This window comes from Geodermatophilus sabuli, from assembly GCF_010686765.1.
Lineage (GTDB): Bacteria > Actinomycetota > Actinomycetes > Mycobacteriales > Geodermatophilaceae > Geodermatophilus > Geodermatophilus sabuli_A.
Genome location: NZ_JAAGWF010000015.1, coordinates 169,827 through 221,347 on the forward strand (window position 1 = coordinate 169,827; position 51,521 = coordinate 221,347).

Sequence of the window (51,521 nt, forward strand, 5' to 3'; positions counted from 1 at the left end):
AGCCGTACTCCTGGCCCTCGTGGACGGACACGTATCGCCAGGAGCCGCCGGTACGGCAGTCCCACTCGTCGATCCTGGTCTGCGTGCTGCTGGGCCCCGTCCACTGGGCGACCAGGTCGCGGTCGGTGTGGGCGCGGAACACCTTCTCCGGGGGAGCGTCGAACTCGCGGATGATCCGGATCAGCGGGACCTCCGGGTCGGCGACGATCTGGGTCTCGTGGTGCTGCGTGGTGGTCATGACGGGGTTCCTTCCCGAGGTGTGGTGGGTGACGGGTCGTCCGGCATCGCGCGCAGGACGTCGTCGAGTCGGCGGTAGCGCTCCTCGGCCTGTCGCCGGTAGCGCTCGATCCACTTGGTCATGAGGTCGAAGACCTCCGCCTCCAGGTGCACCGGCCGGCGCTGGGCGTCACGACTGCGGCTGACCAGGCCGGCGTCCTCCAGCACCCGCAGGTGCTTGGAGACGGCCTGGACGCTCACGTCGTAGGGCTCGGCGAGCTCACCGACGGTGGCGTCGGCCACCGTCAGCCGGGCGACCATGTCGCGCCGGGTGGGGTCGGCCAGGGCCGCGAAGACCCGGGAGAGCGGATCGGCGGCCATCGGTTCCTCCCTTCCTCGTCGTCAACCAATCGGTTGAGTACGAGAGTGCACCGCGCCGGCCGCCTTGTCAACCATTCGGTTGAGAAATGCCGGTGGAGCTCGTCGTCCCCGCACCCGTCGCACCCGCGGCCTACCCTCGGGGCATGTTCCCCGGTGGTCAGCCCGACATGTCGCAGCTGCTCAAGCAGGCGCAGCAGATGCAGCAGCAGCTCGCTGCCGCGCAGGAGCAGTTGGCCGCCGAGGAGGTCACCGGCTCGGCCGGAGGCGGTCTGGTCACGGCGACGATGTCGGGGCAGGGCGAGCTGACGGCGGTCACGATCTCCCCCGAGGCGGTGGACCCGGCCGACCTGGAGACGCTGCAGGACCTCGTCGTCGCCGCCGTCCGGGACGCCTCCCGCCAGGCCAACGAACTGACCGCCAGCCGGATGGGGCCGCTCGCCGGCGGCCTCGGTGGCGGCCTGGGGCTGCCCGGCCTCTGAGCCGCGCCCCTCCGGAGAGAGGAACACCGTGTACGAGGGGGCCGTCCAGGACCTCATCGACGAGCTCGGCCGGCTGCCCGGTGTCGGGCCGAAGAGTGCCCAGCGGATCGCGTTCCACCTGCTGGCGTCGGAGTCCGCCGACGTCAGCCGGCTGGTGGCGGCGCTGCAGCGCGTGCAGGCGGAGGTCCGGTTCTGCGTGACCTGCTACAACGTCGCCGAGGGCGAGCAGTGCCGCATCTGCCGTGATCCGCGGCGTGGGGACGACGTCATCTGCGTCGTCGAGGAGCCCAAGGACGTCGTCGCCATCGAGCGGACCCGCGAGTTCCGCGGCCGCTACCACGTGCTCGGCGGCGCGATCAGCCCGATCGAGGGCGTGGGCCCCGACGACCTGCGGGTCAAGGAGCTGATGACCCGGCTGATGAGCGGCACGGTCACCGAGCTGATCATCGCCACGGACCCCAACCTCGAGGGCGAGGCGACCGCGGCCTACCTGGCGCGACTCGTCGGCCCGATGGGGCTGGCGGTCTCCCGGCTGGCCAGCGGCCTGCCGGTGGGTGGCGACCTGGAGTACGCCGACGAGGTCACGCTCGGCCGGGCCTTCGAGGGCCGCCGCCGCATCGACGCCTGAGGGTGCCGGGCCGCCCGCGGGCAGCCGGACGACGGCGCCGGGGGCCTCGCGGCGCAGGCGCGGACCGTCCTCTGCGCGAGGTCGGGGCGGGCCCGCGCGCCGGGAACGCCGCAGGTCACAGGATGGTGTCGACCGTCGACGGGGATGGACCGTGGGCACGGGGACGGGCCTAGGGTCCCAGCAGGTCTGCGGACGTCTGACGTCCGGCGGCCGCCACGTCGGGAACACATCCGGCCCGAGAGGGCCGAGAAGGCAGGTCTTCCGCGATGCAGCGTCGTCCCCAGCGCCTGCTGGCCGCCTCGGCAGCCGCGCTCACCGCAGTCACCCTGGCTGCCTGCGCCTCCAGTGACCGGGACTCCGGGGAGGGAGGTGCGGAGGGCGAGAGCGGGGGCACGCTGGTCTTCGGGGCCACGTCCGACCCGATCATGCTCGACCCCGCGTTCGCCAGTGACGGCGAGACCTTCCGCGTCATCCGCCAGGTCTACGAGGGGCTGCTGACCAACGAGCTCGGCGGTACCGACCCCGTCCCGGCCCTCGCCGAGGACTGGGAGGTCAGCGACGACGGGCTCGAGTACACCTTCAGCCTGCGCGACGGCGTCCAGTTCCACGACGGGACGGACTTCAACGGCGAGGCGGTCTGCTTCAACTTCGAACGCTGGTTCAACTTCGAGGGCCTGGCCCAGAGCCCGAGCGCCTCCACCTACTACCAGGACGTGTTCGGCGGGTTCGCCAGCACGCCGGAGACGCCCAACATCTACGCCGGCTGCGAGGCGCCCGACGAGACGACGGCCGTCATCACGCTCAACCGCGTGACCAGCAAGTTCCCGGCCGCCCTGTCGCTGCCGGCGTTCTCGATCGCCAGCCCGACCGCGCTGGAGGAGTACGACGCCGACAACCTCTCCGGCAGCGAGGACGCGCTGACCTACCCCGCGTACGCGCTCGAGCACCCGACCGGCACCGGCCCGTTCCGGTTCGACAGCTGGGACCGCGGCAACGGCGAGGTGACGATCGTCCGCAACGACGACTACTGGGGCGAGCCGGCCCTGCTCGACGAGATCATCTTCCGCGCCATCCCGGACGGGAACACGCGGCGCCAGGAGCTGCAGGCCGGCTCGATCGACGGCTACGACTTCGTCGCGCCCGCGGACTACGAGAGCCTGGCGGACGAGGGCTTCCAGGTCCTGGTCCGCGACCCGTTCAACATCCTGTACCTCGGCATCAACGGCGGCGGCATCCCCGGTGCGGGCGCCAACCCCGCCCTGCAGAACCCGCAGGTGCGTCAGGCGATCGCCCACGCGATCGACCGCGAGACGATCGTCACCTCCCTGCTGCCCGAGGGCGCCGAGGCGGCCATCGAGTTCCTGCCGCCCACCGTCGACGGGTACGCCGAGGACGTCACCACCTACGACTACGACCCCGACCGGTCCCGGCAGCTGCTCACCGAGGCCGGTGCGCTGGGCACCACGCTGCGGTTCTTCTACCCGACCGACGTCAGCCGGCCCTACCTCCCGGACCCGGCCGCGATGTTCCAGGTGATCAGCCAGAACCTGACCGACGCGGGCTTCACCGTCCAGCCGACGGCGCTGCCGTGGAGCCCGGACTACCTCAACGTCGTGCAGGCCGGCGGGGCCGACGTCCACCTGCTGGGCTGGACCGGTGACTACAACGACGCCTACAACTTCGTGGGCACCTTCTTCGCCGCGAAGGCCGACGGCCTGGCGAAGGCGGAGTTCGGCGCCTTCAACAACCCGGAGATCTTCCAGGCGCTGGCCACCGCCGACGCCGAGCCGGACCCCGAGGCCCGCACCGCGCTCTACCAGGAGGCCAACCGGCTGATCATGGACTACCTCCCGGGTGTCCCGATCTCCCACTCGCCGCCGGCGCTCGTGGTGGCGGAGAACGTCTCCGGGCTGGAGCCCAGCCCGCTGACCGCGGAGGTCTTCACCGGCGTCTCCATCGACGGCTGATCTCCCCGTCCGTCCCCGCCGGTGACCTCCGGGTCGCCGGCGGGGACGGACGCCGTCCGCACGTCGGAACGAGCGAAGGGCTGACGAGAGCGCCGTGCTCCGCTTCATCCTCCGCCGGCTGGTCCAGCTGGTCCCGATCCTCCTGGGCCTGTCGATCCTGCTCTTCGCCTGGCTGCGCGCCCTCCCCGGCGGCCCGGCCCAGGCCGCCCTGGGGGAGCGGGCCACCCCCGAGGCGATCGCCCGCTACAACGAGCTGTTCGGCCTCGACCAGCCGCTGTACGTCCAGTACTTCCGCTTCCTCGGCCGGGCCGTGCAGCTGGACTTCGGCTCGTCGGCCCAGACCGGCCGGCCGGTGACCACCGAGTTCCTCGAGCGGATGCCCGGCACCATCGAGCTGACCCTCTTCGCGATGGTCTTCGCGATCGGGGTCGGCATCCCGCTGGGCTACCTCGCCGCGCGCAAGCACGGCAGCTGGCTGGACTCGACGTCGGTCATCGGCTCGCTGCTCGGCGTCGCGATCCCGGTCTTCTTCCTGGCCTACCTGCTCCGGCTGCTGTTCGCGGTGCAGCTCGGCTGGCTGCCGGGCTCCGGTCGCCAGGACGTGCGGATGGACGCCACCCGCATCACCAACTTCTACGTCCTCGACGGGCTGCTCACCCGGGAGTGGGACGCCGCGTGGGACGCCGTCCTGCACCTGGTCCTGCCGGCCATCGCGCTGGGCACCATCCCGCTGGCCATCATCGTGCGCATCACCCGGGCCTCGGTCCTGGACGTCGTCAACGAGGACTACGTGCGGACGGCGAACGCCAAGGGCCTGGCCACCCGGACCGTGCGCCGGCGGCACATCCTCCGCAACGCCCTGCTGCCGGTGTCGACGACGATCGGCCTGCAGACCGGCCTGCTGCTCTCCGGCGCCGTGCTCACCGAGACGGTCTTCGCGTTCGGCGGGGTGGGATCGGCGCTACGGGACGCCATCTTCACGCGCGACTTCGCCGTCCTCCAGGGCTTCATCCTGCTGCTCGCCGTCGTCTACGTGCTGGTGAACCTCCTGGTGGACATCTCCTACGGCTTGCTCGACCCGAGGGTGAGGGTCCGATGAGCGCTCCGACGCGCCCCCGTCCGGGCGACGCCCGCCGGACGCGCATCGACGAGCTCGCCGCCCGGGCGGGGCAGGTGCCCGAGGGCGAAGGTGGGGTCTCCCTCACCAAGAGCGCGTTCCGGCGGTTGCGCCGCAACCCGGTGGCGATCCTCGGCGCGGTCATCGTGGTCGTCTTCCTCGTCGTGGCGGCCTTCGCGCCGTTCCTGGCGCCGCGGGACCCGCTGGCGCAGACGCTGCTGTCCGAGATCCGACCCAACTCCATCCCCGGCGCCCAGGAGGGCTTCCCGCTCGGCGTGGACAACCTCGGCCGGGACCTCCTGTCCCGGCTGGTCTACGGATCCCGCCAGTCGCTGCTCATCGGCGTGGTCTCCACCGTGCTCGGCGTCATCGTCGGCATGGCGCTCGGCGTCCTGGCTGGGGCGTTCGGAGGGTGGGTCGACACCGTCGTCATGCGGTTCGTCGACATCCTGCTGTCCATCCCGAGCCTGCTGATGGCGATCAGCATCTCGGTGCTGCTGGGGCAGAACCAGTACGCGCTGATGATCGCCATCGCGGTCACCCAGATACCGGTCTTCGCGCGACTGCTGCGCGGCTCGATGCTCGTGCAGCGCAGCAGCGACTACGCGCTGGCCGCCCGGGCGCTGGGCGTGAGGAAGAGCCGGATCGTCTTCGGCCACGTGCTGCCCAACTCGCTGTCGCCGGTGATCGTGCAGACCACGCTGTCGCTGGCGACGGCGATCATCGAGGCCGCGGCGCTGTCGTTCCTGGGTCTGGGTGACCCGGACCTGGCCCGTCCCGAGTGGGGAGCGATGCTGGCCAACGCGCAGGCGTTCCTGTCCATCCGGCCGGAGCTGGCCGTCTACCCGGCGCTGTGCATCATCGTCGTCGCGCTCGGCTTCACCCTGCTCGGGGAGTCGCTGCGCGAGGCCCTCGACCCGAAGTTCCGGAGGTAGTGGACGGTGTCGATCGAGGCCGTGCCGACGGGGGGCGCCGATCCCGGCCAGTCGTCGGTGCTCGAGGTCGAGGAGCTCGCGGTCACCTTCACCCGCCGCGGGGAGGCGGCCACCCGGGCGGTCGACGGCGTCAGCTTCGCGGTGGCTGCGGGGGAGACCATCGGGCTCGTGGGGGAGTCCGGCTGCGGGAAGTCGGTCACCTCGCTGGCGATCATGGGCCTGCTGCCGCGGCGCGGGGTGCAGGTCAGCGGCTCGGTCCGCTTCGGCGGCACCGAGCTGGTCGGGGCGGCCGACCGCACGCTGCGGGAGCTGCGCGGCGCGGACATGGCGATGGTCTTCCAGGACCCCCTGTCCTCGCTCAACCCCACCGTGCCGATCGGCACTCAGGTCACCGAGGTCCTCGTCGAGCACGAGGACCTGAACCGGAAGCAGGCCACGGCCGAGGCGATCGACCTGCTGGACCGGGTCGGCATCCCCGACCCCGCCCGCCGGCTCAAGGAGTACCCGCACCAGCTGTCGGGCGGCATGCGGCAGCGCGCGCTGATCGCCATGGCCCTGGCCTGCTCGCCGCGGCTGCTCATCGCCGACGAGCCGACCACCGCCCTCGACGTGACCATCCAGGCGCAGATCCTCGAGCTGCTGCGCGAGCTGGTGCAGGGATCGGGCACCGCGCTGGTGATGATCACCCACGACCTCGGCGTGGTGGCCGGGCTCTGCGACCGGGTGCACGTCATGTACGCCGGGAAGATCATCGAGTCGGCGGACCGGCACGACCTGTTCGCCCGGCCCCGGCAGCCCTACACCGGCGGCCTGCTCGCGTCGGTGCCCCGTCTGGACGCCGGGCGCGGCACCCCCCTCACGCCGATCCGGGGATCGGCACGGGACGCGATCCCGTGGGCGGAGGGCTGCGCGTTCGCACCCCGCTGCGACAACGCCCAGGACGACTGCCTCACCGAGGTCTCGGGCAGCACCGTCCCCCTGGAGTACGACGGCCCCGGGCGTGAGCTGCGCTGCCGGCACCCGCTGACCCACCCCCCGGTGGCCTCCGGGGCGACCGCGTCGGGAGCCGCCCGGTGACCCCTCCGGAGCAGGGCACCGGCCCGCTGCTGCGCGTCGAGGGCCTGGAGGTCCACTTCCCGATCCGCCGCGGGGTGGTGTTCGACCGCACCGTGGGGCACGTCCGCGCCGTGGACGGCGTCGACCTGTCCATCGACCGCGGGACCACCTACGGGCTGGTCGGCGAGTCCGGGTGCGGGAAGTCCACCCTCGGTCGTGCGGTCCTCCGGCTGGTCGAGCCGACCGCGGGCCGGGTGGTCTTCGACGGCACCGACGTCGCCTCGCTGGCGGGCGAGCCGCTGCGGCACATGCGGCGGCGGATGCAGATGGTCTTCCAGGACCCGCTGGGCAGCCTCGACCCGCGGCAGAACGTGGAGTCGCTGCTGTCCGAGCCGCTGCGGGCGCACGGCCTGGGCGGCGGCCGGGAGGGCATCGCGGCGAAGATCCGCGGGCTGCTGGACGCCGTCGGCCTGCCCGCCGCCGCGCTGCGCCGCTATCCGCACGAGTTCTCCGGCGGCCAGCGCCAGCGCATCGGCATCGCCCGCGCGATCTCCCTGGAGCCCGACCTGCTCATCGCCGACGAGCCGGTCTCCGCGCTGGACGTGAGCGTCCAGGCGCAGGTGGTCAACCTGCTGGAGGAGCTCCAGCAGCGCCTGGGCCTGACCTTCCTGGTGATCGCGCACGACCTCGCCGTCGTCCGGCACATCAGCGACGTCGTCGGCGTCATGTACCTGGGCTCGCTGGTCGAGCAGGCGCCCTCCGACGCGATCTACGACCAGCCGCTGCACCCCTACACCCGGGCGCTGATGAGCGCCGTCCCCGTGCCGGACCCGGTCGTGGAGGAACGGCGGGAACGGATCCTGCTCGCCGGTGACCTCCCCTCGCCGGCGAACCCGCCCAGCGGCTGCCGGTTCCACACCCGCTGCCCCTGGCGGCAGGAGACCCGGTGCGACGACGAGGCGCCCGCGCTCCGCGAGCTCGCCCCCGGGCACCTGGTGAGCTGCCACTGGGCCGAGGAGATCCGTGACGGCCGCCTCGCCCCGAAGTCACCGGAGGAGGTGGCCGCCAGCCAGGGCGTGTCCATCCGGGCCACCGGGGTGGCGGACATCGAGAGCGACGCCCTGGTGCAGGGCGTCGACCAGCCGATCGAACGGACCTGAGGCCCCGTCCGGGGCGCCCTGAGCCGGCTCACTCCAGGACGACGTCGTCCCCACGGCGCACCGCCCGGCGGACCCGCAGGCGCAGGAGGCGTCCGAGCGCGGCGACCAGCTGGGTGTAGCCCGGCGTCGGGCCGTGGTAGCCCAGGAAGCCGCGCGGGCCCTCGACCATCTCCCCGGTGCGGACGTCGTAGCGGCTCTGGTGCCAGGGGCACACGAGGCAGCCCTCCGCGTCGAGGCTGCCCTCGGCCAGGTCGGCGAGCTGGTGCCGGCAGCGGCGCGACACGGCGAAGTACCGGCCGTCCCGGTTGCCCACCGCCCACTCGCCGGAGCGGCGGACGGCGCCCGGGGGGAGGTCGCGGGCGGGGATCGGGTCGGGTCGGGTCATGGGTCCTCCTGCGGACGTCGGCTGGGCTGCACCTACCCCGCACCACCGGGGTCCGACGCCCGCTGCGTGGGTAGGGTCCCCGGGAGTGAAGCCCCGGAGGTCCCCCGTGCGCCGGCTGTCCGTCGTCCTCGCCGTGCTGGCTGCCACGGTCCTCCTCGGCGGTGGACCGGCATCGGCCGAACCACCGTTCGACGTCCCCGAGCAGGTCACCGACCGCGTGGGCGCGCTGTCCGGCGACGAGTCGGAGGTCGACTCCGCCCTCGACGAGCTCCAGGCCGACGAGGGGACCCAGCTGTTCGTCGTCTACGTCTCCTCCTTCGACGGCCAGGAGCCCGGCGTGTGGGCCCGCGCCACGGCGCAGGCCTCGGGGCTGGGCCGCACCGACGTCCTGTTCGCCGTCGCGGTGGACGACAGCCGGTACGCCTACTGGGTCGACGACGCGTTCCCCCTGTCCGACAGCGAGATCGACGAACTGCTGGCCCGCGACGTCGAGCCCGCGCTCCGGGACGGCGACTGGGCGGGCGCGGTGACGGCGTTCGCCCAGGGCCTCGGTGGCGGGGACGGTGGCGGGTCCGGCGGCGGTTCCGGCGGCCTGGGCCCGATCGCCGTCGTCGGCGGGCTGGCGGTCGTGGGCGGCGGGGTCTACCTGGTGTCCCGCGCGCGTCGCCGCCGGCAGGGCCCGCCACCGGTCCAGCGCCTGGAACGGCCCGACCCGCATGCCGGTGTGCCGACCGAGCAGCTGGAGGCCCGGGCCAGCACCGCCCTGCTGGAGCTCGACGAGTCGGTCAAGACCTCGGGGCTGGACCTGGACTACGCCCGCCTGCAGTACGGCGAGGAGTCCGTCGCCGGTTTCGCCCAGGCGCTGGCCGCGTCCCGGGACGAGTTGTCCCGGGCGTTCGCGCTGCGCCAGCAGCTGGACGACGAGATCCCGGAGGACGAACCCACCCGGCGGGCCGTGCTCGCCCAGATGCTGCAGCTGACCGGCGCCGCCGACGCGCGGCTCGACGAGCAGGCGGAGGCGTTCGCGCGGCTGCGGGACCTGGAGAGCACCGCGCCGCAGGTCCTCGACGCGATCGAGCCACGCATCGGTGAGCTGCGGGCCCGGGTGCCGCAGGAGGAGCAACGACTGCAGGCCCTGCAGCAGCGCTACGCGGCTCCCGCCGTCGCGCCGGTGGCCGGGAACGTCACGCAGGCCCGGGCCCACCTGGACGCGGCCCAGCAGGAGGTCACAGAGGCCCGCACCGCGCTCGCCGCCGGTCAGTCCGGTGCCGCCGTCGGTGACATCCGCGCCGCGGAGGACGCGCTGGCGCAGACGGTCACGCTGCTGGACGCCGTCCGCCGGCTCGACGCCGACCTGGCGGCCGCGGGCGGCCGGGTGACCGAGATCCGCGCGGAGACCGAGAAGGACCTGGCGGAGGCCCGCGCGCTCCTGTCCTCGGGGACCGACGGCGGGCTGCGGCCGCAGGTCGCCCGGGCCGAGTCCGCCCTGGCCTCGGCCGACGCCGCACTCCGCCCTCCCGCCGGCGGTCTGCCGGACCCGCTCGCCGCGCTGCGGCAGCTGGAGGAGGCCGACATCGCCCTCGAGCAGGCGCTGGCGGCGGCCCGCGACGCGCAGACCCGGACCCGCCGGGCGGCCGCCGCCCTCGACCAGGCGGTGACGACGGCGCAGTCGACCATCGCCGCGGCCGCGGACTTCATCGACACCCGGCGGGGCGCGGTCGGTCCGGAGGCCCGCACCCGGCTGGCCGAGGCCCAGCGGCACCTCGCCGTCGCCGTCGACCAGGGCCGCGACGACCCGGTCTCGGCGCTCCGCAAGGCGCAGCAGGCGGCGAGCCTGGCGCAGCAGGCCCTGGACCGGGCGCAGTCGGACGTGTCGAGCTGGTCGTCGGGCGGGGGATACGGTCCCGGCGGCCTCGGGGGCGGGTTCGGCGGGGGCTACGGCGGCGGGTACCGGCGGGGCGGGGTCGACCTGGGCAGCCTGGTCCTCGGCGGCATCCTGGCCGGTGGAGGGCGCGGCGGCTTCGGCGGTGGCGGGTTCGGCGGTGGGGGCTTCGGCGGTGGCCGTGGCTTCGGTGGCGGCGGCAGCTTCGGCGGTGGCGGCGGGCGCAGCGGTGGAGGTGGCGGCCGCAGCGGGGGAGGGCGCTTCTGACCGCTCCGCGCAGCCACCCCTGGGAACTGTCGGACCCCGGTGCCACGGTGACCTCCCCCACACCGAGGAGGAACGATGCCCACTCGCGACACCCCATGGCCGGCCGGCACCCCGTGCTGGGTCGACTACGGAGCGGCCGACGTGGACGCCGCCAAGGAGTTCTACGGCCAGCTGCTGGGCTGGGAGTACTCCGGCGGCGACCCGGAGTTCGGCGGATACCTGAACGCCTCCAGGAACGGCCGGGCCGCCTCCGGCCTCGGCCCGCTCACCGGCGAGGGCGACTCGCCGGCCTGGACGACGTACTTCGCCACCGACGACGCCGCCGCGACGGCCGACCGGATCCGCGGGGCCGGTGGGCAGGTCGTCGTCGAGCCCATGGAGGTCGGCCCGATGGGCACGATGGTCATCGCCGTCGACCCGCAGGGCAACGCCTTCGGGCTCTGGCAGGGCGGCTCCCACACCGGCGCGCAGGTCTACGGCGAGCCGGGGGCCTACGTGTGGAACGAGGCGGCGGTGGAGGACACGGAGGCCGCGCGCGCCTTCTACTCGGCGGTCTTCGGGTTCACCTACGAAGCGGTCACCATGGAGGGGGAGACGGACTACACGACCTTCTCGACGGGCGGAGACCCGCTGGGTGGTCTCGGCGGGGTCCACCCCGGCCTGCCGAAGGGCTGGACGACGTGCTTCGGGGTGGCGTCGACCGACGAGTCCGTGGCGGCGGTCCAGGCCGCGGGCGGCAAGGTGCTGCTCCCGGCCGAGGACACCGAGTTCGGCCGGTTCGCCGTCCTCGAGGACCCGTGGGGCGCACCCTTCTCCGTCATGGAGGTACCCGCGGCGGGCTGAGGACCGCGACGGGCGGCGCGGCGGGGCGCGCCGCCCGCGGACGGCTCGACCCGCGGAGGTCAGCCGCGGAGCTGGCCGTAGGTGTGTTCTGGCGTGAACCGGACGACCAGCCGCCGGTCGGCGACCATCGCTGCCCGGTACTCCGCCCAGTTCTCGTGCTCCCCGGAGATGCCGCGGTAGTAGGTCACCAGCTCCTCGACCGTGGCGTCGTGCGGGTCGGCCGCCACCGGGGTGAGCTGCGCGGTGCCCTCGACGGCGACCCACGTCCAGAAGTCGCCGGAGGAGACGTGCAGCGTGACGCGGGGGTCGGCCTGCAGGTTGCGGGTCTTGGCCCGGTCGGCGGTGACCGACACCCGGAACAACCCGGTCTGCGGGTCGTGGGCGTACCCGACGTTCGACAGCTGCGGCCTGCCGTCGCGCTTGACGGTGGCCAGCACGCCGTAGCGGTTCTCGGCGACGAAGGCGAGCATGCGCGGGTCCAGGGTCATGCCGGCCGCAACGCCGTTCGGCCGGCCGATCTGCCCGGCCGGTGCTGCCGCCCCGACGCGCCCCGGGGGTGCCACCCGTGGTGATGCGGGTCCCCGTGTGAGCGGGGGCGCGATGGGGGAGTTCTCGGGGATGACCCAGGAGCAGGCCGGCAGCGTGCTGGTGACCGGAGCCGGTGGAGTGATCGGCGCGCACGCCGCGGCTGAGTACGCCCGGCAGCCCGACTGGCGGGTCCGCGGGGTGAGCCGGCGGACGCCGCGCCCAGCGCCCTGGGAGCACCTCGCCGTGGACCTGGGCGACGCGGACACCGCGCGGGCGGGACTGTCCGGGCTCGGCGACGTCACCCACCTCGTCTTCGCCGCGTACGCGGAGCGGCCCACCGCGCGGGAGCTGTCGGAGGTCAACGTGGCGCTGCTGCGCAACACCCTGGACGGGCTGACCGCAGCGGACGCCCCGCTCGAGCACGTGACCCTGTACCAGGGTGGCAAGGCCTACGGCGCCCACATGGACTTCTTCAACACCCCGGCCAAGGAGCGCGACCCGCGGATCGTGCAGCCGAACTTCTACTACGACCAGGAGGACCTGCTCCGCGCGGTCGCGGCGGAGCGCGGCTTCCGGCTCACCGTCCTCCGGCCCGAGGGCGTCATCGGCTACGCGGTGGGCAACCCGATGAACCTGCTCATGGTCATCGCGGTGTACGCCGCGATCAGCCAGGAACTCGGTCAGCCGCTGCGCTTCCCGGGCAGCCTGGCCGCCTACGACGCCCTCTACCAGGTCACCGACGCCGAGTTGCTGGCCCGCGCCACCCGCTGGGCCGGCCGGGAACCGCACGCCGACGGTGAGGTCTACAACGTCACCAACGGCGATCAGCTGCGCTGGCGGCACGTGTTCCCGGTACTGGCCCGCCACCTGGGGATGGAGCTCGCCGAGCCCCAGCCGGTGCCGCTGGCCGAGGCGATGGCCGGCCGGCGGGACGTCTGGGAACGCCTCGTCGCCCGGCACGACCTGGTGCCCACGCCGTATGCGGACCTCGTCCGCTGGGAGTTCGGCGAGTTCATCTTCCGGTCCGGCTTCGACAACGTCAGTTCCACGATCAAGCTGCGCCAGGCCGGCTTCGCCGACTGCCTGGACACCGAGGACCGCTTCCTCGAGCTCCTCGACCGGCTGGCGGCCGACCGGGTGATCCCCCCGGTGCGCTGATCAGCGTTCCCGGCCGCGCGGCTTGAGCGGCACCGGCGGGAGGGGCGGAGCCTCCAGCCGGGCGCCGTCGTAGCCCAGCACCGTGCCGAAGCGGTCGGACTCGCCGTTCCACTGCTCGGCGTAGTCGGCGATCTCCTCGCCGGTGCGGCCGACGAAGTTCCACCACATGACCAGCCGCTCCTCGAACGGCTCGCCCCCCAGCAGCAGCAGCCGGCTCGCCTCGCCGGCGGTCAGCCGCAGTGTCGTCCGCCCGGTGCCGAGGTAGAGCATCGCCCCCCGGCCCAGTGGGGCGCCGTCGACCACGACCGAGCCGGACGAGGCGAGCAGGCCGTACTCGAAGCCCGGCTCCATCGGCACCTCGACGTCGGCTCCGGGCGCGAGGGCCAGGTCGACGCCGACCAGCGGCGTGTAGGTCCTACCCGGCGAGGTGGCTCCGCCGAAGGAGCCGACGAGCACGGTGGTGGTGAGTCCGTCCGAGGCCCAGCCGGGCAGGGTGGCGTGGTGCTCGAAGGCCGGAGCGGTCTCGCGGTGCGCGTCCGGCAGGGCCACCCAGAGCTGCGCGCCGTGCAGGAACCGCGGGTGCGCGACCGGGGACTGCTCGGCGTGCGAGATGCCGTGGCCGGCGGTCATCAGCGCGAGCTGACCCGGCCCGAACCGGACGTCGGAGCCGAGCGAGTCCAGGTGGTGCACCTCGCCCTCCAGCAGCCACGACACCGTCTGCAGCCCCGTGTGCGGATGCGGTGCCACCTGCATGCCGGCACCGGCGGCGATGTCGTCGGGTCCGTAGTGGTCGACGAACGCCCACGCGCCGACCATCCGGCGTCCGAGGGTCGGCAGCAGCCGCCGGACCCGCGTGCTCTCGCCCAGCAGCACCTCCTTGCCGGGCAGCAGGTCCAGCGCCGGACCGGCCGAGGTGCCCGCGAGGCCGCCCAGCTCGCGCGGGGCGGGGCGGCGGTCGAGGTTGCTCATGGTGCGGGTCCCTCCCGGTCGGTGCCCTCAGGCTCCAGGGGTCTGGCCGGACTCACCCCGGACGGCGGCGTGCGGGACCGGCTCCCGGCGTCCGTACTGGGCCGGGATGGAGCCGAGCCGGCCGGCCTGGTGGTCGGTGAAGGCGTCCATGACCTCCTGGCGGGTGTTCATCACGAACGGCCCGTACATGGCGATCGGCTCGCGGATGGGTGCGCCGCCGAGGACGACCACGTCGAGGGCCGGCGTCCGCGACTCCTGGTGGACGGCGCCGTTGATCGTGACGGTGTCGCCGGGGCCGAGGACCGCGAGCTGCCCGGTCCGGACGGGCGCGCCGTCGATGCCCACCGAGCCGGCGCCGGAGAGCACGTAGACCAGGGCGTTGAAGTCCGGCCGCCACGGCAGGTCGAGGGTGGCACCGGGGGAGACGGTGGCGTGCACCATCGCCATGGGCGTGTAGGTGGAGCCGGGGCCACGACGCCCGGCGACGTCCCCCGCGATGACCCGCAGGAAGGCGCCGGCGTCGGGGCTGGCGAGCAGCACCGACTGGTCGGCCCGCAGGTCCTGGTAGCGCGGCTCGACCCACTTCTGGGCGCGGGGCAGGTTCACCCAGAGCTGCAGCCCGTGGAACAGGCCACCGCTGAGGACGAGGTGCTCCGGCGGGCGCTCGATGTGCAGGACGCCCCCACCGGCGGTCATCCACTGGGTGTCGCCGTTGCTGATCGTGCCGCCGCCACCGTGGGAGTCGGCGTGCTCGAAGGTCCCGTCGATGATGTAGGTGACGGTCTCGAAGCCGCGGTGCGGGTGCCAGGAGGTGCCCTTGGGCTCGCCCGGTGCGTACTCGACCTCGCCCATCTGGTCCATGTGGAGGAACGGGTCGAGGTCGCGGAGGTCGACGCCGGCGAAGGCGCGGCGGACCGGGAACCCCTCGCCCTCGAAGCCGGACGGCGCGGTGGTGACCGAGCGGACGCGGCGGCGGACCGTCCCGGGGGCGGGAACCGGGACGCGGGGCAGGGCGGTGGTGTCCTCGACGGTCACGGCAGGCATGCCGGCCTCCTTGGTTGAGGGCTCAACTAGTGGCGACTGTAGCGCGTCCGGCTCTGATTGTGTTCCCCGTCCGCTTCGAGCGGCGGGGGGTGGCGGCCGGCGTGGCGCGGGTTTGGCCGACGCGCGCGCCGGACACGCTCCGGCGATGGGCGACGGCGCGGAACTCGAGAGCGAGGCGATGGAGGCCGAGTTCGGCACCGTCGCCGGGTGGACGGAGGAGGCGGTCCGGGCCCTGGGTCCCGAGCACGCCGTCCCGGCCGGCACCCGCGGCAGTGGCGGGGAGGGCACGCTGCGCTGGCTGGCCGACCGGCTGGCGCTCGAGGCGGGCAGCCGGGTCCTCGACGACGGCGCCGGGCTGGGCGGACCGGCCGGGTGGCTGGCCGCCGACCGGGGCGTCCGCGTCGTCTGTGCGGAGCCGATGCGCGAGGCCGCGCGGGCCGCGCGCCGGCTGTTCGGACTGCCCTCGGTCGCCGCGATGGCGCAGTCCCTGCCCTTCGCCGACGCCGCCTTCGACGCCGGCTGGTGCCTGGGGGTGCTGTGCACCACGACGGAGAAGGCAGCCCTGCTGACCGAGCTGCGCCGCGTGCTGCGCCCGGGGAGCCGGCTCGGGCTGCTGGTCTTCGTCGCCGACCGCCCGCTGCCCCCACCCCTGCCGGAGGGCAACGACTTCCCCACCGAGGACGAGCTGCACGGCCTGCTCGAGGGCGCCGGGTTCCGCCTGGACGAGACCGCGGACGCCGACCTCGGGGACAGCCCGCCGGAGTGGTCGCAGCGGGCCGACGCCGTCGAGGACGAGGTCGAACGCCGGCACGGGGACGATCCCCGGTGGCAGGAGGCGCGCGAGCAGTACCGGCGGGTGGGCCGGCTGATGTCCGACGGGGCGCTGCGCCCGCTGCTCGCCGTCGCGGTGGCCACCTGAACCGCCGAAACGCGCTGGACACACGCCAGAACTAGGTTCGACGCCATGGCGGACCTCTTCGACGGCTACCCCCTCGGGGAGCAGTGGGACGAGATGTTCGGGGAGGCCGGCGGGCCGCGACCGCCCTACACCGGGCTGCACACGTCCCTGCAGCCGATGGCCGGCGAGGAGCTCTCCGCCCGCGCCGATCTGCTCTCCCAGACCTACCGCGACGCCGGGGTCACCTTCGCCCACGCCGGCGAGGAGCAGCCGTTCCCCCTGGACATCGTCCCGCGGGTCATCGGCGCCGAGGAGTGGTCGCTGATCGAGCGCGGGGTGGCCCAGCGGGTGCACGCGCTGGAGGCGTTCCTGGCCGACGTCTACGGCGCCGGACAGGTGTTCGCCGACGGCGTCGTGCCACGCGGCGTGGTCACCACGAGCGCCCACTTCCACCGCCAGGCGCACGGGCTGGTGCCGCCGAACGGGGTGCGGGTGCACGTGTCGGGCATCGACCTGGTCCGCGACGAGGCCGGTGACTTCCGGGTGCTCGAGGACAACCTGCGCTCGCCGTCGGGGGTCAGCTACGTCATCACCAACCGGGCGGCGATGAGCCAGGTGCTGCCCGAGCTGTTCGCCGACCACCGCATCCAGCCGGTCGCCGACTACCCGAGCCGGCTGCTCGCGGCGCTCAAGGCCTCCGCGCCCCCGAACGTCGCCGACCCGACGGTCGTCGTCCTCACCCCGGGGGTCTACAACTCCGCCTACTTCGAGCACGCGCTGCTGGCCCGCCAGATGGGCGTCGAGCTGGTGGAGGGCCGCGACCTGGTCTGCGCGGGCAACCAGGTGAGCATGCGGACGACGGACGGCCAGCGCCGGGTGGACGTGATCTACCGCCGCATCGACGACGAGTTCCTCGACCCGGTGCACTTCCGGCCCGACTCGGTGATCGGCTGCGCCGGCCTGCTCAACGCCGCCCGCGCCGGCCGGGTCACCATCGCCAACGCGGTCGGCAACGGCGTCGCCGACGACAAGCTCCTCTACACCTGGGTGCCCGACCTGGTCCGGTACTACCTGGCGGAGGAGCCGCTCCTGGCCAACGCCGACACCTACCGGCTCGACGAGCGCGACACCGTCGAGTGGGTGCTGGAGTCCCTCGACGAGCTCGTGCTCAAGCCGGTCGACGGATCCGGCGGCAAGGGCATCGTGATCGGGCCGCGCGCGGACGAGAAGACCCTGGCGGAGCTCGCGGTCAAGGTGCGGGCTCGGCCGCGGGACTGGATCGCGCAGAAGCCGATCGGCCTCTCCACCTGCCCGACGCTGATCGGCGGCCGGATCGCGCCGAGGCACGTCGACCTGCGGCCGTTCGCGATCAACGACGGCGAGCAGGTGTGGGTGCTCCCGGGTGGGCTCACCCGGGTGGCGCTGCCGGAGGGGGAGCTGGTGGTCAACTCCAGCCAGGGCGGGGGCTCCAAGGACACCTGGGTGCTCAGCCCGCCCCGGCCGGCCGCCGACCTCGAGCCGGAGTCGCCGGACCTCACCCGGATCGAGTTCACCACCGCCGACCTCGCCGACGAGCCGCCGTCCCCCGACCCCGGCCCGGCGAACGACAACGCCCTGGCCCAGTCCCAGCAACAGCAACAATCGAAGGACCCCGCCCCCCTCAGCCCTCGCGGGCTCGGGCCGAGCCTCTGGGCGGGGCCAGCCGCTGGTGGCGACGGCCGGGTTCGTCGCGGTGGTCAGCCGTGCTGAGCCGGATCGCCGAGTCGCTGTTCTGGATCGGCCGCTACGTGGAGCGGGCCGACGACACCGCCCGCATCCTCGACGTGCACACCCAGCGGCTGGTCGAGGACCCGTGGATCGACGAGCGCCGGGCCTGCGCCAACCTGCTGGCGCTCATGGGCTCCCCGGTGCCCGACGACGAGGCCGACACCGAGCGGGTGCTGGCCACCCTCGCCTTCGACCGGACCAGTCCGAGCTCGATCGTCGGTGCGCTGTCCTCGGCCCGCGAGAACGCCCGCGGCGCCCGCGAGGTGCTCAGCGCCGAGATCTGGGAGTCGCTCAACGTCACCCACAACGCGCTGCCCCAGCAGCGGACCATGGCCCGGCGGTACGGGCCGCACTCGCTGTTCCGGTTCGTGCGCGAGCGGTCGGCCATGGTCTTCGGGCTGGCCGACTCGACGATGAGCCGTGACGAGAGCTGGTTGTTCCTCATCCTCGGACGCTCGCTGGAGCGGGTGGACATGACCGCCCGCATCATCTCCACCCGGGTGCTGGCCGGCGACGCCGCGCCGTCCTGGACCCTGGTGCTGCGCTCCACCGGCGCCTACGAGCCCTACCTGCGCACCTACCGCGGGGTGGTCGACTCCAGCCGCGCGGCGGAGTTCCTGCTGCTGGACCGGCTGTTCCCGCGTTCGGTGTTCGCCGCGCTGGAGCAGGCCGAGGCGTGCCTGGCCGAGCTCGAGCGCTCGCCGGTCCGCGACGCGGCCCGGATCGGCGTCGCCGGCGAGGCCCACCGGATCGTCGGCCGGGCCCGGACGATGCTGGAGTTCATGGCGACCCCGGAGCTGCTGGGCCAGCTGCCCGCCCGGCTGGAGGAGCTGCAGCGCACCTGCTCGCTGGCCAGCGCGGCGGTGACCAACCGGTTCTTCACCGAGCAGGCGCCGCAGGTCTGGGTGCCCGAGGGGGTGGCATGAGCCCGCAGAGCCAGGGCCAGTCCGCGAGCGGGCAGGTGCAGACGTCGTCCGGGCAGACGCAGGTGCAGCGGTCGGGCACCCGCCCCCCGGGGGACCGCTGGCGGCTGCAGGTCGTGCACCGCACCCGCTTCCGCTACGGCGGGCCGGTGCGCTCCTCCTACAACGAGGCGCGGCTGACCCCGGAGAACAGCACCCGTCAGACCACGCTGCGCTCCCGCGTGGAGATCGAGCCGGCGGCCACCGCGTTCGCCTACCGCGACTACTGGGGCGCGACGGTCACGGCCTTCGACCTGCACACCCCCCACACCGAGCTGGTGGTCACCGGTACCTCGATCGTCGAGGCCGGCCCGGAGCCCGGCGAGCACGACCACGTGGGCTGGTCGGTGCTGCGCGGGGACCGGGTCCGCGACCAGTTCGGGGAGCTGCTCGGCCCGACCGCGCTCACCGAGATGGCCGACGACGTGGTCGAGGCGGCCCGCGCCGCCGTCGGTGACGCCTATCCGCACGAGGCCGGGACGATCGTGTGCCGCTTCGTGCGCGAGCACATGGAGTACCTCTCGGGCTCGACCAACGTGAAGACCAACGCCATGCAGGCGTGGCACTCGGCCCAGGGCGTCTGCCAGGACATCTCGCACGTGACCGTCGGTCTGCTGCGCGCGCTCGGACTGCCGGCCAGGTACGTCTCGGGCTACCTGCACCCCAAGCGGGAGGCCGGCGTCGGCCACACCGTGACCGGTGAGAGCCACGCGTGGGTGGAGTGGTGGGACGGCGGCTGGTGCAGCTTCGACCCGACCAACTCCACCGACGTCGGCCCCCGGCACGTGACCCTCGGCCGCGGGCGGGACTACGGCGACGTCCCGCCGTTCAAGGGCATCTTCTCCGGGCCCGGCAGCGAGGGGCACACCGTCACGGTCGAGGTCACCCGCCTGGCCTGACGCAGGGCCCCGCACCCTCGCTCGTCCGCGCCGGCCACCAGGAGTGCGCCGGCGCCGCGCGGCGCCCCGACCGCCGACCGGCGTAGGCGGGCCTGCCGCCCATGGCTGCGGTGCGACCGCCGGACGACCGCCCCCTCGAGATCGGCGCGGCGGCTCGCGCCCCGCCGCGCCCCCGGGCCTGACGGCCAGACCGGCGTCCGGCCCCGACGGCTCCACCGGTGGTCCCCGCGGCCGCGTGTCGCCTTCTCGACCTCACCGGCTGTGGCCCTTGACACAGTTCGCCGCCGCTAAGAACAATGGGCCCCGAAAGGTTCGGGACCCTTACAAAGAGGTGAGCATGGTGGAAGCCCAGCCCGACGGCCCCAATCGGGCGGCCACGGGGATGCTGCTCGTGGCCGTGTCGGCCCGGCTGACGCGCCTCTACGGCCGGGTCCTCGGCCAGCTGGACATCCCGCTGACGTTCCGGCAGCACCGGACGCTCATGCGCGTCCACCAGGGGCACCGGTCGATGGCCGCGCTGGCCGCCTTCGGCAACCTGACGTTGCCGACCGTCTCGGAGAGCGTCGACGCACTCGTCCGGCGCGGGCTGATGCGCCGGGCGGAGAACCCGGACGACCGGCGCTCGACGCTGCTGGAGCTCACCCCGCTGGGCGAGACCGCCAACGAGGCCGCGCAGGCATCGCTCACCCGGGTCGCCGACGACCTCCTGGCCGACGTCCCCGAGGACGTCCGCGTGCTGCTGCACGGGGCGCTCGAGTCGGTCTACGCCTCGGCGACGACGCACTTCCTCGCCGATCGCAGTGCCGACCCCACTCCGCCGCGCCGGCGGCCCGCCGAAGGGCGGAGGGCGACGACCGGTCGCCCCCACGGCGTCGCGCCGCACGTCCAGCCCGAGCCCGGACGGCTCGACCCGGAACCACTGCACAGCACGTCGCAGCCCGACAACCAGGGAACCCGAGAGGACGACAGATGAGATCCATGAGGTCAGCGCGGACCCCACTCGCCCTACTGTGCCTGGTCGGCCTGACTGCCGCGGCCTGCGGCGGCGGTGACGAGGAGCCGGCGGCCGCGGCGGGCGGCGGAGACGCCGGCTGCGAGGAGCCCACCGAACCCCAGACGGTGACGCTCGGGGTCAACCCCGGAGCCCAGGACCTCGTCACCTTCGTCATGGAGGAGCAGGGCTTCGCGCAGGACCACAACCTGGAACTCGAGGTCCAGTCGTTCCAGAACCCCGCGGCCCTGCACGCCGCCATCGGTCAGCAGACGGTCGACATCGGCTTCGGTGGCATCACCGCGATGGCCGTGCTGCGGGCCCAGGGGCGCGGCACCGTGGTCTTCGACATCCTGACCAGTCCGTCCAACATCGTGTTCACGAGGGTCGACTCAGACATCCAGAGCCTGGAGGACCTCGAGGGGCGCAAGCTCGGCTCCTTCGGCGGGCGAGGCAGCGCGACGTTCGCGATCACGTCGATCGTGGCCAGCGAGGCGTACGGGATCGAGAGCCTCGGCGACGACGTCGAGATCATCGAGGCGCCCGATGCCGCCCTGTTCGGGCTCCTCGACGCGGGCAACATCGACGCCGCCCTGGTCGGCACGACCGCGACGGTCCAGGGCCTGCTCGCCGATGACAAGTACCGCCCGCTGACCGACATCTCCGAGGACTACCAGTCCGAGTTCGGCGCCCTCCCCGGCCACGTCACCGTCGCGACCTACGACGAGTACGCCGAGGCCAACTGCGGGACGCTGCGCTCCTTCTCCGCCGCCCTCGACGAGACCGTGGAGTACATCCAGGGCAACGAGCAGGTCTGGCAGGACTACGCCCAGGACATCGAACTGACCGATCCCCGCGCTCCAGAGCTCCTGCAGGAGCGGGTCGCCACCCGGTACATCCAGGAGTGGAACCAGGAGCAGGCCGACGCCGAGGCCGAGCTCATCGAGATGCTGATCCCCGTCCTGGGTGAGGCGGAGTTCGTCTCCGAGGTGCCCGAAGGCCTCTTCCGCACGGACATCCAGGAGGAGGCGTGAAGCCGACCCGTGAACCGCTGGGCCGTTCCGGCGACGTCCGCGCCGGGAAGGCGTTCCCGCCCGCCGGCGTGATCGACGACCCCGTGGCCGCGGCGGTGCAGGGGGAACTGAGCGCCCAGCCCCCGCTGGTGGTGGCCCCCGTCAGCGACGCCGAGGTGTTCACGCCGCCGAGGCGCTCGCTGATCGGGATCTGGCGCCGGGCACTGTCCCTGGTGGCGCTCGTGGCCGTGTGGGCGCTGGTGGCACTCCTGTTCAACGACGAGACGGTCCTCCCCGGTCCTGTCGACGTGTTCAGCACGCTGTGGCAGAACATGCAGACCTCCGACTTCTACTTCCACATGTACAAGACGGTCCTGCGCGTGGTGATCGGCATGCTCATCGCCGTCTTCGGTGGGCTGGTCATCGGCCTCATCATGGGCCTGTCGAAATGGGGCGAGGAGATCCTCGACTCCTGGGTGCTCGTCGCCTTCACCATCCCGTCCGTGGTCTACGGGATCCTGGCCATCCTGTGGTTCGGCCTGAACGACTTCGCCGCGATCGTGGCCATCAGCGTGACGGCCATCCCGGCCGTGGCCATCAACATCTGGCAGGGCGTGAAGGCGATCGACGTCTCCCTCGTCCACATGGGGAAGGCGTTCCACTTCTCGCGGCGATCCATCCTCCGCAAGGTCGTGGTCCCGCAGGTCATCCCGTACATCCTGGCCGCCCTGCGCTATGCGCTCGGATCGGCGTGGAAGATCGCCACGGTCGTCGAGTTGATCGGCCTCTCGAGCGGCGTCGGATTCATGCTGCACTACTGGTTCGGCCTCTTCAACATGACCCAGGTGCTGGCCTGGACGGTCGCTTTCACCATCGTCCTGCTGCTCATCGAGTTCGTGTTCCTCAAGCCCATCGAGTCGTGGCTCACGCGTTGGCGGCCCGCGAACATGCAGAAGTAGGAGAAACGGTCATGGCAGAGCCCTATCTCGTGATCGACAACATCAAGAAGGAGTTCCCCCGGCGGACCGAGGCGCCGTTGCGGGTGATCGACGGGCTGGACGTGGGCGTCGAGAAGGGCGCTCTCCTGTCCATCCTCGGACCGTCCGGATGTGGCAAGTCGACGCTGCTGAACATCATCAACGGACTGGACGACGTGACGTCGGGCCGGATCGTCATCAACGGTCACGAGGTCAGCGTCAAGTCGCGCTCGAAGTTGAAGATCGGCGTCGTCTTCCAGGACTCCCGGCTGCTGCCCTGGCGGACGGTCAAGGACAACGTCCGGCTGCCTCTGGACGAGCTGGGCATCGACCGGGCGGAGGCCGACCGGCGGGTCACGTACTACCTGAACCTCGTCGGGCTCGGCGATTTCGGTGACTACTTCCCGCTGCGCCTGTCCGGGGGCATGCAGCAGCGGGTGTCGCTGGCCCGCGGTCTGGCCATCGAGCCGGACCTGCTGCTCGCGGACGAGCCGTTCTCGGCCCTGGACGAGATCACCGCCCGGAAGCTGCGCCAGGAGTTCATCAGCATCTGGCGGGCGACCGGACGCACGGTCATCTTCGTGACGCACAACATCCGCGAAGCGGTCTTCCTGTCCACCCGGATGCTCGTGATCACGCCGCGCCCGGCCAGGACCCATCTCGACCTCGACATCGACGTGCCGTATCCGCGGACTCCCGAGGACGACCGTCTCTTCGAGATCGAGAAGCGGGTGACGCGCGACTTCATCGCCATGGAGGAGGCGTCGGTCTGACCCGACGCGATCCCGGGTCCGGGACGCCCGCAGTCAATCGAGGGGAGAACACAGATGATGGGGAAGCACACATGACGCAACTGGACGTGAGGGGCGCTTCGAGCGCCGCGGCGGGGGTGCCGCAGCCGCCGCCGGAGGACCGTGCCGAGCAGGCGCTGCGGTACCGGAAGGCGCGCTCGGTCATGGCCGAGCAGGGCCTGGACGCGCTGATCGCCTTCGCGCCCGGCTGGCGCCGGGAGAACGTCCGGTACCTCAGCGACGCCCCGGTCAACGGCACGCTCGCACTGGTCGTGCTGCCGGCCGGCGGAGACCCGTACGCGTTCTCGACGAGGGCGGCCGATCTCGCCGCGATCCGGTCCCGCGGGTGGGTGCACGACGCGCAGCTGCTCGACTTCCCGGACTGCGCGACGCTGTCCGGGCGGCTCCGGGACCAGGGTGTCCAGCGCGTGGGCATCGCCCACCTGGAGCTGCTCCCGCTGGCCGTCGCCGAGGCCCTGCGGAAGGGCCTGCCCGGAACCGAGATCGTGTCGGCCACCGCCCTGCTCGACGACCTGCGGTTGGTCAAGAGCGACTGGGAGCTGGCCCAGATGCGCCGCAGCGCCACGGTGTGCGCCGCCGGCTGGCAGGCCTTCGTCGACGTGCTCGAGCCCGGCCTGGAGGAGTACCGGATCGTGGCCGCCGTCGAGAGCGAGATCAAGCGCCTGGGCGCGGAGAACAACTTCATGCTGATCGCCTCCGGCGGTGACGAGGTCATGGGGATGACCCCTCCCGGCCGGCGCGTGCTGCAGAGCGGGGACATGGTCCGCACCGAGCTCACCCCGCAGATGAACGGCTACTGGCTGCAGATCTGCCGGTCCGCCGTCGTCGGCAGGGCCAGCGACGGCCAGAAGCGGTCCTTCGACCTGTTCAACGAGGCGGTGGAGGCGGGCCTGTCGGTCATCCGGCCCGGCGTGACCGCGCACGAGGTGGCGGTCGCGGAGAACGACGTCTTCCGGCGGCACGGCTACGGCGAGTACTGCACGGCGCAGTACACGCGGGTGCGGGGGCACGGGCACGGCCTGCACCTGGACGAGACGCCGATCATCGAGGGCAACCACACCGTCCTCCCCGAGAAGGCGGTGTTCATCGTCCACCCCAACACCTACACGCCCCTGGCCGGCTACCACGTGCTCGGCGACCCGGTGGTGGTGACCAGCACCGGTCACGAGGTGCTCATCGAGACCGAGCGGAAGCTCTTCGAAGCGGGGGTGGCGGCGTGAAGCGCGGGCTGGTCGTGATGGACCCGGCGGAGATCCCCGGCACGGAGTGGACGGACCGGGTGCGGCGCCTGCAGGAGCGCATGTCGGCCGAGGGACTGTCGCTGGCGCTGGTCTACGGCGACGTCTTCCGGTCCGACGACATCGGGTACCTGACCAATCTCTGCATCTACTGGAACGAGGGCATCGTCGCGGTGCCGGCCGAGGGCGAGCCGGCCTTCCTCACGAAGCTCTCCCCGCGGGTGCACCCGTGGATGAAGGCGACCTCCACGGTGGCGGACCTGCGCAGCGGGAAGTCCTTCAGCCAGCTGACCGCGGGCCTCGTGGAGGGTCGCGAGCCGGGCGTCATCGGCCTGGTCGACGCCGCGTTGTGGCCGGCGACGGTGGTCGAGCAGGTCACCGGGGCGGCTCCCGCCTGGGAGGTGCGGCTGCTCGGCGGGATCGTGCGCGAGCAGCGTCTCGTGCCCTCGGCCGCGGAGCTGGCGCTGCTCCGGGACGGCGCCCGGTCGCTGGGCCGGGCCATGGACCAGGCCACCGGCTCGGGTGGGCAGCCCGCCGAAGCCGTGGCCGTGCTGGAGGGTGAGGTGCGCAGCGCCGGGTTCACCGACCTGATGACCGAGGTCAGCCGCACGTCCGATGGCGTCGTGTCGCTGGAGGTCACCGGGGAGTACCGGCACGGCTGGCTGCACGCCGGCCGGATCCTCGACCCCAGCAGCCCGGAGCCCCACTGGCTGCCGACGCTGCGGGCCGGCTTCGAGGCCGCGGTCGGCGCGGTGGACGGCGCGGCCCGGTTCTCCGACGTCACCGCGGCTGCCGAGGCGGTGCTGGGCGACCTGCCCGCGGACGCCGCCTGGTACGTCCGCTGCGTGAACCAGGCCGACATGGCCACGAACGGCGAGTACGAGTCGGTGTCCCCGACCACCCCGCTGCCCGACGGTGCCGTCGTGGTGGTGGGCATCGAGGTCGTCTTCGCCGACGGGGGCCGTGCCGCCGTCGCCGAGACCGTGCTCGTGGGCCCCCACGGCGCGGAGCGCATCGCCGTGTCCGGTCAGCCCGCCCCCACCGACCTCGAGGAGGCATCCGCATGAGGATCCTGTCCAACTCCGACATCGAGCAGGTCCTGACACCGGGCGAGTGCCTCTCCGCGCTGGAGACCGCCTACGTCGAGCTCGCCGAGGGCAAGGCCGCCAACCGGCCGCGGAACCACACGTACTTCCCGGTGGAGGACAGCCGGTACCCCGGCTTCCGGTTCCGCTTCAAGTCGCAGGAGGGCGGCAACGTCTCCAGCGGGGTGTGGGCCCTGCGGATCACCTCGGACATCGCCGGGGTCGAGACGCTGGCCAACGGCGTCAAGCGGCGCCGGCTGATCCCGGCGGCACCGGGCGGGCGGTACGTCGGCCTGGTGACGCTCTACAGCACCACGACCCTCGAGCCGCTGGCGATCATGCACGACAGCTTCATCCAGAAGATGCGCGTCGGGGCGACGTCCGCGCTGGGCATCCGGGAGCTGGCGAACAAGGACGTGTCCGTGGCCGGCATGTTCGGTTCCGGCTGGCAGGCCGAGGCCCACCTCGAGTGCCTGCTGATGGTGCGCCCGGAGATCGAGGAGGTGCGGGTCTACAGCCCGACGCCGAAGAACCGGTCGGCCTTCGCCGAGACGTGGAGCGAGCGCACCGGCCGCAGGATCGTGGCGGTGGACGACCCGCGGGGTGCGGTCGAGGGCTGCCAGGTCGTCACCGCCGCCACCGCGGCGATGGACCCGTGCTTCGACGGTGCCTGGCTCGAGCGGGGCACCCACGTCACGTCGATCACCTCACCCGACGGCACGGCCATGCGGCGGGAGCTGGACGACACCACGTTCGACCGGGCGGACCGCATCGTCGTCCTGTCCCGTGAGCAGGTGCACCACGACAACCAGATCGACATCCTCGGCCCGGTCGAACGCGGCCGCGTCGCCTGGGACGACATCCGCGAGATCGGCGAGGTGCTGGCCGGTCAGGCCCCCGGCCGGGGCAGCGCCGACGACATCACCGTCTTCGCCAACAACACGGGGATGGGTCTGCAGTTCGCGGCCGTCTGCGCCCGGGCCCTGCAGCTGGCCGAGGAGCGCGGCCTCGGGCACGAGGTCCCGACCGACTGGTTCCTGGAGGAGACGAGCCCGTGACCGCAGAGGTGCAGGACGACAGGAGCGGCAGCGGACGGCGCGTCGGCGGGACGGCGATCGTCTTCGGCGACAACGTCAACACCGACGTGATAATCCCGGGCCGCTACCTGGTGAGCATCGACCCGGCCGAGCTGGCCGAGCACGCCTTCGAACCGCTGGGCCTGGAGCTGCAGCAGCGACTGCGGGCCAGCGACGTCGTGGTGGCCGGCCGCAACTTCGGGTGCGGCAGTGCCCGGGAGCAGGCCTCGACCTGCCTCATCGGTGCCGGGATCAGCGCCGTCATCGCGGCCTCGTTCTCGCGGGTCTTCTTCCGCAACGCCATCAACACCGGCCTGGTGGCCGTCGAGAGCCCGGAGGCGGTGGCGGCGATCGAGGACGGCGCGCAGGTGTGGGTCGACTACGAGGTCGGTGTGGTCGAGGTCGGTGACCAGCGCTTCCCCTTCGCCCCGTACCCGGAGAGCCTGGCCGCGATCCTCGAGAGCGGTGGCCTGATCGAGCAGCTCATCCAACAGACGAAGGCCGCGAGCGAGGAGCGACGCTGAGATGAAGACCTTCGCGCAGAAGGCGCTGGAGCGGGCCTCCGGTCAGGCCGACCTGGTCCCGGGCCAGATCGTCGACGCCTTCCCGGACCTCTACATGAGCCACACCGCGAGCTGGCGGTGCATCAAGACCCTGGAGCGCATGGGCGTCGAGGAGCTCTACGACGTCGACCGGATCGCCATGGTCATGGACCACATCTCGCCGGCCCAGACGGCGAAGACCGCGGCGCACCACAGCCTGTCGCGGGAGTTCGCCGCCCGGATGGGGATCACGAAGTTCTACGACGTCAACGCCGGCATCGCGCACGTCGTACTGATGGAACGGGGGCACATCCGCCCCGGAGAACTGATCATCGGCACCGACTCGCACTCCACGATCTACGGGGCGCTGGGCGCGTTCGGAACCGGTGTCGGGTTCAGCGAGATCACCGCGGCCTGGGTGACCGGGAAGCTGTGGATGAAGGTGCCCGAGTCGATCCGGGTGGAGATCGACGGCCCGCTGCCCCGGGGGACGTACGGCAAGGACGTCATGCTCAAGCTCATCGGCGACCTGACCGCCGACGGCGCGACGTACTGCTCGGTCGAGTTCGCCGGCTCCTACGTGGAGGGCCTGTCGATCTCCGAGCGCATGACGCTGTGCAACCTGGCGATGGAGATGGGCTCGAAGAACGCCGTCGTCCCGCCGGACGAGGTCACCTCCCAGTACCTGGAGGAGGCGGGCGTGCAGCGGGACGAGTACGAGCCGCTGCTGCCGGACCCCGGTGCGGAGTACCGGCAGGTGGAGCGGGTCGACGGTGCCACGCTCAGCCCGCAGGTCGCCATCCCGCACATGGTGGACAACGTCGTGCCGGTCGAGCAGGTGGCCGGCACCAAGCTCGACCAGGTCTTCATCGGGTCGTGCGCCAACGCCAAGTACGAGGACCTGGTCATCGCCGCCGAGGTGCTGGCCGGGCACCGGGTGGCCCCGGGGGTCCGCCTGATCGTCACCCCGGCGTCGAGCCGGGTCATGGCGAGGGCGGCTTCGGAGGGGATCGTGTCCACGCTGCTGGAGGCCGGGGCGCTGATCACCAACCCCGGCTGCGGTGCCTGCGCCGGGGACGGCGGCGCCATGGCCGACGGCGAGGTGACGCTCTCGACCGCCAACCGGAACTTCCAGGGCCGCATGGGCAGCTACGAGTCGAAGATCTACCTGAGCAGTCCCGCGACCGCGGCCGCGTCGGCCATCCGCGGGGTCATCAGCAACCCGCAGGACCTCATCGCATGACGGCGACGAGCGCAACGGGAGGCGGCGGAGCATGAACCTGGTCGAGAAGATCCTGGCCCGGGCGAGCGGGAGGAAGGCCGTCGAGCCCGGGGACGTCGTCGTGGCGGAGGTCGACATGCTGATCATGCACGACCTCAGCGGCTACCTCACCGCGAAGGTGTTCGACGAGCAGGTCAAGGGCACGGTCCGCCATCCGGACCGGGTCGCCATGGTGTTCGACCACCACTTCTCCCCGCCCACGGAGGACGCCGCCCGACTGCTGGAGACCAACCGCGCCTGGGCCCGCCGCAACGGCATCCACCTCTTCGACTGCGGCAGCGGCAACATCCACCACGTCGCCGCCCGGCGCGGGCTGGTGCGGCCCGGGATGATCGTGGTCGGCTCCGACAGCCACACCCCGGTGCACGGTGCCCTCGGCGCCCTGGCCGTGGCACTGGGCAACGACTCCCACGCCGGCACCGTCCTCCCCTTCGGGAAGGCGTGGTTCAAGGTGCCGAGGACCGTGCGCGTCGAGCTGCACGGCGAGCCACCCCCCGGCACCTCGGCGCGGGACGTCGCGCTGTGGCTGGTCAAGGAGCTGGGGGAGGGCGGCCTCATCTACGCCGCCGTCGAGTTCGCCGGGCCCTACGTCAAGGGCATGTCGTTCTGGGACCGCTGGTTGTTCCCCCTCCTGTGCGTGGACCTCGGCGCCAAGTGCGCCTACGTCGAACCCGACGAGGTGACCGAGGCCTTCGTGCGGTCGGTGCCGGGGCGGACCGACCTGCTGGAGACCAGCGACGGAGCAGAGGCCGACGAGGTCATGCGGTTCGACGTCAGCGACCTGGCCCCTCAGGTCGCCTGCCCCCCCACGGTCGGCAACGTCCGCCCGGTGGCCGAGGTGGCCGGGAAGCCGGTCCAGTGGGCCGAGCTCGGCGGCCACGGCGGCGGGCGACTGGAGGACTTCCGGATCGCGGCGGCCGTGCTGGACGGCCGGCGGGTCCACCCGGACGTGCGCTTCAACGTCGTCCCCTCGAGCCGGGAGGTCTTCGCGGAGGCGGCCCGTGAGGGGCTCGTCCTCGCGCTGCACGAGGCCGGGGCCACCTGGTTCCCGCCGAGCACCGGCTCCAACCAGGCCTACAACATGGGCGCGATGGCGGCCGGCGAGACCATGATCTCCAACCACGCCCGCAACTTCCCGGGCCGCAACGGCAGCAGCGAGGCGGAGATGTACCTGGCCTCGGCCCTGTCCGTCGCGACGGCGGCCACCACCGGTGTGATCACCGACCCCCGCGACCTGGCCGGGGCGGTGACGGCGTGACGACCGCAGGGACCGAGCTCCCGGTGCAGGTGCGGGCCGAGGGGCGTTGCTGGAAGTTCGGCGACAACATCCCCACCGACCGGCTGGTGAAGACCAAGTACGTGGTCGAGCCGATGTCGGTCATCGTCCAGCACGTCCTCGAGGACCTGAACCCGGAGTTCCCCCGGCGGGTACGGCCCGGGGACGTCGTGGTGGCCGGCAAGCACTTCGGCCAGTCCTCCGGTCGTGCCGTGGCGGTCAAGGCGCTCAAGGCCACCGGGATCGGCTGCGTGGTGGCCGACAGCTTCGCCCGCACCTTCTACCGCAACTGCTTCGAGGTCGGCCTGCCCGCCCTGGAGATCCCGGGCGTGACCGGGCTGGTCGCCGACGGCGACACCCTCGAGGTCGACGTCGTCGCCGGCACGTTCCGGAACCGGACGAACGGGGAGACCCGGTCGGCCGCCCCGGCCGACGCGTTCCTGCTCGAGATGCTCCAGGCGGGCGGCCTGATCAAGCTCGCCGCGGCCCGACCCGAGCTGTTCGACCGGCCGTCCGGCGGCTGACCCGTCGCTCCCTCGCGCGGGCCGGCCACGGCTGCCGGCGCGGAGCGCAGACCTCCGGTGGCGGAGGTGGCCGCGAGGTCGCCTCCCCATCCCGCCCTACCAGGAAGGCAGGCACGAGGCATGACCCTCAGCGACGTCGAGCGGCGCGGTGCGGAGCAGGGCAGCGACCCGCGGGGCGTGGACGGGGGCAGCGACCCCCGGAACACGGCGGAACTCCTGGTGGAGACCCTCACCAGGCAGGGCGTGGAGGTGGTCTTCCTCAACCCCGGCACCGACACCGCCCCGGTCCAGGAGGCCATCGCCCGGTTGGGCGCGGACGGGCGGCCGGTGCCGCGGGTGGTCCTGTGCCCGCACGAGGCCGTGGCCCTGGCGGCGGCGCACGCCTACTACGCCGTCACCGGGCGTCCGCAGGTGGTCATGGTGCACGTCGACGTGGGCACCCAGAACCTCGGGTCGATGCTGCACAACGCCTTCCGCAGCGAGATCGCGGTCCTGATCCTCGCCGGTCGTACGCCGGTGACCGCCTACGGCGAGCAGGCCGGGGGCCGCGACACCCCCGTCCACTGGCACCAGGACGTGCCCGACCAGGCCGGGATCGTGCGGTCCTACGTCAAGTGGACCGGCGACGTCGCCAGTGCGGCGACCCTGCCCCGGCAGATCGGGCGGGCGCTGCAGGTCGCGCGGGCCGGGACCCCCGGGCCGGTCTACCTGACCATGGGCCGCGAGGTGCTGATGGAGCCCCTCACAGAGCCCGTCGACCTCCCCGCCGTCGACCGCTACGGACCCCCGGCGCCCCCGGCGGCCAACCCCGACGCACTGGAACGGGCCGCGCAGCTCCTGGTCGACAGCCGGAACCCACTCATCACCACCACACGGGTGGGCCGCGACCCCGACGCCGTCCCCGCGATGGTCCGCCTGGCCGACCTCCTGGGAGCCCCGGTCGTCGATCGCAGGGAGCGGGTCAACTTCCCCTCCTCGCACCCGTCCTACGTCACCGATCCGCGCACCTCGACCGCCCTCCTGCGGGACGCCGACGTCGTGCTGGTCGTCGACAGTGACGTCCCGTGGATCCCCAACCGCGCCGCACCCTCCGACAGCGCCGTGGTCGTCCAGATCGACGCGGACCCGGTCAAGGCGACCACTCCGGGGTGGTCGTTCCCCGTCGACGTGCCGATCCAGGCGGACCCGACGACCGCGCTCGTGCAGCTCGTCGACGCCGTCGAGCGGCGGCTCCGACAGGACGGTGCTGCGGAACGGACGCGGCGGCCGTCCCCCGCACCCGCCCCGCGCCCGGACGCCGGCTCCTCCCGTCCGGTCGCCGCGGACTCGCCCATGCGACCGGAGACGTTCGTGGCGATCCTCGACGAGGTGCTCCGGGAGGACGACGTCGTCGTCGAGGAGGTGACGACGAACAGCGAGGTGCTGCGCAACGGGCTGCGCCGCGACATCCCGGGGACGCACTTCCAGTCCGGGGGGTCGGGGCTCGGATGGGCGCTCGGCGCCGCCGTCGGGGTGAAGCTCGCCGCTCCGGGCAGCCGCGTGGTGGCCCTGGTCGGCGACGGCAGCTTCCTGTTCTCCCAGCCGACTCCGGCACTGTGGGTGGCGCACCACGAGCGGACGCCCGTGCTCGTCGTCGTCCTGCGCAACGGCGGCTACGCGGCCAGCCGACGTCCGGTCTTCGCCCTCTTCCCCGACGGTGCCTCCGCGGCCAGCGGGGAGGTCGTCGGCACCCGGTTCACCGACGGTCCCGACTTCACCCAGGTGGCCGCGGCGTGCCATGCCCACGCCGAGCAGGTGAGCGACCCCGCCGAGGTCCGCGCCGCACTGCAGCGCGGGCTGGACGCGGTCGCCGGGGGACGGTCGGCGGTCGTCGTCGTGGATGTCAGCTCACCGTGGCTGTGACCGGCGCGGCCCCGGATCCGACCGCCGCGCAGCCGGCCGTGCTGCGCGCCCTGGAAACGACGAGAGAGGGACCATGACGCAGAGCGACGCGGGAGACACCGGAGACCGGGACGCCACCCCGCCCACGACGGAGCAGGTGGACGTCGAGATCCACCGGCTCCGGTCGGCCGGCGAGCCGGCGGACGCCGGAGAGCCGACCGCGACCCAGATCGCGGGGGAGTACGAGCGCGGGGACACCGCCCGCCCGGAGATGGACCCGGGCTGACCGTCGCCGTCCGGCCGGGTGTCCTCCGGCCGGGGTGACCCCGGGCTCAGCGGAGCGGCCCGGCGCCCCCGGGCACCGCGGCGGCCTCGTCCTGGTCGGGCAGTCGCTCGGTCCGCTCGGCCAGCCGCCGCGACCAGTGGGCCGGCGCCGTCGCGAGCCACGCCGCACCGGCGTCGGTGAGCCGGCCGTCGGAGCGCAGCGGCGCCCAGCCGCGCAGCACCCGCAGCGCCTCGGCGACGGTGACCAGCACCCGGCCCACGCCGCGCCGGCGCACCTCGGGGGCGACGGTCACGGTGTCGACGACGCCCGAGCGGGTCCACCACCGCAGCTCACCGACCCGGTCGGTCATCTGGAGCCCCCGGGTGGCGACCTGGTGCGGGCTGACCAGGGAGCCCGGCCGGAACGCGGAGCCGCGGAAGGCCAGCAGCGAGGCCGCGGGCACCCCGCTGGTGGCGTGCGGGACCTCGGCGAACCAGAGCGGCGGGCACAGCTCGGCGAGCGCGCCGGCGACCTCGATGTCGACCACCGCGCCGTCGCTGGTGCGGTAGCGCAGGTCGACCAGCCACCCCGCCGGACGCCGGCCACGCGACTGCAGCGCGGTGAGGTCGACCGGCGTCCCGTCGGGGAACCGCTCGGACGCCACGGCCACCAGCGAGTGCTCGGCCGACGCCGGACCGCGCTCGGCCAGCCGCGCCCACCACAGCGGCGCGGAGCCGGTCGCGGTGCCCCGCGTCGCCCGGCGGACGGCGAGCAGGGTGGCCCGCGCGGCCTCCTGCCCGGCGCGGGCCGGGTGCGTGGCGGGTCCGGCGAGAGCCGCGGTCATGGGGGACCTCCTGGAGGTGGGCTGCGAGTGCGGTGTCCCGACTCTGGGCCGGAGCGCTTGGGCCGGTCTTGGGGCCGACTTGGGGGCGGTCCCCGGCGCCGCGGTCAGCCTCCGGGGCGGCGCGTCCCGGCGGACAGGGGCCGGTGTCCCGGGGCGGCCGGGAAGCGGCGGCGGGCCGGGCGGATACTGGGGGCCCATGGAGTTCCCGAGCAGCCGATGAGCGCACCCCTGAACCTGGTCAACCTCGAGCGGGTGCACAAGGCACACGGCACGACCGTCATCCTCGACGACGTCTCCCTCGGCGTCGCCGCCGGCGAACGGATCGGCGTCGTCGGGCGCAACGGCGGGGGCAAGAGCACACTCCTGTCGCTGCTGACCGGCGCCGACGAGCCCGACTCCGGCCGGGTCACCCGCCGCGGCGACCTGGCGATGGGCGTGCTCGACCAGTCCGGCACCCTGCCTGCCGGGACGACGGTGCGCGACGTCGTCCTCCCGCCGTCGATGTTCGCCGCGGAGCACGAGTGGGCCGGTGACCCCGCTGTCCGCTCGGTGCTGACCGGCCTGGAGCTCGACCGGCTGGGCCTCGACGCCCCGGTCGCCCCGATGTCCGGCGGCGAGCGGCGCCGCGTGGCACTGGCCGCGCAGCTGATCCGGCCGCTGGACCTGCTCGTCCTCGACGAGCCGACCAACCACCTGGACGTCGAGGGCGTGGCCTGGCTCGCCGAGTACGTGCGCGCCCGGGTGGGCGGCATGGTCGTCGTGACCCACGACCGGTGGTTCCTCGACGAGGTCTGCACGACCACGTGGGAGGTCGCGGACGGCAACGTGCACGCCTACGACGGCGGGTACTCGGCCTACACGCTGGCCCGGGCGGAGCGGGCGCGGATCTCGGCGGTCACCGAGGAGCGCCGGTTGAACCTGGTCCGCAAGGAGCTGGCCTGGCTGCGGCGCGGCCCGCCGGCCCGGACCAGCAAGCCGAAGTTCCGGATCGAGGCGGCCCAGGCGCTGATCGCCGACGAGCCGCCGGCCCGCGACTCGATGGCGCTCAAGGGCTTCGCCGCCCGCCGGCTCGGCAAGACCGTCTACGAGGTCGAGGACGTCGACTACGCCGTCCCCACCGACGACGGCCCGCGCACGCTGTTCAGGGACCTGACCTGGAACGTCGGCCCGGGTGACCGCATCGGCATCGTCGGGGTGAACGGCGCCGGCAAGACGTCGCTGCTGAAGCTGCTGGTGGGGGAGACCAAGCCGGACGCCGGGACCGTCGTCGTCGGCCAGACGGTCGCACCGGCCTACCTGTCGCAGCACGTCACCGAGCTGCCGCCGCGCGCGCGGGTGCTGGAAGCGGTGCAGGACGTCGCCCGCATCGCTCGCATCGGCAACCAGGAGATCTCGGCGTCGACGCTGGCGGAGCGGTTCGGCTTCGCCGCCAACCGGCAGTGGACGCCGGTCGGCGACCTCTCCGGCGGCGAGCGGCGGCGGCTGCAGCTGCTGCGGCTGCTCATGGCCGAGCCCAACGTGCTGGTGCTCGACGAGCCCACCAACGACCTGGACATCGACACCCTGACCGCCCTGGAGGACCTGCTCGACAGCTTCCCGGGCACGGTGCTGGTGGTCAGCCACGACCGCTACTTCGTGGACCGGGTCTGCGACAAGGTCGTGGCACTGCTCGGCGACGGCTCGCTGGCCGAGCTCCCGGGCGGCGTGGACGAGTACCTGCAGCGCCGCGCCGCCGGTGGGGCGCCGCTGACCACGGCGTCGGGGGACGGCGGCCCGCGACCGGTCGGTGCGCCCTCGACGGCGGCTCCGGCGGTGTCGGCGGCCGAGGCCCGGGCGGCCAAGAAGGAGGCCAGCCGGCTGGAGCGGCGGATGCTCAAGCTGGACGCCGACGAGAAGGAGCTGCACCAGCAGCTCGCCGCGGCCGCCGCCGACTACGCGAAGGCGGCCGCGCTCGACGCGGAGCTCAAGGCCGTGCACGCCGAGAAGGAGCGGGTCGAGAACGACTGGCTGATCGCCTCGGAGATCGCCGAGGGCTGAGACCGGGCCCCACCCACCTTCGCAGGTCAGGGCGGGCCCCTGGCCGGGGCCCGCCCTGACCGGCCGAGGTCAGGCGGCGGACTCGGCGCGGTTGCGCTGCAGCATCCGCAGGCCGACCAGCACCACCGGGACGGCGCCGACGAGGGCGAAGCCGGCGTAGAGCAGCGGCTCGAAGGTCAGCGCCGCCGAGGCGACCAGGGCCGCGAGGGCCGGGGCGAGCAGCCACCAGCTCGTGACGCCGGCCCGGGCGAGGCCACCGAGCACGACCAGCGGACCGAGCAGCCCGAACAGGGTCACCGTGCCGACGACCGCGACGCCGGCCGAGCCGGACACGTTCTCGAACAGCGCCAGCGCCGTGCCCGGCTCCAGCTCCCGGCCGATCGCCCCGGTCCAGAAGTCGAACAGCACGTTCCCGGCCACGGTCACCAGGCCCAGCGCGGCCAGGAGGGCGCCGACGACGGTGCCGATCCGGCCGCGGCGTCCACGGACGAGCGCCGGAGCGGCCAGCCAGGCCAGCCCCATCGCGATGTTGCCGTAGTGCAGCAGCAGCGCCGACAGCGCCGTCCGGCCCTCGTCGCGGGCGAGCGAGTCGATGTAGTCGGCGCTGGCCATCGACGCCGCCGGCGGCGACGTGGCCAGGCCCGCCGCGTACAGCAGCGATCCGGCGATCAGGGCACCGCCGGCGATCGGGAGGAGCAGCGAGCCGGCGGAGCGAGCGGTCCGCTCGGTGGTGGCCGGGGCGGACGGGGTCATCAGGTCGGAGGTCATGGCGGGAAAGCTAGGAACGACGGGGCGTCCCGGGCGTCCGCCGGGACGGACCGAGCTGCGTCCGCCGTGAGGGGGAGCGCGGCGCTGCGACGTTCGGCCGTGCGGGGGATGCCCGCACGTCCGCTCGGCCCCTAGCGTGCTCGCCATGCCCGACGGGTCCCTCTCCTCAGCCCGCCTGGCCGCGCTCGTGTGGCCGGCCGTGGGACTGGTCATCGGCGGGATGTCGCTCGTGGAGACCGCGATCGACACGTTCCTCCCGTCCGGCATGGTCACCGCGCTGCCCGGGGTGGCGGTGGGGCTGCTGCTCGCTGTCTGCCCTCGCTGGCCGGCGTCGGCCGCCGTCGTCGGATCGCTGACCGTCCTCGGGAACTACGCGCTCGGGACGCCCGGTCCCGGCGGCGCCCAGCTGATCGGGATGGGCATCCTCGTCGGGCACGCCGCCGCCGTCCTGCCCGCGCGGCGTGGGGCGGTCGTCGCGCTCGTGGCCACGCTGGTCGTCCTGGTCTCGGGTTTCGCGTACGTCCCCTCGCCGTGGGAGGGCTTCTTCTACCTGCTGGTCACGGGCGCCGCGTGGGGCGTCGGGACCCTGGTGCGTCAGATGCAGGCCCGGTCGCGGGAGCTCCAGGTGCTCGCCGGCCGGCTCGCCGAGCAGCAGGAGGCCGTCGCCGCGTCCGCCGTCGTCGCCGAGCGGTCCCGGATCGCCCGGGAGGTGCACGACTCGGTCGCCCACTCGGTGAGCGTCATGGTCCTGCAGATGGGCGGCCTGCGCCGGCTCCTGCCGGACGAGCCCGAGGCGCAGGAGGTCCTGCTCGGGCTCGAGCGGCTGGGGCGGGAGGCCGTCGACGAGATGCGCCGCGTCGTCGGCATCCTCCGCGAGGGGGCGGACGGGGGGACCGCTGCCCATCCGGCGCCCCAGCCCTCCCTGTCCCGGCTCGACGCCGTCCTCGCCGAGCTGCGTGCCGGTGGACTGCCGGTCGAGCTGCGGGTGACCGGCGAGCCGGTGGAGCTGCCCCCGCTGGTCGACGTCTCCGCCGTCCGCGTGGTGCAGGAGGCGCTCTCCAACGTGCTGCGGCACGCCGGTGGCGCCGCCACCACCGTGGAGCTCGACCACGCTCCCGACCGGGTCACCGTCACGGTCACCGACGACGGACGGCGGCGGCTCCCGGTGCCCGACCGGAGCGCCGAGACGGCACCCGGCGGGCACGGACAGCTGCACATGCGCGAGCGGGTGTCCGTCGCCGGCGGCACCCTCGAGGTCGGCCCCGTCCGCGGCGGCGGTTACCGCGTCCGCGCCGCCTTCCCCGTGCCGGCCGACCGGCCGACGGTGGTGGCGTGACGATCCGGGTGGTGCTGGTCGACGACCAGGCGATGGTGCGCACCGGACTGCGCATGGTGCTCGCGGCGGAGGCCGACATCGAGGTGGTGGGCGAGGCCGCCGACGGGGCGGCCGGCGTCCGCGTCGTCACGGAACAGGAGCCCGACGTCGTCCTGCTCGACGTCCGCATGCCCGGCATGGACGGGCTGGAGGCGGCCCGCCGCATCATCGCCGCCGGGCTGCCCACCCGGGTCGTCGTGCTCACCACCTTCGACGAGGACGAGTACGTGGCCGCCGCGCTCCGGGCCGGGGTGAGCGGCTTCCTGCTCAAGGTCGCGCCGCCCGAGGACCTCGTCGCCGCCGTGCGGACGGTGGCCTCCGGGCAGGGCCTGCTCGATCCGGCGGTCACGCTGCGGGTGATCGAGTCCTTCGCCGCAGCCCCGGCGCCGGACCCCGTGCGGGCCGGCGCCCTGGCGCAGCTCACCGAGCGGGAGACCGACGTCCTGGCGCTGGTGGCCGCGGGGTTGTCCAACGCGGAGATCGCCGCGCGGCTGTACCTGGGCGAGGCCACGGTGAAGACGCACGTGAGCCGGGTACTGCTCAAGCTGGGGCTGCGCGACCGGGTGCAGGCCGTCGCGTTCGCCTACGAGAGCGGGCTGGTCACGCCCGGCCGGTGAGAGGACCCCGCTGCCCCCCACCACTCGCTGCGCTCGCAGCGGGCCCCTGCAGCGCGGCCGGACCGAAACGCCCTGACGGGTAGACTCTCGAGCACCGCCGGCCGTCGACGACCGACGTCTGTGGTCCCCGAGCCGCCCCTCCGACTCCCGGGAGACCCGTGCTGTTCCTGCTGTTCCTGCACCTGCTCGCCGGGCTGCTCGCGCCCGTGTTCGTGCGGTGGTGGGGGCGGCAGGCATTCCTGGTCCTGGCACTGGTGCCGGCCGCCGGTCTCGTCTGGACCCTCGCTCAGCTGGGCACCGTCCTCGGCGGGGACGACGTCACCGAGACCGTGCCGTGGATCCCGGCCCTCGACCTCGACGTCGCCCTGCGGCTGGACGCGCTCGCGCTGACGTTCGCCGCGCTGGTCACCGGCGTGGGCGCGCTGGTGTTCGTCTACTGCGCCCGCTACTTCGCGGCCGACGACGAGGGCCTCGGCCGGTTCGCCGGGACCCTCACCGCCTTCGCGGGCTCCATGCTCGGTCTCGTCCTCGCCGACGACCTGCTGCTCCTGTACGTCTTCTGGGAGCTCACCACCGTCTTCTCGTTCCTGCTCATCGGCGGCTCCGGACGGCGGCTGGCCGCGCGGCGGGCGGCGTCCCAGGCGCTGATCCTGACCACCGCCGGCGGGCTGGCCATGCTGGTCGGGCTGATCATGATCGGCCAGGCCAGCGGCTCGTTCCTCCTGTCGGAGGTCGTCGCCGACCCCGGCACCGGCAGCGGCATGGTGGCCGGGACGCTGCTGGTGCTGGCCGGCGCCGTCACCAAGTCGGCGATGGTGCCCTTCCACTTCTGGCTGCCCGCCGCGATGGAGGCGCCGACGCCGGTCAGCGCCTACCTGCACGCCGCGGCGATGGTGAAGGCCGGCATCTACCTCGTCGCGCGGCTGGCGCCGGGGTTCGCCGACGTCCCCGGCTGGCGGCCGGTCGTGCTGGGGCTGGGGCTCGCCACCATGCTGGTCGGCGGCTACCGCTCCCTGCGGCAGAACGACCTCAAGCTGCTGCTCGCGTTCGGCACCGTCAGCCAGCTCGGTTTCCTCCTGGTGCTCGTGGGCGCCGGCAGCCGGGAGCTCGCGGCGGCCGGCCTGGCGATGACCATCGCGCACGCCTTGTTCAAGTCCACGCTCTTCCTCACCGTCGGCGTCGTCGACCACGCCACCGGCACCCGTGACCTGCGGAAGCTGTCCGGGCTGGGCCGGCGGCTCCCGGTGCTCGCCGCCGTCGGGCTGCTCGCGGGCGCCTCGATGGCCGGCGTCCCCCCGCTGTTCGGGTTCGTGGGCAAGGAAGCGGCCTTCACCGCCCTGTGGGAGGGCGGTCTGGCCTCGCGCACCGCGGCCGCGTTCGAGCTCACCGGACTCGTCCTCGGCTCGCTGCTCACCGCCGCGTACACCCTCCGCTTCGTGTGGGGCGCCTTCGCCCGCAAGCGCGGAGTCCCCGACACCGTGCCCGCGCACCCGCCCGGGGCGCTGTTCCTGACCGCGCCGGTGGTGCTCGCCCTCGCCGGGCTCGTCGCCGGGCCGGCCAGCCCGCTGCTCGAGCCGGTGGTCGGGGACTACGCCGAGACCCTGCCCCTGCTCGCCCCCGAGTACGAGGAACTGGGGCTCTGGCACGGCGTGCAGCCGGCCCTGGCGCTGACCGCGGTCACCCTGCTGGGCGGCGCCGCGCTGTTCGCCGCCCGCGCCCCGCTGAACCGGCTGCAGCGCCGGGTCGCGGTCGGGGCGTCGGCCGACGAGGGGTACTGGAACGTGGTCCAGGGCATCGACCGGCTCTCGGTGCTGGTCACCGGCACCACGCAGCGCGGCTCGCTCCCGGCCTACCTGGGCACGATCCTCGTCGTCGTCCTCGCCCTGCCGGGATGGATCCTGCTCACCCGGGCGCCGTGGCCGGGGGAGTGGCGCGCCTGGGACACCCCCGTGCAGGCGATGGTCGGCGTCGTCGTGATCACCGCGGCACTGCTCGCCCTGCGCATCCGCCAGCGGCTGTCGGCGGTCCTCGTCGTCGGCGTGACCGGCTACGGCTCCGCCGTCCTGTTCGTGCTGCAGGGGGCGCCGGACCTCGCGCTCACCCAGTTCCTCGTCGAGACGCTCACCCTCGTCGTCTTCGTCCTGGTGCTGCGCAAGCTGCCCAAGGACATCACCGAGCGGCACCGGCCACGCGAGCGGGCGTTCCGCGGCGTGATCGCGGTCGCGGTGGGCGCCTTCATGGCCGCCGTGGGAGCCGTGGCGCTGTCCGCGCGCACCGCGACGCCGGTGTCGGTCGACTACCCCGAGGAGGCGTTCGAGTTCGGCGGGGGCAAGAACATCGTCAACGTGACGCTGGTCGACATCCGGGCGTGGGACACCCTCGGTGAGATCTCCCTGCTGGTCGTCGCCGCGACCGGGGTGGCCAGCCTGGTGTTCCTCCGCGGGCGCACCGGCGGGGTGGAGCGCATCACCAGCTCCGCGCTGGCCGCGCGTCGCCGCCGCAGCGGCCGGGCGCCCCGCGACCGCTGGCTGGCCGCCACCGCGATCCTCGACCCGGCCCGCCGCTCGGTGGTCCTCGAGGTCATCACGCGGATCCTCTTCCACACGATCACGGTCTTCTCCCTCTACCTGCTCTTCTCCGGGCACAACGAGCCCGGCGGCGGCTTCGCCGGGGGCCTGGTCGCCGGCCTGGCCCTCGTGCTGCGCTACCTGGCCGGAGGCCGCTACGAGCTGGGCGAGGCCGCGCCGGTCGCCCCGGGCCTGCTGCTCGGCACCGGCCTGCTGTTCGCCGGGGGCACGGGGGTGGCCGGCCTGCTGCTGGGCGCCGAGGTGCTGCAGACGGCGATCCTGGAGACCGACGTCCCGGTGCTCGGCCACATCAAGCTGGTGACCTCGCTGTTCTTCGACATCGGCGTCTACCTCATCGTCGTCGGCCTGGCCCTCGACGTGCTGCGCAGCCTGGGCGCCGAACTGGACCGGCAGGAGGACGAGGACGACCCGATCGAACTGAACCCCGGAGAGGTGGTGGTCCGATGACCCCGACCGTCGTGCTGCCGGTGATCGTCGGCGGCCTCTACGCGGCGGGGGTGTACCTGCTGCTGGACCGCAGCCTCACCCGCGTGCTGCTGGGCTTCCTCCTGCTGGGCAACGCCACGAACCTGCTGGTGCTCTCGGCCGGCGGCCCAGCCGGCTTCGCGCCGATCCTCGGCTACTCCGAGCCGGAGGAGATGACCGACCCGCTGCCCCAGGCGCTGATCCTGACCGCCATCGTCATCACCTTCGGCGTCTCGGCCTTCGTGCTCGCGATGATCCACCGCTCCTGGCGGCTGGTGCACCAGGAGGTCGTCGGCACCGACGAGGAGGACCGGCGCGTCGCCGCCCGCTCGGCCACCGACGCCGACGAGCTCGACCCCGACGACCTGGACCCCGAGGACCGCGCCGCCGGCCACGCCGACAGCCTGCACACCCCCGACGGCGACGACATGGGCGTCGACGACGTCGACCTGCCGGCCGGGACGGGCGCCCGGTGACCAGCGTCCTCGCGCCCCTGCCGGTGCTGCTGCCCCTGCTCGGCGCGGCGATCGCGTTGCTGGCCTCGGGTCAGCCCCGCGCCCAGCGCGTCCTCAGCATCGCCGTCCTGACCACGGTGCTGGTGGTCTCGGTGACGCTGCTGCTCATCGCCGACGCCGAGGGTGCCACCTCGGTCGCCGTCGGCGGCTGGCCGGTGCCGCTCGGCATCGTCCTGGTCGTCGACCGGCTCTCGGCGCTGATGCTGGTGGTCGCCTCCACCGTGGCCCTCGGCGTCCTCGTCTTCGCCGTCGGCCAGGGCGCGGCCGACCGGCAGGAGGACACGCCGCTGTCGATCTTCCACCCCACCTTCCTGGTGCTGGTGGCCGGCGTGAGCAACGCCTTCCTGGCCGGTGACCTGTTCAACCTCTACGTCGGCTTCGAGATCCTGCTCATGGCGTCGTACGTGCTGCTCACCCTCGGCGGCACCGCGCCCCGCATCCGGGGCGGCATCACCTACGTCATCGTCAGCCTCACCAGCTCGCTGCTCTTCCTGGCCGCCATCGGGCTGGTCTACGCCGCGACCGGCACGGTGAACATGGCCGACCTGGCGCTGCGGCTGGCCGAGCTGCCCGAGGGCACGCAGGTGCTGCTGCAGTCGATGCTGCTCATCGCCTTCGGCATCAAGGCCGCCGTGTTCCCCCTGTCGGCGTGGCTGCCCGACAGCTACCCGACCGCGCCGGCCCCCGTCACCGCCGTGTTCGCCGGCCTGCTCACCAAGGTCGGCGTCTACGCGATCATCCGCACGCAGACGCTGCTGTTCCCCGGCGGAGCGCTCGACGACCTGCTCATGTGGGCGGCGCTGGCCACGATGGTGATCGGCATCCTCGGCGCGGTGGCCCAGACCGACCTGCGACGGCTGCTGTCGTTCACGCTGGTCAGCCACATCGGCTACATGGTCTTCGGCATCGCCCTGGGGACGACGGCGGGCCTGGCCGGTGCGGTGTTCTACGTCGCCCACCACATCGCCATCCAGACGACGCTGTTCCTCGTGGCCGGGCTCGTCGAGCGCCAGGGCGGGACGACGTCCGTGGACCGGCTCGGCGGACTGGCCAGGCGCTCGCCGCTGCTCGCCGTGCTGTTCTTCGTGCCGGCGATGAACCTGGCCGGCATCCCGCCCCTGTCGGGGTTCATCGGCAAGCTGGGACTGCTCCAGGCGGGCGTGGCCGAGGGCAGCTCGCTGGCGATGGTGCTGGTCGCGGGCGGCGTGGTGACCAGCCTGCTCACCCTGCTGGCCATCGCCCGCGTGTGGACCCGTGCCTTCTGGCGGCCCCCGACGCAGGCGCCGGCCGACGACACCGCGGCGGCGGCCGCGGCCGCCGCCGGCTCGGGCGGCGGCAGCACCCCCGACGGCGAGGCGTCCCCCGACGGGGACGGGAGCCGCACCCCCTTCCAGGTCGCCTGGCGCCGGCACACGCGGGTGGCGATCGCCGCCGAGCCCGACCTGCCCCCGGCAGCAGCCAGGACGCGCGCGCTGCGCCCGCTCCCCGTGACGATGGTGGCGGCCACCGCGGCCCTCGCCGCGGTCACCGTCGCCCTCACCGGGCTGGCCGGCCCGCTCTACGGCATCGCCGACCGTGCCGCCGAGGACCTCCTCGACCGCACCCCGTACATCTCCACGGTGCTCGGTCCGGAGGAGGTCCCGTGAGCGTGGAGCCGGCCGCCACCCGGTTGCGGCACCAGGTCCCGCTGGTCGTCTGGCTGGTCCTGGTCTGGATCCTGCTGTGGGGCACGTGGTCCTGGGCCAACGTGGTCAGCGGGCTGGTGGTGGCCCTCGCCGTGCTGGTGTTCCTGCCGCTGCCCCACGTCGTCGGCGGGATCCGGGTGCGCCCACTGGCGCTGCTCGCGTTCGTCGGCCAGTTCGTCACCGACCTGGTCGTCTCCGGCGCGCAGGTGGCCTGGCTGGCGCTCCGGCCCGGTGGTGCCCGCCAGTCGGCGATCGTGCGGGTCCAGCTGCACGCGGACTCCGACCTGCTGCTGACGATGGTCGCCGAGGCGACCTCGCTGGTCCCGGGCTCGCTGGTGCTGGACCTGGACCGGGAGGCACGGGTGATGACCGTGCACCTCCTGCACGTTCGCGACCACGCGCACGTGGAGCGCGAGAAGGCCGACGTGCTGCGCACCGAGCAGCGCCTGGTCGGGGCGTTCGGGTCCGCCGCCGACGTCGAGTCGCTGCGGGCCGTCAGGCACGCGACACCGGCAGGGCGGACTCCGTGACCGTCGTGTCCTACGTGCTCTACGGGCTGGTCGGCGGGGGTGCCCTGCTCGCGCTGGTGCGGCTGGCACTGGGCCCGTCGCTGCTGGACCGGGTGGTCGCCACCGACACGCTGCTGGTCATCATCTCGGCCGGCCTGGCCGTGTACGCGGCGCTCGAGCGGGACCCGACGGTGGTGCCGGTGCTGGTCGTCGTCTCGCTGCTCGCCTTCGTCGGCTCGGTGTCCATCGCCCGCTACGTCGGCGGGATGCTGATCCGCGCCAGGACCGACGACGGGGTCGAGCCATGAGCACCGTGGCCGACGTCGTCGCGATCGGCTGCCTGCTGGCCGGCGCGTTCCTCTGCCTCACCGCGGGCCTGGGTCTGGTGCGTTTCCCCGACGTGCTCTCCCGGATGCACGCCGGGACCAAGCCGCAGGTGCTCGGCGTCCTGCTCATCATGGTCGGCGGCGCGATCCGGCTCAGCGGCTGGTCGGCCACGTGGATGCTGCTGCTCGTCGCCGCGTTCCAGCTGCTGACCGCCCCGGTGAGCGCGCACCTGATCAGCCGGGTGGCCTACCGCCGCAGGCACGTCCGCCGGGACCTGCTGCTGGTCGACGAGCTCGCCGACGGCGGCCACCAGGACGCCGTCCACCGCGGCGACGAGCCGGGGGACGCACCGCCCGAGGAGCCGCCGCCGGCTCGGTGAGCGGCCGGATCAGCGCAGCTGGCCGAGCCAGAACGGCAGGCCCTGGTCGTCCCGGCACAGCGCCGACAGTCCGTAGGACTGCCGCTCGACGTCACCGGCGTCTCCCCCGGCGGTACGGACGGCGGCGACCGCGACCTCGATGTCGTCGACGGCGTACATCGGCACGACGCCCGTGTGGTCGTGCTGCCCGCCGTGCAGGCCGATCATCGGGCTCTGCTCCTGGGTCTCCCAGCCGTCGTCGACCCGGCCCGGGGACAGCGACCAGCCGAGCACGGCCTCGTAGAAGTCGCGGGCGCGGGCACCGTCGGGCACCTGCAGCGTCAGGTAGACCGCGTCACCGGGCTTCGGCCCCGGGGTGGCGGCAGCCGGGGCGCTCTGCACCATCCAGCGGTGGCCGTAGGGGTCGATGAGCCGGCCGCCGCGGCCGTAGGGCTCGTCGGTCGCCGGGCGCTCGACGGTCGCCCCCGCGCCCTCGGCGCGGGTCATGACGGCGTCGACGTCGGGAACCGAGAGGTGCAGCGAGACGGGTGGCTTGCCGTCCCCCGGTCCCTCCAGGCCGTACTCCGGGTAGGCGTCGGCGAGGTAGAGGGTGGCGCCGGCCACCTCGAGCTCCGCGTGGCCGATCCGGTCGCCGTCCAGGTACGGGTCACCGACGGTGCGCGCGCCGAACGCCTCGGCGTACCAGGTGATGGCGGCCCGGGCGTCGCGGACGACCAGGTAGGGGATGAGCGCGGACACGGCGGTGCTCCTCGGTTCGGTCGTCGGGCTCGGGCGGGACTGCAGGAGGGCGCGCCGCAGCCGCTCACGCAGCGCGGCGGCGAAGGCGGGGTCGGGGTCGACCGGGGTGGTGGGGCGGGCCAGGGACCGGAACGGCCGTTCGGGATCGGTCACGGCGCACCTCCCGGCTGCTCGGTGGACTCGTAGGCGCGGCGGAACGCGGTGCGGGCGCGGACGAGCAGCGCCTCGGTGGCGTGCAGCGTGCGGCCGAGGAGGGCGGCGACGCGGGCGACCGGGAGGTCGTCGAGGTAGCGCAGCGTCAGGGCGGCGCGGTGCGCGGGGGAGAGCTGGTCGAGGACCTGCTGCGCGCGGAGGGCGTCGAGCTCGTCGTCCCACGGGTCCTCGGTGTGCGCCCCTCCGTCGACCAGGCGCAGGCTGCGCTGCTCGCGCTCGAGCCGGCGCCAGTGGTCGACGAGCTTGTGGCGGGCGGTGCCGATCAGCCAGGGGACCGTCGTGGGTGCGCCGCCGTCCCGCTCGGCCCGGACGGCGGCCAGGAAGGTCTCCGCGGTGAGGTCCTCGGCCAGGGCCCGCCGGCCACACCGGGCCAGCAGGTACCCGTAGACCTCGGGCAGCGCGGAGTCGTAGAGCGACAGCAGCCCGGGATCGGGCGGTGGTCCCACCGCGCGCGATCCCGGGCTGCTCATGTCCCTCCGTCGTCCGGGACGCGGACTTTCCGACGGCCCCTCCGCAGGATCCTGCCCGAGCTTGCGAGGGGCAGGGGGCGGAGGGGTCCTTCTACTACCGCTGTGCCCGGTTCACCGCCGAGACGACGGCGCGCAGCGAGGCGCTGACGATGTTCGGGTCGATGCCCACGCCCCAGAGGACGCGCTCACCGACGGCGCACTCGACGTAGGCCGCGGCCTGGGCGTCCCCGCCCGCCGACATGGCGTGCTCGGCGTAGTCCAGGACGCGGACGTCGACGTCGACGGTCCGGAGCGCGTCGACGAACGCGGCGATCGGACCGTTGCCGCGGCCCTCCACCGTCACCGGGACGCCGTCGTCGACCAGTTCCACGACCATCTCGTCGGTCCTGTCGCCGTGCGCGGTGTGCCGGTGGCCGGCGAGGGCGAAGCGGCCCCACGGCGCGTCGGGGTCGGGCAGGTACTCGCTGGAGAACGCCGCCCACATCTGCTGGGCGGTGACCTCGCCGCCCTCGTCCTCGGTGTGCCGCTGGACGACCCCGCTGAACTCGATCTGCAGCCGGCGGGGCAGGTCCAGGTGGTTCTCGGTCTTCATGATGTAGGCGACGCCGCCCTTGCCGGACTGGCTGTTCACCCGGATGACGGCCTCGTAGCTGCGGCCGACGTCCTTGGGGTCGATGGGCAGGTACGGAACGGCCCACGGCATGTCGTCGACCGGCTTCTCGGCCGCCGCCGCGTCGGCCGCCAGGGCGGTGAAGCCCTTGTTGATGGCGTCCTGGTGCGAGCCGGAGAAGGCGGTGTAGACCAGGTCGCCGCCGTAGGGGTGCCGCTCGTGCACGCCCAGCTGGTTGCAGTACTCGACGGTGCGGCGGATCTCGTCGATGTCGGAGAAGTCGATCTGCGGGTCGATGCCCTGGCTGAACAGGTTCAGGCCCAGGGTGACCAGGTCGACGTTGCCGGTGCGCTCTCCGTTGCCGAAGAGGCAGCCCTCGATGCGGTCGGCGCCGGCGCGGTAGCCCAGCTCGGCGGCGGCGACGGCGGTGCCGCGGTCGTTGTGCGGGTGCAGGCTCAGCACGACGGCGTCGCGCCGGCCCAGGTTGCGGTGCATCCACTCGATCTGGTCGGCGTAGACGGTCGGCTCGGCCATCTCCACGGTCGCCGGCAGGTTGATGATGGTCGGCCGGTCGGGGGTGGGCTCCCAGACGTCGGTGACCGCGTTGCAGACCTCGACGGCGAAGTCGAGCTCGGTCCCGGTGAAGGACTCCGGGGAGTACTCGAAGGAGATGTCGGTGCCGGTCATCTGCTCGGCCAGCTTGCGCACGACCTGGGCGCCGTGCACGGCGATGTCGACGATGCCCGCGCGGTCGGAGTTGAACACGACCCGCCGCTGCAGGGTGGAGGTCGAGTTGTACAGGTGGACGATCGCCTGCCGGGCGCCGCGCAGCGACTCGTAGGTGCGCTCGATCAGCTCGTCGCGTGCCTGGGTCAGGACCTGGATGGTGACGTCGTCGGGTACCAGGTCCTCGTCGATCAGCTGGCGGACGAAGTCGAAGTCGGTCTGGCTGGCCGCCGGGAAACCGACCTCGATCTCCTTGTAGCCCATGCGGACCAGCAGCTCGAACATCCGCCGCTTGCGGTCGGGGGTCATGGGGTCGATCAGCGCCTGGTTGCCGTCCCGGAGGTCGACGGCGCACCAGCGTGGGGCGGTCGTCGTGACGACGTCGGGCCAGGTGCGGTCGGGCAGCACCACCGGGGTGAAGGGTGCGTAGCGGTGGACCGGCATCCCGGAGGGCTGCTGGGGATGGCGGACGTGCGGGTGGTTCTCGCTCATGTTCCTGCTCACGGGGTCGCTCCTCTGGCGCGGGCTGGACTCAGCTCCGGTGGGGCGGTCAGCAGGCGCTGGGAACGCGCAGCACCCGCGGCGAGGGGGCCGACCTAGGAGAGGGCCTCGCCGCGGCTCATAAGCAGGAGGCTGCCGCGCACGTCGACCACGGTAGCAGCGGCGCCGCCGCGGCCGCAGCCGCCCGCGGTGTCGTGTCGGCGGTCAGCCGGTGGCCGGCCCCGGTCGGGCGTGCCTGCGCAGGACGACGGCCGGCAGGCCCAGGGCGGTGCCGACGACGACCAGGGCCGGGGTGAGCGGGATCGCCGAGATGAGACCCGCGACGGCGAGCGGCGCGGCCAGCATCGCGATCGCGCGGAAGGTGCCGCTGGTCGCCACGGCCTCACCGCGTTCCTCCGGGTGCACCGACTCGGCGACGACGGCCGACCCCAGGACCTGCAGGACGCCGGCGGCGGAGCCGCCCGCCGCGAGCACCACCACCGACAGCGGCGTGCTCCAGGCGACGGCGGCGCTGAGCGCGACGGCCAGCCCGCCGAGCAGGATGCCCGCGAGGACGACGGCGGGCGCCCAGCGGCTGCTGACCCGGCCGGCGAACCCGGAGCCGACCAGCATCGCGCCGTTGGCGACGGCCACCAGGGCGCCGACGGCGGAGGCCGACTGCCCGGAGGCGACCAGCCCGACCGGGACGTAGGAGACCAGCAGCGCCTGCCAGCCACCCGCCGTCAGACCGGCACAGCAGCCGACGTCGACACCCGGGCGCCGCCACAGCCGGCCCGACACCCGGTCGGCGGGCGGCGCGAAGGGCGGCAGCCGGTCCAGCAGGAAGGTGGGTGCCACCCCGGCCACCGCGATGGCCGCGGCCACCGTCAGGGCGAGCACGGGGGTGCGCTCCGAGAGCAGCCCCGCGAGGACCGGGCCGGTGAGCGAGCCGACCGACGCGGCCAGGTTGATCACCGCGAGCCGGGGGGCCGCCCGGCCCGGGCCGCGCACGAGGTGCGCGGTGCTGGCCGTCCAGAAGAAGGCGCGGGAGAACCCCTGCAGGAGCTGGGCGAGGACGAAGGGCGCCAGGGCCGACGACAGCGCCACGACGCCGCAGCTGAGGGCGAGGAACAGGCCGGAGGCGGTGACCAGGGTCCACTCCGGCACGCGGCGCATCAGGGCGCCCAGCGAGAGCCGGCTGGCCAGCTGCGACACCGCGGACACCGCCGTCAGCGCGCCGATCTCCGCGGCCGAGTAGCCCGCTCCGAGGGCGAGGAGCGGGAGGGCGACGGACGCCGTCCCCAGCGCCAGGCCGTGGATGACCGCCGTGGTCGCCGAGGCGGTGAGGTCCCACGAGCGCGGTCGGTCCGACCCGGTCACCGGCGCGACGACGGGGGCGCGACGACGGGCACCGCGGGCATCAGAAGGCGTTCCGCAGCCGCAACGCGAGCGGGCGGCCGTCGGGGTCGTCGAGCAGCCGGTAGACCGGGGTCGCCCACAGCCGGGTGAGCAGCGGCAGGCGTTCCGCGTGGTGCTCCCGCAGCCGGCCGGGGGGACGCGGACCCTGCCGTCCGCCCGCGTGCCACGCATCGAGGGCGGCGGCCCGCTCCACCAGCACCTCGACGAAGCGGTCCGGGTCGAGGACCTGGTCGTCCTCGGTGCCGTCGGCCGCGAGGTCCAGGTGCTCCCGGGCCAGGGCCAGCCGCAGGTCGCGCGCGAACGTGCGGGCGCCGTCCCCGGTCCCGGCCGGGTCGCGCGGCTCGCGGGGGTCGCGGGTGGCGTCCAGGACGGTGCTGGAGAGCTCGCTGTCGTGGGTCCACGAGCGGCGGTTGAAGTTGTCGCTGCCGACGCTCGCCCAGGTGTCGTCCACGACGCACACCTTCGCGTGCACGTAGACCGGCGTCCCGGCGTGGTTCTCCACGTCGAAGACGTGCACCCGTCCCTGACCTGCCCTGCGGCACATCTCGATCGCCTGCCAGCGGCCGACGTACTGCGGTCGCTCGGCGAAGGCACCGTCCTGGTCGGGCACCCGGGGGACGACGACGACGAGGTGCAGGTCGGGGTGGTCGGTCAGCGCCTCGGCGAACAACCGGGCCACGTCGGCCGACCACATGTACTGGTCCTCGAGGTAGACCAGCCGCCGGGCCCGCTTGATCGCCTTGGTGTAGCCCCGCGCCACGGACCGTTCGCCCCGCGGGGCGAACCGGTACGGCGGGCGGATGGCCGGATAGGTCCGGAGGTTCTGCACGAAGTGCGGCCCGCACTCCGGCGGCGGCGGCAGCTGCGGCGGGAGCGGGTCGCCCGCGAGGCGGGCGTGGTGCAGCTTGTCGTAGACCCAGGCGATCGGGTGGTCCTGGTCGGGGCTGACGGGATCGTCCCAGCGCTCCCGGAAGACGGTGTCGAGGACGTGCACGGCCGGCCCGCGGATCTGCAGCTGGACGTCGTGCCACGGCGGGTTGTCCCCGTACGCGGCGGCCATGGGCAGCGGCTGCGGGTCACCGCCGTGGTCGGCGTCGTCGCGGCGGCCGTGGCACAGGTCGATGCCCCCGACGAACGCGATGTCCTTCGACGGGTCCTCGTCGTGCCGCAGGACCACGAGCTTCTGGTGGTGGCTGCCGAACCGCCGGATCCGCTGGTCGAGGATCACCTCGCCGCCGCCGTGCTCGACCTCCGCGTCGAGGGCGCGGTTGGCCTCCTTGTTCAGGGACAGCCGGTCCATGTGCGACCGCCAGACCAGTCCGCGCACGCACACCCCGCGCTTGACCGCCTCGGTGAACAGCTCGGCCACCGTCGGACCCTCGTCGCGCAGCTTCTCGTCGGGATCGCCGCGCCAGTCGGTGAAGAACAGGTGGTCGCCCTCGTCCAGCGACCGCACCTCCTCGACCAGCCGGTCGAAGTAGACGCTGCCGTGCAGCAGTGGCTCGGCGAGGTTCCCAGCAGTCCAGCCGGGCAGCGTCGTGGCGGGGTTGCCGCGCTCCTCGGCGCTGAGCAGCCACTGCTCCGGGTCGTCCACTCCATGATCAGAACGCGCGCGGTCGGGGGATGCAACCACCAGCCGCTCAGGGACGTCGGTAACCTCATGCCCCGTGGCCCTCGTCGTCCAGAAGTACGGCGGCTCCTCCGTCGCGTCCGCAGCCCACGTGAAGCGTGTCGCCGAACGGATCGTCAGCGCGAAGGAGAACGGGAACGACGTCGTCGTGGTCGTCTCCGCGATGGGCGACAGCACCGACGAACTGCTCGACCTGGCCGGCCAGATCACCGACGACCCGCCGGGGCGCGAGCTCGACATGCTGCTGACCGCCGGTGAGCGGATCTCCATGGCGCTCCTGGCGATCGCCATCTCCACGCACGGCTACGAGGCGCGCTCCTTCACCGGGTCCCAGGCCGGGGTCATCACGACCGGCAGCCACGGCCGGGCGCGGATCATCGACGTCACGCCCGGGCGGCTCCGCTCCGCCCTGGACGAGGGCTCGATCGTCATCGTGGCCGGGTTCCAGGGCGTCAGCCAGGACACGAAGGACATCACCACCCTCGGCCGCGGCGGCTCCGACACCACCGCCGTCGCCGTCGCCGCGGCCCTGCGCGCCGACGTCTGCGAGATCTACACCGACGTGGACGGTGTCTTCACCGCCGACCCGCGGATCGTGCCCAACGCCAAGCGGCTGGACACGG

50 protein-coding genes (1 of these 50 only partly in view) are annotated in these 51,521 nt (G+C 73.5%); 37 read left to right on the top strand and 13 right to left on the bottom strand.

The window, feature by feature from the left end; translation table 11 throughout:
* A protein-coding gene (locus GCU56_RS14595; RefSeq protein ID WP_163482451.1) for an SRPBCC family protein crosses the window boundary here: on the bottom strand, window positions 1-238 show its 5' portion. 248 nt of this gene lie to the left of the window's left edge; 238 of the gene's 486 nt are visible here — the first part of the coding sequence; it begins with the start codon at window positions 236-238; its stop codon lies beyond the left edge, outside the window.
* Window positions 235-597, bottom strand: coding sequence for an ArsR/SmtB family transcription factor (locus GCU56_RS14600; protein ID WP_163482452.1), 363 nt, complete (start codon window positions 595-597; stop codon window positions 235-237). Before GCU56_RS14600 ends, GCU56_RS14595 begins: the two co-directional genes overlap by 4 nt.
* Before the next feature lie 143 nt (window positions 598-740).
* Between GCU56_RS14600 and GCU56_RS14605 the strand changes: the two genes are divergently transcribed.
* The 7 genes from GCU56_RS14605 to GCU56_RS14635 all read left to right on the top strand — a co-directional run bounded on the left by GCU56_RS14605 (window position 741) and on the right by GCU56_RS14635 (window position 7,939).
* Window positions 741-1,076: a YbaB/EbfC family nucleoid-associated protein gene (locus GCU56_RS14605; RefSeq protein ID WP_163482453.1), complete on the top strand. Its 336-nt coding sequence runs from the start codon at window positions 741-743 to the stop codon at window positions 1,074-1,076.
* 28 nt (window positions 1,077-1,104) lie between these two features.
* The gene (recR, locus tag GCU56_RS14610; RefSeq protein WP_163482454.1) at window positions 1,105-1,704 is read left to right on the top strand and encodes a recombination mediator RecR; all 600 of its coding nucleotides are present in this window, start codon (window positions 1,105-1,107) and stop codon (window positions 1,702-1,704) included.
* A gap of 266 nt (window positions 1,705-1,970) precedes the next feature.
* Window positions 1,971-3,671 carry an ABC transporter substrate-binding protein gene (locus tag GCU56_RS14615; protein ID WP_163482455.1) on the top strand — a complete coding sequence of 567 codons (1,701 nt, stop codon included), beginning with the start codon at window positions 1,971-1,973 and terminating at the stop codon, window positions 3,669-3,671.
* A 94-nt stretch (window positions 3,672-3,765) separates the two neighbouring features.
* Entirely contained in the window at window positions 3,766-4,770 is a 1,005-nt protein-coding gene (locus GCU56_RS14620) for an ABC transporter permease subunit (protein WP_163482456.1), read from the top strand.
* The gene (locus GCU56_RS14625; protein ID WP_163482457.1) at window positions 4,767-5,723 is read left to right on the top strand and encodes an ABC transporter permease; all 957 of its coding nucleotides are present in this window, start codon (window positions 4,767-4,769) and stop codon (window positions 5,721-5,723) included. The genes GCU56_RS14620 and GCU56_RS14625 overlap by 4 nt, the downstream gene beginning before the upstream one ends.
* Window positions 5,724-5,729: 6 nt before the next feature.
* Window positions 5,730-6,800 (top strand): ABC transporter ATP-binding protein, encoded by a 1,071-nt coding sequence (locus GCU56_RS25235; RefSeq protein WP_345771849.1) that lies wholly within the window; start codon window positions 5,730-5,732, stop codon window positions 6,798-6,800.
* A complete protein-coding gene (locus GCU56_RS14635; protein WP_163482458.1) occupies window positions 6,797-7,939 on the top strand; it encodes an oligopeptide/dipeptide ABC transporter ATP-binding protein in 1,143 nt (380 codons plus the stop codon). Before GCU56_RS25235 ends, GCU56_RS14635 begins: the two co-directional genes overlap by 4 nt.
* Window positions 7,940-7,967: 28 nt before the next feature.
* Here the strand turns inward: GCU56_RS14635 and GCU56_RS14640 are convergent, their stop codons facing one another.
* The gene (locus tag GCU56_RS14640) at window positions 7,968-8,324 is read right to left on the bottom strand and encodes a Rieske (2Fe-2S) protein (RefSeq protein WP_163482459.1); all 357 of its coding nucleotides are present in this window, start codon (window positions 8,322-8,324) and stop codon (window positions 7,968-7,970) included.
* Window positions 8,325-8,430: 106 nt separating this feature from the next.
* On the opposite strand from GCU56_RS14640, the gene GCU56_RS14645 reads away from it, so the two are divergent.
* Complete coding sequence (locus GCU56_RS14645) at window positions 8,431-10,473, top strand: TPM domain-containing protein (RefSeq protein WP_345771850.1); 2,043 nt, start codon at window positions 8,431-8,433, stop codon at window positions 10,471-10,473.
* A 75-nt stretch (window positions 10,474-10,548) separates the two neighbouring features.
* Window positions 10,549-11,316, top strand: coding sequence for a VOC family protein (locus GCU56_RS14650; protein WP_163482461.1), 768 nt, complete (start codon window positions 10,549-10,551; stop codon window positions 11,314-11,316).
* Between the two features lie 59 nt (window positions 11,317-11,375).
* Here the strand turns inward: GCU56_RS14650 and GCU56_RS14655 are convergent, their stop codons facing one another.
* Entirely contained in the window at window positions 11,376-11,804 is a 429-nt protein-coding gene (locus tag GCU56_RS14655; protein WP_163482462.1) for a PPOX class F420-dependent oxidoreductase, read from the bottom strand.
* A gap of 130 nt (window positions 11,805-11,934) precedes the next feature.
* Here GCU56_RS14655 and GCU56_RS14660 point away from each other — a divergent pair, with 130 nt between their 5' ends.
* The gene (locus GCU56_RS14660) at window positions 11,935-13,002 is read left to right on the top strand and encodes an SDR family oxidoreductase (RefSeq protein WP_204332106.1); all 1,068 of its coding nucleotides are present in this window, start codon (window positions 11,935-11,937) and stop codon (window positions 13,000-13,002) included.
* On the opposite strand, the gene GCU56_RS14665 is transcribed toward GCU56_RS14660, so the two are convergent.
* Together GCU56_RS14665 and GCU56_RS14670 are read right to left on the bottom strand one after the other, a co-directional pair.
* Window positions 13,003-13,971: a pirin family protein gene (locus GCU56_RS14665; RefSeq protein ID WP_163482463.1), complete on the bottom strand. Its 969-nt coding sequence runs from the start codon at window positions 13,969-13,971 to the stop codon at window positions 13,003-13,005.
* 27 nt (window positions 13,972-13,998) lie between these two features.
* The gene (locus tag GCU56_RS14670) at window positions 13,999-15,015 is read right to left on the bottom strand and encodes a pirin family protein (RefSeq protein ID WP_163482464.1); all 1,017 of its coding nucleotides are present in this window, start codon (window positions 15,013-15,015) and stop codon (window positions 13,999-14,001) included.
* Between the two features lie 145 nt (window positions 15,016-15,160).
* Between GCU56_RS14670 and GCU56_RS14675 the strand changes: the two genes are divergently transcribed.
* The 17 genes from GCU56_RS14675 (at window position 15,161) to GCU56_RS14755 (ending at window position 32,524) form a co-directional block, all read left to right on the top strand.
* Window positions 15,161-15,934, top strand: a complete 774-nt coding sequence (locus GCU56_RS14675) for a class I SAM-dependent methyltransferase (protein ID WP_239522270.1) — start codon at window positions 15,161-15,163, stop codon at window positions 15,932-15,934.
* Between the two features lie 45 nt (window positions 15,935-15,979).
* Entirely contained in the window at window positions 15,980-17,662 is a 1,683-nt protein-coding gene (locus tag GCU56_RS14680) for a circularly permuted type 2 ATP-grasp protein (RefSeq protein ID WP_163482465.1), read from the top strand.
* Entirely contained in the window at window positions 17,656-18,606 is a 951-nt protein-coding gene (locus tag GCU56_RS14685) for an alpha-E domain-containing protein (protein ID WP_163482466.1), read from the top strand. The genes GCU56_RS14680 and GCU56_RS14685 overlap by 7 nt, the downstream gene beginning before the upstream one ends.
* Window positions 18,603-19,541 carry a transglutaminase family protein gene (locus tag GCU56_RS14690; protein ID WP_163482467.1) on the top strand — a complete coding sequence of 313 codons (939 nt, stop codon included), beginning with the start codon at window positions 18,603-18,605 and terminating at the stop codon, window positions 19,539-19,541. Before GCU56_RS14685 ends, GCU56_RS14690 begins: the two co-directional genes overlap by 4 nt.
* Before the next feature lie 337 nt (window positions 19,542-19,878).
* Complete coding sequence (locus GCU56_RS14695) at window positions 19,879-20,514, top strand: MarR family winged helix-turn-helix transcriptional regulator (RefSeq protein WP_239522324.1); 636 nt, start codon at window positions 19,879-19,881, stop codon at window positions 20,512-20,514.
* Between the two features lie 5 nt (window positions 20,515-20,519).
* The gene (locus GCU56_RS14700; RefSeq protein ID WP_163482469.1) at window positions 20,520-21,566 is read left to right on the top strand and encodes an ABC transporter substrate-binding protein; all 1,047 of its coding nucleotides are present in this window, start codon (window positions 20,520-20,522) and stop codon (window positions 21,564-21,566) included.
* Window positions 21,563-22,504: an ABC transporter permease subunit gene (locus GCU56_RS25240; RefSeq protein ID WP_163482470.1), complete on the top strand. Its 942-nt coding sequence runs from the start codon at window positions 21,563-21,565 to the stop codon at window positions 22,502-22,504. Before GCU56_RS14700 ends, GCU56_RS25240 begins: the two co-directional genes overlap by 4 nt.
* An 11-nt stretch (window positions 22,505-22,515) precedes the next feature.
* Window positions 22,516-23,295 carry an ABC transporter ATP-binding protein gene (locus GCU56_RS14710; protein WP_163482471.1) on the top strand — a complete coding sequence of 260 codons (780 nt, stop codon included), beginning with the start codon at window positions 22,516-22,518 and terminating at the stop codon, window positions 23,293-23,295.
* A gap of 71 nt (window positions 23,296-23,366) precedes the next feature.
* Window positions 23,367-24,554, top strand: a complete 1,188-nt coding sequence (locus GCU56_RS14715; RefSeq protein ID WP_163482472.1) for a M24 family metallopeptidase — start codon at window positions 23,367-23,369, stop codon at window positions 24,552-24,554.
* The gene (locus tag GCU56_RS14720; protein ID WP_163482473.1) at window positions 24,551-25,639 is read left to right on the top strand and encodes an aminopeptidase P family N-terminal domain-containing protein; all 1,089 of its coding nucleotides are present in this window, start codon (window positions 24,551-24,553) and stop codon (window positions 25,637-25,639) included. The genes GCU56_RS14715 and GCU56_RS14720 overlap by 4 nt, the downstream gene beginning before the upstream one ends.
* Window positions 25,636-26,715, top strand: coding sequence for an ornithine cyclodeaminase family protein (locus GCU56_RS14725; RefSeq protein WP_163482474.1), 1,080 nt, complete (start codon window positions 25,636-25,638; stop codon window positions 26,713-26,715). The genes GCU56_RS14720 and GCU56_RS14725 overlap by 4 nt, the downstream gene beginning before the upstream one ends.
* Window positions 26,712-27,257: a LeuD/DmdB family oxidoreductase small subunit gene (locus GCU56_RS14730; RefSeq protein WP_204332107.1), complete on the top strand. Its 546-nt coding sequence runs from the start codon at window positions 26,712-26,714 to the stop codon at window positions 27,255-27,257. Before GCU56_RS14725 ends, GCU56_RS14730 begins: the two co-directional genes overlap by 4 nt.
* 1 nt (window position 27,258) lies before the next feature.
* A complete protein-coding gene (locus tag GCU56_RS14735) occupies window positions 27,259-28,518 on the top strand; it encodes an aconitase/3-isopropylmalate dehydratase large subunit family protein (RefSeq protein ID WP_163482475.1) in 1,260 nt (419 codons plus the stop codon).
* Window positions 28,519-28,549: 31 nt separating this feature from the next.
* Window positions 28,550-29,815 (top strand): 3-isopropylmalate dehydratase large subunit, encoded by a 1,266-nt coding sequence (locus GCU56_RS14740; RefSeq protein WP_163482476.1) that lies wholly within the window; start codon window positions 28,550-28,552, stop codon window positions 29,813-29,815.
* Window positions 29,812-30,357: a LeuD/DmdB family oxidoreductase small subunit gene (locus tag GCU56_RS14745; protein ID WP_163482477.1), complete on the top strand. Its 546-nt coding sequence runs from the start codon at window positions 29,812-29,814 to the stop codon at window positions 30,355-30,357. Before GCU56_RS14740 ends, GCU56_RS14745 begins: the two co-directional genes overlap by 4 nt.
* A gap of 120 nt (window positions 30,358-30,477) precedes the next feature.
* Window positions 30,478-32,259, top strand: a complete 1,782-nt coding sequence (locus GCU56_RS14750; RefSeq protein WP_163482478.1) for a thiamine pyrophosphate-requiring protein — start codon at window positions 30,478-30,480, stop codon at window positions 32,257-32,259.
* A 73-nt stretch (window positions 32,260-32,332) separates the two neighbouring features.
* Window positions 32,333-32,524 (top strand): hypothetical protein, encoded by a 192-nt coding sequence (locus tag GCU56_RS14755; protein ID WP_163482479.1) that lies wholly within the window; start codon window positions 32,333-32,335, stop codon window positions 32,522-32,524.
* A gap of 46 nt (window positions 32,525-32,570) precedes the next feature.
* On the opposite strand, the gene GCU56_RS14760 is transcribed toward GCU56_RS14755, so the two are convergent.
* Complete coding sequence (locus GCU56_RS14760) at window positions 32,571-33,347, bottom strand: hypothetical protein (RefSeq protein WP_163482480.1); 777 nt, start codon at window positions 33,345-33,347, stop codon at window positions 32,571-32,573.
* A 216-nt stretch (window positions 33,348-33,563) separates the two neighbouring features.
* On the opposite strand from GCU56_RS14760, the gene GCU56_RS14765 reads away from it, so the two are divergent.
* A complete protein-coding gene (locus GCU56_RS14765) occupies window positions 33,564-35,384 on the top strand; it encodes an ABC-F family ATP-binding cassette domain-containing protein (RefSeq protein WP_163482481.1) in 1,821 nt (606 codons plus the stop codon).
* Between the two features lie 69 nt (window positions 35,385-35,453).
* On the opposite strand, the gene GCU56_RS14770 is transcribed toward GCU56_RS14765, so the two are convergent.
* Entirely contained in the window at window positions 35,454-36,152 is a 699-nt protein-coding gene (locus GCU56_RS14770; protein WP_163482482.1) for a hypothetical protein, read from the bottom strand.
* Window positions 36,153-36,297: 145 nt separating this feature from the next.
* Here GCU56_RS14770 and GCU56_RS14775 point away from each other — a divergent pair, with 145 nt between their 5' ends.
* The 8 genes from GCU56_RS14775 to mnhG all read left to right on the top strand — a co-directional run bounded on the left by GCU56_RS14775 (window position 36,298) and on the right by mnhG (window position 44,612).
* The gene (locus GCU56_RS14775; RefSeq protein ID WP_163482483.1) at window positions 36,298-37,488 is read left to right on the top strand and encodes a sensor histidine kinase; all 1,191 of its coding nucleotides are present in this window, start codon (window positions 36,298-36,300) and stop codon (window positions 37,486-37,488) included.
* Window positions 37,485-38,144 (top strand): response regulator, encoded by a 660-nt coding sequence (locus GCU56_RS14780; protein ID WP_163482484.1) that lies wholly within the window; start codon window positions 37,485-37,487, stop codon window positions 38,142-38,144. The genes GCU56_RS14775 and GCU56_RS14780 overlap by 4 nt, the downstream gene beginning before the upstream one ends.
* Window positions 38,145-38,302: 158 nt before the next feature.
* Window positions 38,303-41,179: a Na+/H+ antiporter subunit A gene (locus GCU56_RS14785; protein WP_163482485.1), complete on the top strand. Its 2,877-nt coding sequence runs from the start codon at window positions 38,303-38,305 to the stop codon at window positions 41,177-41,179.
* A complete protein-coding gene (locus GCU56_RS14790; RefSeq protein ID WP_163482486.1) occupies window positions 41,176-41,673 on the top strand; it encodes a Na(+)/H(+) antiporter subunit C in 498 nt (165 codons plus the stop codon). The genes GCU56_RS14785 and GCU56_RS14790 overlap by 4 nt, the downstream gene beginning before the upstream one ends.
* On the top strand, window positions 41,670-43,358 hold the full coding sequence (locus GCU56_RS14795; protein ID WP_163482487.1) for a Na+/H+ antiporter subunit D: 1,689 nt from the start codon (window positions 41,670-41,672) through the stop codon (window positions 43,356-43,358). The genes GCU56_RS14790 and GCU56_RS14795 overlap by 4 nt, the downstream gene beginning before the upstream one ends.
* A complete protein-coding gene (locus GCU56_RS14800) occupies window positions 43,355-43,927 on the top strand; it encodes a Na+/H+ antiporter subunit E (RefSeq protein WP_163482488.1) in 573 nt (190 codons plus the stop codon). The genes GCU56_RS14795 and GCU56_RS14800 overlap by 4 nt, the downstream gene beginning before the upstream one ends.
* On the top strand, window positions 43,924-44,214 hold the full coding sequence (locus tag GCU56_RS14805; protein ID WP_163482489.1) for a monovalent cation/H+ antiporter complex subunit F: 291 nt from the start codon (window positions 43,924-43,926) through the stop codon (window positions 44,212-44,214). Before GCU56_RS14800 ends, GCU56_RS14805 begins: the two co-directional genes overlap by 4 nt.
* Window positions 44,211-44,612 (top strand): monovalent cation/H(+) antiporter subunit G, encoded by a 402-nt coding sequence (gene mnhG / locus GCU56_RS14810; RefSeq protein ID WP_163482490.1) that lies wholly within the window; start codon window positions 44,211-44,213, stop codon window positions 44,610-44,612. Before GCU56_RS14805 ends, mnhG begins: the two co-directional genes overlap by 4 nt.
* Window positions 44,613-44,621: 9 nt before the next feature.
* Here the strand turns inward: mnhG and GCU56_RS14815 are convergent, their stop codons facing one another.
* The 5 genes from GCU56_RS14815 to GCU56_RS14835 form a co-directional block, all read right to left on the bottom strand.
* The gene (locus tag GCU56_RS14815) at window positions 44,622-45,503 is read right to left on the bottom strand and encodes a VOC family protein (protein WP_163482491.1); all 882 of its coding nucleotides are present in this window, start codon (window positions 45,501-45,503) and stop codon (window positions 44,622-44,624) included.
* Window positions 45,500-46,033, bottom strand: coding sequence for an RNA polymerase sigma factor (locus GCU56_RS14820; protein WP_163482492.1), 534 nt, complete (start codon window positions 46,031-46,033; stop codon window positions 45,500-45,502). The genes GCU56_RS14815 and GCU56_RS14820 overlap by 4 nt, the downstream gene beginning before the upstream one ends.
* A gap of 94 nt (window positions 46,034-46,127) precedes the next feature.
* Complete coding sequence (gene leuA, locus GCU56_RS14825; RefSeq protein ID WP_440588747.1) at window positions 46,128-47,873, bottom strand: 2-isopropylmalate synthase; 1,746 nt, start codon at window positions 47,871-47,873, stop codon at window positions 46,128-46,130.
* 201 nt (window positions 47,874-48,074) lie between these two features.
* Window positions 48,075-49,229: an MFS transporter gene (locus GCU56_RS25245; protein WP_163482493.1), complete on the bottom strand. Its 1,155-nt coding sequence runs from the start codon at window positions 49,227-49,229 to the stop codon at window positions 48,075-48,077.
* A gap of 40 nt (window positions 49,230-49,269) precedes the next feature.
* On the bottom strand, window positions 49,270-50,862 hold the full coding sequence (locus tag GCU56_RS14835) for a phospholipase D-like domain-containing protein (protein WP_163482494.1): 1,593 nt from the start codon (window positions 50,860-50,862) through the stop codon (window positions 49,270-49,272).
* 73 nt (window positions 50,863-50,935) lie between these two features.
* On the opposite strand from GCU56_RS14835, the gene GCU56_RS14840 reads away from it, so the two are divergent.
* On the top strand, window positions 50,936-51,521 hold a 586-nt coding region (locus GCU56_RS14840), incomplete at its 3' end, for an amino acid kinase family protein (RefSeq protein ID WP_163482495.1).

What these genes read in the sequence shown, in the direction of transcription:
- GCU56_RS14600 (WP_163482452.1), bottom strand. Translation starts at nt 597, where the DNA reads ATGGCCGCCGATCCGCTCTCCCGGGTCTTCGCGGCCCTGGCCGACCCC.
- GCU56_RS14760 (WP_163482480.1), bottom strand. Translation starts at nt 33,347, where the DNA reads ATGACCGCGGCTCTCGCCGGACCCGCCACGCACCCGGCCCGCGCCGGG.
- GCU56_RS14740 (WP_163482476.1), top strand. Translation starts at nt 28,550, where the DNA reads ATGAACCTGGTCGAGAAGATCCTGGCCCGGGCGAGCGGGAGGAAGGCC.
- GCU56_RS14625 (WP_163482457.1), top strand. Translation starts at nt 4,767, where the DNA reads ATGAGCGCTCCGACGCGCCCCCGTCCGGGCGACGCCCGCCGGACGCGC.
- GCU56_RS14690 (WP_163482467.1), top strand. Translation starts at nt 18,603, where the DNA reads ATGAGCCCGCAGAGCCAGGGCCAGTCCGCGAGCGGGCAGGTGCAGACG.
- GCU56_RS14655 (WP_163482462.1), bottom strand. Translation starts at nt 11,804, where the DNA reads ATGACCCTGGACCCGCGCATGCTCGCCTTCGTCGCCGAGAACCGCTAC.
- GCU56_RS14775 (WP_163482483.1), top strand. Translation starts at nt 36,298, where the DNA reads ATGCCCGACGGGTCCCTCTCCTCAGCCCGCCTGGCCGCGCTCGTGTGG.
- GCU56_RS14665 (WP_163482463.1), bottom strand. Translation starts at nt 13,971, where the DNA reads ATGAGCAACCTCGACCGCCGCCCCGCCCCGCGCGAGCTGGGCGGCCTC.
- GCU56_RS14680 (WP_163482465.1), top strand. Translation starts at nt 15,980, where the DNA reads ATGGCGGACCTCTTCGACGGCTACCCCCTCGGGGAGCAGTGGGACGAG.
- GCU56_RS14750 (WP_163482478.1), top strand. Translation starts at nt 30,478, where the DNA reads ATGACCCTCAGCGACGTCGAGCGGCGCGGTGCGGAGCAGGGCAGCGAC.
- GCU56_RS14770 (WP_163482482.1), bottom strand. Translation starts at nt 36,152, where the DNA reads ATGACCTCCGACCTGATGACCCCGTCCGCCCCGGCCACCACCGAGCGG.
- GCU56_RS14790 (WP_163482486.1), top strand. Translation starts at nt 41,176, where the DNA reads ATGACCCCGACCGTCGTGCTGCCGGTGATCGTCGGCGGCCTCTACGCG.
- GCU56_RS14605 (WP_163482453.1), top strand. Translation starts at nt 741, where the DNA reads ATGTTCCCCGGTGGTCAGCCCGACATGTCGCAGCTGCTCAAGCAGGCG.
- GCU56_RS14660 (WP_204332106.1), top strand. Translation starts at nt 11,935, where the DNA reads ATGACCCAGGAGCAGGCCGGCAGCGTGCTGGTGACCGGAGCCGGTGGA.
- GCU56_RS14650 (WP_163482461.1), top strand. Translation starts at nt 10,549, where the DNA reads ATGCCCACTCGCGACACCCCATGGCCGGCCGGCACCCCGTGCTGGGTC.
- GCU56_RS14755 (WP_163482479.1), top strand. Translation starts at nt 32,333, where the DNA reads ATGACGCAGAGCGACGCGGGAGACACCGGAGACCGGGACGCCACCCCG.
- GCU56_RS14700 (WP_163482469.1), top strand. Translation starts at nt 20,520, where the DNA reads ATGAGGTCAGCGCGGACCCCACTCGCCCTACTGTGCCTGGTCGGCCTG.
- GCU56_RS14695 (WP_239522324.1), top strand. Translation starts at nt 19,879, where the DNA reads ATGGTGGAAGCCCAGCCCGACGGCCCCAATCGGGCGGCCACGGGGATG.
- GCU56_RS14735 (WP_163482475.1), top strand. Translation starts at nt 27,259, where the DNA reads ATGAAGACCTTCGCGCAGAAGGCGCTGGAGCGGGCCTCCGGTCAGGCC.
- GCU56_RS14640 (WP_163482459.1), bottom strand. Translation starts at nt 8,324, where the DNA reads ATGACCCGACCCGACCCGATCCCCGCCCGCGACCTCCCCCCGGGCGCC.
- GCU56_RS14725 (WP_163482474.1), top strand. Translation starts at nt 25,636, where the DNA reads ATGAGGATCCTGTCCAACTCCGACATCGAGCAGGTCCTGACACCGGGC.
- mnhG (WP_163482490.1), top strand. Translation starts at nt 44,211, where the DNA reads ATGAGCACCGTGGCCGACGTCGTCGCGATCGGCTGCCTGCTGGCCGGC.
- GCU56_RS14710 (WP_163482471.1), top strand. Translation starts at nt 22,516, where the DNA reads ATGGCAGAGCCCTATCTCGTGATCGACAACATCAAGAAGGAGTTCCCC.
- GCU56_RS14820 (WP_163482492.1), bottom strand. Translation starts at nt 46,033, where the DNA reads ATGAGCAGCCCGGGATCGCGCGCGGTGGGACCACCGCCCGATCCCGGG.
- GCU56_RS14670 (WP_163482464.1), bottom strand. Translation starts at nt 15,015, where the DNA reads ATGCCTGCCGTGACCGTCGAGGACACCACCGCCCTGCCCCGCGTCCCG.
- GCU56_RS14715 (WP_163482472.1), top strand. Translation starts at nt 23,367, where the DNA reads ATGACGCAACTGGACGTGAGGGGCGCTTCGAGCGCCGCGGCGGGGGTG.
- GCU56_RS14675 (WP_239522270.1), top strand. Translation starts at nt 15,161, where the DNA reads ATGGGCGACGGCGCGGAACTCGAGAGCGAGGCGATGGAGGCCGAGTTC.
- GCU56_RS14615 (WP_163482455.1), top strand. Translation starts at nt 1,971, where the DNA reads ATGCAGCGTCGTCCCCAGCGCCTGCTGGCCGCCTCGGCAGCCGCGCTC.
- GCU56_RS14765 (WP_163482481.1), top strand. Translation starts at nt 33,564, where the DNA reads ATGAGCGCACCCCTGAACCTGGTCAACCTCGAGCGGGTGCACAAGGCA.